Raw genomic sequence first — 56,862 nt, 5'->3', positions numbered from 1 at the left:
CAGCAGCGACAGCACCAGCGGGACCTTGCCGCCGGCGATGCTGGGGTGCTCGGTCAGGCCGAACAGCTCCTGCACCCGGATGTCGATGCGCGGGCCGGCCTCGGCGGCGTAGTCGATGGCCACGGTGGTGCCGGTCGGAGCCTTGAAGCGGGCCGGCAGCATCTGGTCGACCTTCTGTTGCTGGTCCCAGGGGACCAGCGACCGGATCGCGCCGTCCAGGCTGCTCTCATCAACGCTGGCCAGGGACGAGCGGCCGTGCAGCAGCGGCGCCAGCCATTCGTCGAGGCGGGCGACCAGGGCGGCGTCCGACAGGTCGGGCCAGGCCTCGCTGTCCAGGGCGCGCAGGAAGGCCACGCGACTGCGGAAGCTCTCGACGCCCTGCCCCAACCGCAGGCCCGATAGTCCGTCGGCCCGGACCTGATCCATCAGGGCGCCGGCGATCAGGGCCGGGTCGGGATTCTCGATCAGCCGCTCTTCCAGCACCAGCCGGCCCAGGCGCAGCAGGCGCTTGGCGCGGACCTTGCCGCCGGCGGTTTCCAGGCGATCCTCGGCTGCGAGCCGGTCGGAGAAGGTCTCGCGCAGGCCGGTCTCGGAAACGGCGGCGGCCAGCAGGATGCGGTCGCGGCTGTCGCCGCCGCCCAGCTCGCCCACGGCCAGCCAGGCCTCGCGGGCCAGAGGATCGGTCGGTTCCAGATGGACGCCGCGCCCGCTGGCTAGCTGGAACTCGCCCGGCTTGCCGCGCGCCTTGGCCACCCGCTCGGGATAGGCCTCGGCCAGCATCAGGCCGATCTCCAGGTCGGGCGCCTTTGACGGCCGGCCCGCCGCGCGGCTCCACCGCTCGACCAGGGCCATGGCGTCGCGGGCGCGCGGCGAGCGGTCGCGATGCAGGTTTTCCAGCCGCCGACGCAGGTCGACGTCCTTGCCGCCAAGACCCTGTTCGGTGAGCACGGCGGCGATCTCGGCGGCCTCGCGCGCCTGGCCCGAGGCGGCGGCGCGGACGACCATATGCGCCAGGCGGGGCGGCAGCGGCATCTCGGCCAAGGCCTTGCCGTGAGCGGTCAGATCCCCCTGCCCGTCCAGCGCCTGGATGCGGTTCAGCAAGGTTCGCGCTTCGGCGAAGGCGGCGGCGGGCGGGGGATCCAGAAATGTGAGACCAGAAGGGTCGCGCGCGCCCCAGCGGGCCAGGTCCAAGGCTAGGCGCGACAGGTCGGCCTCCAGGATCTCGGGACGCGCGAAGGCCGGCAGCGAGCGGGTCTCCGGCTCGTCCCAAAGGCGGTAGCAGACGCCCGGCTCGGTCCGTCCGGCGCGGCCCCGGCGCTGGTCGGCGGCGGCGCGGCTGACGCGAACGGTGTCCAGGCGGGTGATGCCCGAGGCCGGATCGTAGCGCGGCACGCGGGCCAGGCCGGCGTCGATGACAACCCGGACGCCCTCGATGGTCAGGCTGGTCTCGGCGATCGAGGTCGCCAGCACCACCTTGCGGCGTCCCGCTGGCGCGGCGGCGATGGCGCGGTCCTGCACGGCCGGCTCCAGCGCGCCGTAAAGCGGCGCGACGTCGACATCCGGCCGACGGAGGCGCTCGTTCAACCAGCTCTCGGCGCGGCGGATTTCGCCCTGGCCGGGCAGGAAGACCAGGATCGAGCCGGTCTCCTCCGCCAAGGCCCGCTCGACGGCGCGGCCGACACGTTCCTCCAGCCGCTGGCGCTCGTCGCGCCCGAGATAGCGCGTGTCGACCGGGAACATCCGCCCCTGGCTCTCGATCACCGGCGCGTCGCCCAGCAGAGCCGAGATTCGCGCGCCGTCGAGGGTCGCCGACATGACCAGCAGGCGCAGGTCGTCGCGCAGCACGCTCTGGACGTCGCGCGCGAAGGCCAGGCCAAGGTCGGCGTCCAGGCTGCGTTCGTGGAACTCGTCGAACAGCACGGCCGCGACGCCGTCCAGGCCCGGGTCGTCGAGAATCATCCGGGTAAAGACGCCTTCGGTGACGACCTCGACCCGCGTCCTGGCCGAGACCTTGGACTGCAGGCGCACCCGGAAGCCGACCGTCTCGCCCACGGATTCGCCGAGGTTCGCGGCCATGCGCGCGGCGGCGGCGCGCGCGGCCAGGCGGCGAGGCTCCAGGACGATGATCTTGCGGCCTTGCGTCCAGGGCTCGTCCAGTAGCGCAAGAGGAACGGCCGTGGTCTTGCCCGCGCCGGGCGGCGCGACGAGAACGGCGGTCTCCCGTTCGGCGAGGGCGCCTTTCAGCGCGGGAAGGGCCTCGAAAATGGGCAACATTGCGCCCGCTTTAGCTGGCGCGGCCCCCGTCGCCAAGCAGGGCTGGACTAGCCAGGCTCGCGGAGAACATTTACGCGCTTCCGTTGCTCGACCTTGACCCCATGCTCATAAACGGGTCACGGTCCGCAAAATTTTCTAAAGGCGACCCCCGGGGGGAGTCTTGCCTATCAGGAGGAACTATGTGGCGCGTAAAATCGCTTGATGCGATCCTAGCGACGGCTGAGAAAAAATCCCTTCACCGCTCGCTTGGTCCCGTGCAGCTGACGCTGCTGGGTGTGGGCGCGATTATCGGTACGGGCATCTTCGTTCTGACCGCCGCCGCCGCCCAGAAGGCCGGCCCGGGCATGATGTGGTCCTTCGTGATCGCCGGCGCCGTCTGCGCCTTCGCCGCGCTCTGCTATTCCGAACTGGCCTCGATGGTGCCCGTCTCGGGCTCGGCCTACACCTATTCCTACGCCGTCATGGGCGAACTGCTGGCCTGGATGGTCGGCTGGGCGCTGATCCTGGAATACGCGGTCGCCGCCAGCGCCGTCTCCGCCGGTTGGTCAGGATATTTCCTCGGCTTGATTGAAAACGCGCTCGGCTTCCAGTGGCCCGAGCTCCTAAGGCAAGGCCCCGCGTGGTCGATGAACGGCTGGATGCCGGTCGCCGACTTCAGCCACGGCATCGTCAATGTTCCCGCCATCGTCGTGGCGCTGGCCGTGACGTCCCTGCTGGTCGTCGGCACGACCGAAAGCGCCACCGTGAACGCCGCCCTGGTGGCCATCAAGGTGACCGCCCTGACGGTGTTCATCGCCCTCGCCCTGCCGGTCCTCAAGACCGGCAACTTCTCGCCCTTCGCCCCGAACGGTTGGTTCGGCCCGGCCGGCACCACCGGCATGGGCATCGTCGGCGCGGCCGCGTCGATCTTCTTCGCCTATGTGGGCTTCGACGCGGTGTCGACCGCCGCCGAGGAGACCAAGAACCCGCAGCGCAACGTCCCGATTGGCCTGATCGGCTCGCTGGCCATCTGCACGATCTTCTATCTGCTGGTCGCCGCCGGCGCGATCGGCGCCATGGGCGCTCAGCCCGTGCTCGGCGCTGACGGCTCGGCCGTGCAGCCCGGCTCGGCCGCCTTCGTCGCCGCCTGCGCCCTGCCCGCCAACAAGGAAGTGCTGGTCTGCTCCAACGAGGCCTTGGCCCATGTGCTGCGCCAGATCAACTTCCCGCTCGTCGGCAACCTGCTGGGCCTGGCGGCCAACCTCGCCCTGCCCTCGGTCATCCTGATGATGATCTACGGTCAGACCCGGATCTTCTTCGTCATGGCGCGCGACGGCCTGTTGCCGGAAAAGCTGGCCGCCATCCATCCCAAGTTCAAGACACCTCACATCGTGACCATCTTCACGGGCCTGTTCGTGGCCCTGGCCGCCGCGTTCTTCCCGGTCGGTCAGCTGGCCGACATCTCGAACTCGGGCACGCTGTTCGCCTTCTTCATGGTGGCGATCGCGGTGATGGTCCTGCGCAAGAAGGATCCGACCCGTCACCGTCCGTTCCGCACCCCGTTCGTCTGGGTCGTCGCGCCGATCGCCCTGATCGGCTGCGCCGTGCTGTACTTCAACCTGCCGTTCGAGGCGATGATGGTGCTGCCCGTCTGGGGCGCTCTGGGCCTGGTGATCTACTTCGCCTACGGCTATCGCAAGAGCCATGTCGGCCGCGGCCTGTTCGACGTTCCGGAACTGGATCCGAACGCGCCGGCCACGGGCGTCGCCCCGATGCCGGGCGCTCCGGCCCCCGGTTCGAAGGAAGAGCGTTCTTGATCTTCGGCCGCTAGGCTTTAGGTCAGGAAGGGCGGGCGCTTCGGCTCCCGCCCTTTTCTTTTGGAGGTCGCCTCGATGACCCAAGCGTCCATGCCCATCGCCGCCGTGATCGCCCCGGTCACGCCGCTGCAGCAGAACTGCACGATCGTCTGGTGCACGAAGACGCTGAAGGCCGCGGTGATCGATCCGGGCGGCGAAGTCGACCGCCTGCTCAAGGCCATCGCCGATAAAGGCCTGACCCTGGAGAAGATCTGGATCACCCACGGTCACATGGACCACGCTGGCGGCGCGGCCGAGCTCAAGGCCCGCACGGGCGTTCCGATCGAGGGCCCGCACAAGGACGACCAGTTCTGGATCGACCGCATCCAGCAGTCCGGCGAGCAGTACGGCATGCCCGAGGCGCGGATCTTCGTCACCGACCGATGGCTGGACGACGGCGACAAGGTCACGCTGGGCGAGACCGAGTTCGAGGTCTTCCACTGCCCGGGTCACACGCCGGGGCACGTGGTGTTTTTCCATCGCGACACCAAATTCGCCCAGGTCGGCGACGTGCTGTTCCAGGGCTCGATCGGCCGGACGGACTTCCCGCTGGGCAATCACCAGGATCTGATCGACTCGATCACCCATAAGCTCTGGCCGCTGGGCGAGGACGTGCGGTTCGTGCCTGGCCATGGACCGATGTCGACCTTCGGGGCCGAGCGGCGGAACAATCCGTTCGTGGGCGATCGGGTGGTGGCGGCGATGCAGGCGCAGGGCGCGGCCTACCAGGCTCCAAAGAACCATTCGCCGGGCTGAGGAGATCCGACCCGTTCAAGGGGGGAAGGACGGGCCGGATCTCTTGCCGCCGGCGCGTCGGGTGGGGGATGACGCGCCGCCGGTGCGACATTGGATCGCATGACCGGGTTGCGTCGCTGTTTCAGCCGTGAAATCTGAACGTGACGGGGGCGTGACAGGAAATCGCATGGAAAACGTCCAAAGCACCGCCCAGAGCGACGCCGACGCCCAGCGCGGGGCGGCGCCGCGCATCCTCATCGTCGACGACGATCCCGGCATCCGCGACGTCGTGTCCGATTTTCTCAGCCGTCACGGTTACGCCGTCGAGACGGCCCAGGACGCCCGCACCATGGAGCAGGTCCTGGCGCGCGGGCCAGTCGACCTCGTCGTGCTGGACATCATGCTGCCCGGCGAGGACGGCCTGGCCATCTGCCGCCGCCTGTCCTCGACCAGTGACGGCCCCGCGATCATCATGCTGTCGGCCATGGGCGAGGACACCGACCGCATCGTCGGCCTGGAGCTGGGCGCAGACGACTATCTGCCCAAGCCCTGCAATCCGCGCGAGCTGCTGGCCCGCGTCCGCGCCGTGCTGCGCCGCCGGCAGGAGCCGCGCGCGGTCGACGACGCCATGGGCGCGGCCTGCGAGTTCGCCGGCTGGCGCCTGGACCTCGTCCGCCGCGAACTGCGCTCGCCGCAGTCGGTGGTGGTCAATCTGTCCAGCGGCGAGTTCTCGTTGCTGCGCGCCTTCGTCGAGCGGCCCCAGCGGGTCCTGACCCGCGACCAGCTGCTGGACCTGGCGCGCGGCCGTGACAGCGACGCCTATGACCGCGCCATAGACGTCCAGATCAGCCGCCTGCGCCGGAAACTGGACGACGGCGGCGGCAGCGAGCTGATCCGCACCATCCGCAGCGAAGGCTATATGTTCACCGCCAAGGTCGTCCGCACCCCATGACCCTCTTCCGGCGCGGCGCGCCGCTGTTCGTCCAGGCCCTGGGGCTGGTGATCGTCACCCTGGTGGCGGCCCAGCTGATCGCGATCGCGGTCATCTTCACCCTGCCGCCGCCGCCGCCGGAGTTCTATCGGTCCAGCGAGATAGCGCGCGCCCTGAAGACCGGCCAGCCGGTGCAACCGCGCGACGGCCGTCTGCTGGTGATCAAACAGCGCGTCACCCTGCACCCGATGGGCCAGGACACGCCGCGCCGGATCGACTTCAAGACCGATATCAGCCGCGCCGTCGACGTGCCGGTGAACCGTATCGAGCTGCAGATCGACAATGGTCCGCGCTTCTTCGTGCGCCGCACGCCCGTGACGCCGCCCAAGCCCGATGAGCCGCCTCGCGGTCCCGGCGCCCGCGAACCGTTCGCCCGCGAGGGCGGCGGCCCCGGGGGGCCTGGTGGTCCGCCAGGCGCGCGCGGCAAGGGCGTCGACGAGCCCCTGATCTTTGGCGACTTCAAGCTGGGCGTGCGCCAGAGCGACGGTCGCTGGCTGGTGGTCGAGCCCAAGCCGACCTTCCGCTTCGACAGCTGGCAGCAGCGCGTGCTGCTGATCCTGTTGCTGTCGGTGATCGCCGTGACGCCGCTGGCCTGGCTGTTCGCCCGCCGCCTGGCCCAGCCGATCACCGCCTTCGCCGACGCCGCCGAGCGCCTGGGCAAGGATCCGCGCACCCCGCCGCTGAGCATCTCCGGCTCGGGCGAGGTGGTCGCCGCCGCCACGGCCTTCAACATGATGCAGGAGCGCCTGCGCCGCTATGTCGAGGACCGCACCGCCATGGTCGGGGCCATCGCCCACGATCTGCGCACCCCCCTCACCCGCCTGAAGTTCCGCATCGAGGCCGTTCCCGACGACATCCGGCCCAAGCTGGCCGCCGACATCGACCAGATGGAGGCGATGATCGCCGCCACCCTGGGCTTCGTGCGCGACACCCAGCGCCCAGCCGAACGCACCAAGCTGGAGCTGTCCTCCCTGGTCGAGAGCGTCATCGACGAGGCCGCCGAGACAGGCGGCGACGCCACGGTCGAACGGACCGAGAAGACCGTCATCGAGGGCGATCCGGTGGCTCTCAAGCGCCTGGTCGCTAATCTGGTCGAGAACGCCCTGAAATACGGTGTGCGAGCCCGCGGACGGGTCTATGCCGAGGACGGCATGGCGATCATCGAGATCGACGACGACGGTCCGGGCGTGCCGCAAGGCGAGCTGGAGCGGGTGTTCGAGCCCTTCTATCGCGGCGAACCCTCGCGCAACCGCGAGACGGGCGGCAACGGGCTGGGTCTGGCGGTCGTCCGCTCCCTGGCCCGCGCCCACGGCGGCGACGTCATGCTGGTCAACCGTCCAGGCGGCGGCCTGCGGGCCAGCGTGCGGCTTCCAGCCTAGCAAATACGGCGGAAACGGACGGCTTTGTTGCGGCGGCGCAAGGCCGAGCGCGCGCCTGACATCACGGCGACATCCCAACAGGCTTCAAAGCTTGGCTGGATGGAGATTTGCCGGATGACATTTCGCTCGCTTGGCCTGACGGCCGTCCTCGTCGCCACCCTGGCCGCCTGCGCCAGCGCGCCGCCGGAACGTTCGGAAGGCCATCGTGGTCCTGGCGGACGCGGCGGCCCGACCGGCGAGGGAGACGGCGCGCCGATGGCCGGTCCGCAACTGTTCATCAGCCCGGCCGGCGAGCCCTTTCGCGCCCCGCCCGGCGCGCCCTACCCAGTCTCCGTTTGGTTCGAAGGCGCCGACGCCAACCATGACGGCGCCCTGAGCCGCGACGAGTTCGTGGCCGACTCCTTGCGCTTCTTCGGTGTGGTCGACACCGACCACAATGGCGTCATCGACGGGTTCGAGGTGGCGGCCTACGAGCAACACATCGCGCCCGAGATCATCGGCGGCGCGGCCCCCGGCGGGATGCGGCGCGGTCCGCGCGGCCTGGGCGTTGCCGAGGGTCAGCAAGACGGTCCGAGCGACGACGACATGGCGCCCGGCCGCCGCCGTCCGCAGAGGACGAACGTCCTGCAAGGCGCCTCGCTGTTCGGCCTGATCGCCGAACCCGAGCCGGTCATGGCCGCCGACGGCAATTTCGACCGACGGATCACCAAGGACGAGGCGACCAAGGCGGCCAAGACCCGCTTCGCCCTGCTCGACACCGACAAGGACGGCCTGCTGAAGCTGGCCGAACTGCCCAAGACGCCGGTCCAGGGCGGCCTGCGCCCCGGCGCGGGTCCGGGCGGCGGCAAGGGCGGCCCGATGGGCGGACGCGGCGGCGGCCGAGGCGGTCCGGGCGGCGGCCGGCGCGGCTAGCTTCCGACCAGGCTGGCGATGATGTTGATCCCCAGCGCCAGGATGGCGGTGTTGTAGAAATAGGCGGCGGCCGCGTGGGCCGTCACCAGCTTGCGCAGCTTCGAGGTCAGGATGCTGTTGTCCGACACCTGGAACGTGGCCCCGACGCTGAAAGCCAGATAGGCGAAGTCCATGTAGCCGGTCGGTTGTTCTCCTGGGAACTCAATGCCCGGCTTGCCGGACCCGTCGCCGAAATTGCGGTGGGCGTAGTGCAGAACGAAGGCCGACTGCAGCACCAGCCACGACAGCACCAGGGTCGCGCCGGCGCAGGCGGTCACGAAGGCCTTTGTGTCGCCCGAGGCGTGTTTGGCCGCGATCATGGCGTCGACCACCGCCCACAGGCTGGCGGCGATGGCGGCCAGGACGATCAGCAGCAGAATGGGGACGCCCTCGTCCTCCTGGGCGGCGCGCGAGCGCACCTTGGCCTCGTCGGCCTTCAGAAAAAGCGTCCATGTCGTCAGCAGATACACGGCCGCCGCGGCGTCCCAGCCCAGAAGAAGGTGCGCGGCATGCGGCGCGCCCAAATATTTCGCCGTCAGCCACACAGCGATCCCGACGCCTTGGGCGGCGGCTAGACGCCAGTGCGACGCGGCGCGGCTCACCAACTGTTTGGGCTTGCGGGCCATTCTCCGGCGACTCCTCGAACGGGCGCTTGTCCCTGTGCGGCGTAATTAGTGCGAACTCACGGTGAACCGAAAGCGTCTTCGCTGGTTACTTCACCGGAACGCGCAGGAAACGACGCCAGTGACCGACCCAGACGCCCCGCCCCCGCCCGAGCCCAAACCGCCCGAGTATGAGCCGGGTGTCGTCCCCGTCGAGGAGCCCCCAACCTCGCCGCCGGTCGATCCAGGGGACGACCGTCCCTATGACGCCTGATCCTTGCTCGTGCCGCCTGTGACCAGACTAGGAGCCCCACATGGACACCGATAGCGAACGTCCCCGCGGTCGTCGCGGTTTCGCCGCCATGGACCCGGAACGCCGCCGTGAGATCGCCAGGAAGGGCGGAGCTAGCGTGCCCAGTGAGAAACGCAGCTTCGCCAAGGACCGTGATCTGGCGGCCAACGCCGGCCGAAAAGGCGGATCTTCTTCACGCGGCGGTCGCCCCGGCGAGCGCGCGCTTTAGAAGACGATAGACCAACGACCTTGACGCGCCGGTCTCGATTTCTCGAAACCGGCGCGTCTTCGTGTGTCTGGATGGCGCGCCCCCATCGCCCAATCAGGCGGTCAGCGCATAAACCGCGAAGGTCGGGCTCTCGCTGATCCAGCGCTGGGTCACGGTCCAGCCGGCGCGGCGGGCGATATTTTCGAAGACCTCGGACGGATACTTGTACGAATTCTCGGTGTGGATGGTCTCGCCGGCGGCGAACCGGAAGCCGTAATCGCCGACCATGACGATCTGGTCGCGCGTACTTTCCAGATGCATCTCGATGCGGCTCTCCCGGGCGTTCCATACCGCCTTGTGCGCGAAGGCGGCGGGGTCGAAGTTGCCGCCCAGCTCGCGATTGATGTGAACCAGGACATTGCGGTTGAACGCTGCGGTCACGCCCTGGGCGTCGTCATAGGCCGGGATCAGCACGGCCGGATCCTTGGCCACATCGGCCCCGACGATGAACAGCGAACCCTCGCCCAACAGGGCTCGAGCCTGACGCAGCAGGGCCTCGGCCTCGTCCGGCGCGAAGTTGCCGATCGTCGAGCCGGGGAAGAAGCCGACGGGCGTATGGCCCTTGGCGCCGTCAGGCAGGGTCATGGCCTGAGTGAAGTCATCGACCAACGGGGCGACGGCCAGGCTCGGATAGTCCTGTCGCAGGCTCGCCGCGGCCTCATCGAGGGCCGAAGGGCTGATGTCGATCGGCGCGTAGACGGCGATCTGAGGCGCCGCGTCCAGCACGATGCGGGTCTTGGTGCTGGCCCCGCTGCCGAACTCCACCAGCACGGCGTCGTCGGGGATGCGAGCGGCCAGTTCCGGCGCGATCCGGCGCAACAGCGCCGTCTCGGCGCGGGTCAGGTAGTACTCCGGGAGCTCGCAGATCGCCTCGAACAGGCGCGAGCCCTCGGCGTCATAGAAGTATTTGGCCGAAAGGGTCTTGGGCGTGGCCGACAGGCCGGCCACGACCTCGTCGCGGAAACGGTCGCCCGGCTTGACCTCGCTCAGGCGATCATCGTCGGCCAGACGCACGCCACCGAACATCCAGCGGCTGCCCGGATGGAAGAAGTTGCGATAGGTCGCGCGCGAATGGCCGGGCGGGGTGGCCTCGCAGCCGCCGCGCAGCACCATCTGGCTGACCATGAACTTGCCGTTGTATTCGCCCAGCGCGCCCGGACCGGGGCGGAAGCCCGGATAGGCGCTGTAGGCGCTGGCGGTCCACTGCCAGGCCGCGCCGCACAGTTGGCGAAGCGCTGACGGAGCGCCGGTGGCCGTGGCGGCGGCTTCCCATTCGGCCTCGGTCGGCAGGCGGCGGCCGGCCCAGGCGGCGTAGGCCGCGGCCTCGTAGTAGCTGACATGCATGACGGGTGCGTTCGGATCGACCGGATGACGGCCGCGCAGCGTCATGGTGGTCCAGTCGCCGGTCTCGTCGCGGCGCCAGTAACCCGGAGCCTCCCAGCCTTCCTCATTGACCTTGGCCCAGCCCTCGGAGAGCCAAAGCTCGGCGCGGCCGTAGCCGCCAGCCTCGATGAAGGCCAGCCACTCGCCATTGGTCACCAGGCGATCGGACAGGCGGAACGGCGCGACATAGGTCTTGTGGCGAGGCCGCTCGTTGTCGAACGCGAAGCCGTTCTCGCAGGCCCCGATCTCGACCAGGCCGCCGGCGAAGCGGTGGAAGCGCTGCGGGCCCGGATCCGGACGCGGGGTCGCGGCGCCGGGCTGATAGGCTGGACTGAGCGGCGACTGGGCGAACAGATGCAGGATATCCATCAGGATCAGCTCCTGATGCTGCTCCTCGTGGTTCAAGCCCAGTTCCAGCCGCTCGCGGATCTCGGGCGTCAGCGCACCGGCCAGCAGGCGCACCATGGCCGCGTCGACATGGGCGCGATAGGCGCTGACCTCCTGGGCCGACGGCCGGGTCAGCAGACCGCGCTGTGGCCGCGGCTGCCGGGGACCGACGGCTTCGTAGTACGAATTGAAGATGTAGCTGAACCGCGGATCGTGAACCGCGTAGCCGGTCAGGAACGGCGTAAGCAGGAAGGTCTCGAAGAACCAAGTCGTATGGCCACGATGCCACTTGGTCGGGCTGGCGTCGGGCATCGACTGGGCCGACTGGTCCTCGGGCGACAGCGGCGCAGCCAGAACCTCGGTGCGACGTCGCACGCGGCGGTAGAGGTCGATCAGGACATCCGCCGAAGTATCGGCGAGATCCGTCACGGGCATTTCGTCCGGGATCATGGTGGCTCCTGCGAGCTAAAGCGGCGCTGGGCCAAGGCCCAAGTCGATGACAACGTTCCGAGAACTTCGGTGTTCCGCTTCGCCGTGACAACCGCGCGCGCCTCGCGCTGTTGCCACTTCATGGCAGCAGGTCTTCCACAAGCCGAACGCCACGCTCCAACAACACGATTTTTTTGCGGCCAGACTTGAGGGTTAGTCCCCCCGGGAACGTCTACCAGACGGAGGACGCCAGCACGCCCCTTACGGCTGGCGGACCTGCCGGTCGGGGAATTGAGCAGCCTCGACCGGCGTTACCTCCGTCCCCGAGGTTTCAGTCGCCGATCGGCGCATCCAGCAGCCCGCCGAGAACGCCCTGGAGCACCTCGGTGGCGCGCTTGGGCGACAGGTCCTGGTCGCGGCGCAGCCGATGCCAGGCGTCGAAGCTCAGCAGCAGGTCCATGGCCTCGAACCGCACCCGGTCCTTGGCCAGCTCGGGCGGCAGCTGGGCGCGCAGGATCTCACGCGCGATCTGCACCATCTTGGCGTTGTCGACGGCCAGGGCCGGTGACTGGTGGCGGTGGACTTCCGAGGCGCGCTTGAACGGCGCGATCTTCTCGTAGGCCCAGCCGCGACGCTCGACCAGCTCCAGCACCCGTTCGCGCCAGCTCTCGCCCTTGAACGGCGTATGGACCAGGGCCATCAGCTCGCTCTCGATCACCGCCGACATCTCGCGATACAGGCTGTCGAGGTCGTTGAAATGGCGAAAGACCGTGCGAAGGCCGACGTCGGCGCGGGCGGCGACCAGTTCGGCCGACGGCGAGACGTCGCCTTCGCGCACGAGCTCCAGCATGGCCTGGACGATGCGGGCGCGGCTGTCCTGAGAGCGCTTGCGGCGACCATCGATCGCGGTCTCGGACGCGACGTCGGCTCCCGGACGAAGATTGCGCGCGGCGGAACTCACGGCCCTGGGCCCTCCCACTGATGGCCCTTGCTTAGACCCGCGGAACGCGGACGACCACCTAAAGCTTCAGAAGGTCGAGCCGGTTGGACCATTTGATCTCGGTGGAGCCAGCCGGCAAGCTGGCGAAGTCGCCGTCGCGGCCCACCTTCATCGGTCCGCCGAAGATCGCGCGCGAGCGGCCCAGGAACGGCCCTTCCAGCGCCCGGACCGGCAGCGGCGGGATGATGTGGTAGAACAATACTTCCCTCACCCCGGCCGCCTTGGCCTCCGCGGCCACGGTCTCGGGCGCGGTGTGGTAGTCCAGGATATCGTGGAAGATGTGGACGTAGTTCGTCCGCCCAGCCTTCTCGGCGACATCCTTCTGGATCGCCACGAGATTTGGCGACAGGCCTTCGTGGACCAGCAGGTCGACGCCCTTGGCCGCCTTGACCAGCCGCTCGGACGGACCGGTGTCGCCGCTGATCACGGCGGTGCGGCCCTTGTACTCGAAGCGATAGGCGACGGCCGGATGGACCGGGTCGTGCTTGACCGGGAAGGCCCAGACCTTCAGGCCCGGCTTTTCCAGCACCAGCACGTCGGGTCCGCTCGGATCGGCGGTGAAGACGTGCGTGACCGCGCCAAAGCCCGAGGGCGGCATGACGGCCTCGCCGTGGTGGGCGACGCGATAGCCACGATCCAGGGTGTAGGCGTCCTGGAAACCCTTCACCACCTGATCAAGGCCCGTCGGTCCGTAGATCGGCAGCGGCGCGTGCGCGGCCCCCCCGCCCCAGCGCTGCAGCATCAGCTCGCCCAGGTCGGCGATGTGGTCGGAATGATAGTGGGTGACGAAGGCCGCGCTCAGGCGGGGCGGCGGCAGGTTCATCAGCAGCAGGTTGCGGGTCGAGCCCGAGCCGGAGTCGACGACGAACAGGTCTCGGCCCGCCACCACCGCCACGCAAGGTCCCGCTCGCGTCGGATCCGGCATCGGCGCGCCCGAGCCGCAGAGCCCGACGTGCAGGCCGTCCGGCAGTTCGGCCAGCGGATCGGTCGCCAGGGCCGTTTCATAGAGCCTGCGCATGCCCGCCTCGGCGATGCGTTCTCGGAACAGCCACGCCAGGCCCAGGGCGATGGCGACGACGCCCGCCACGGCGCCCAACCCGATCCAAACCTTGCGCATATGTTCCTCCCAGAACTTGACCCAGTAGCGCCATAATGGCACTCATAGTGTCAATAGAAATCCGCAAGGCGGTATCGAGGGAGAACGGAATGGACGTGTTGCGCACGCCGGACGAACGGTTCGAGGGCTTGGTCGACTGGCCCTACGCGCCCCGTTACACGCCGGTGGTCGACGCCGACGGCACGCCGCTACGCATCCACCATGTCGACGAAGGCCCCAAGGACCAGAGGCCGATCCTGCTGATGCATGGCGAGCCGTCTTGGGCCTATCTGTACCGCAAGGTCATCGCCGACCTGTCGGCGCGCGGGCGCCGGGCGATCGCGCCGGACCTGGTGGGCTTTGGCCGCTCGGACAAGCCGGCCTCGCGCGAGGACTACACCTATGAACGGCACGTGGCCTGGATGAGCGACTGGCTGGTCCGCAACGAACTGACCGACATCGTCCTGTTCTGCCAGGACTGGGGCGGGCTGATCGGCCTGCGCCTGGTGGCGGCCTTCCCCGAGCGGTTCGCCGCCGTCGTCGTCTCCAACACGGGCCTGCCGGTCGGTTCGGGCAAGAGCGAGGGTTTCGAGGCCTGGCTGAACTTCAGCCAGAACGTTCCGGAACTGCCGATCGGCTTCATCCTCAACGGCGGCACGGCGCGCGATCTCTCCGACGCCGAGCGCGCGGCCTATGACGCCCCCTTCCCCGACGAGACCTACAAGGAAGGCGCGCGGATCTTTCCAGCCCTGGTGCCGATCACGCCCGAGCACGCCTCGGTGGCCGAGAACAAAGCCGCCTGGGCGGTGCTGGAAACCTTCGACAAACCCTTCATCACCGCCTTCAGCGACGCCGACCCGATCACCCGCGGCGGCGAGGCGGTGTTCCAGTCCCGCGTGCCGGGGGCCAAGACCGCCGCCCACACCACGCTGAAGGGCGGCCACTTCGTGCAGGAAGACAGCCCCGGCGAGATCGCCGCCCTGCTCGATGGCCTTGTCGCCAGCCTGCCGCGAAAGGAGTTCGCCGAATGAACGTCGTCAATCACGTCTTTCCCTCGCCGGAACAATTCCAGGCGTTCTTCGGCAGCGCCGAGGACGGACCATTCGTGATGGTCAACCTGCTGAAGTTCCGCGATAAGGCCGCCTACGAGGACGGCTCCGAGCCCGAGCTGAGCGGCCGCGAGGCCTATAACCGCTATGGCGTCGAGGTCGCCAAGCTGGTCAAGGCGCTGGGCGGCCAGATCCGCTACAGCGGCGCGGTCACCGGCCTGATGATCGGCGAGATCGAGGAAATGTGGGACGCCGTGGCCCTGGCCGAATACCCGTCCCTGGCCGCCTTCCAGAAGATGGCCCTTTCGCCAGAGATGCACGCCATCGAACACCACCGCAAGGCGGGCCTGGCGGGACAGCTGAACATCCGCACCAAGCCGGGTCCAGGCGTCTAGGGCTCGCGGTAAACCGTCCTGAACCCGATGTGAGACGCCCCGCCGTCCGGCGGTCCGGATGTGCGGGCCGCCGGGCGGTAGCGGAAGCAGTAGTCGTCGGCGCACAGGAACGAACCGCCCTTTATCACGTGCTTGGGCGTGTTCGGCTCGTCGGGGTCGAGGGCGCGGATTTCGGGCGGACCGCCGGCCTCGATGACGCTGGCGACCTCCAGGCCCGGCCTGAACCAGTCCCCGGTCCACTCCCAGACATTGCCCGCCATGTCGACGAGTCCATAGCCATTGGGCGGATAGCAGCCGACCGGCGCGGCCCGCGCCTTGTAGCCGTCGCTGCCCAGATCCTGGGCCGGGAAGACGCCCTGCCAGGTATTGGCGCGCGGACGCCGCGGATCAGCCGGCTGGTCGCCCCAGGCATAGCGTTTGCCCACGAGGCCGCCGCGCGCGGCGTATTCCCATTCGGCCTCGGTCAGCAGATCGCGCCCCAGCCACCGGGCGTAGGCCATGGCGTCTTCCCACGCGATATGGACCACGGGCCAGGCCTCGCGGCCCTTGATGGTCGAGCGCGGTCCCTCCGGATGCCGCCAGTCCGCGCCGGGAATGACCCGCCACCATTGCGAGGGATCGTCCGACCTCGCCCCCTTCGCCCCCACGAAGACGAGCGAGGCCGGACGCCGCTGCGCCGCCGACAGCTGGGCGTAGCGCGCGGGATCGAGCGGTCGTTCGGCCAGGGTGCGGTAGCCCGTGGCGTCGACGAACCGCGCGAAGGCGGCGTTGGTGACTTCCGTGCGGTCGATCCAGAACGGCGCGACCTTGACCGTCCGCGGAGGCCCCTCCTCCGGCCGCAGCGGCGCCGCGCCCATGGCGAAGTCGCCGCCCGCGATGCGGACCATGCCGGCCGTGCGGTGCGCGGGGTCGGCGATGGGCGGGTCGGTCAGGCAGGCCTTCGGCGCCGGCTTGCCGCAGCCCGCCAGCGCCAGGAGCATGAGGAAAGGAACGGCCCTCAATTGTCCCAATAAACGTACTCGTCGCTGGCCTTGGCCTTCTGGCCGCCCGGATGGTCGATATAGAAGGCGCCCGAGACCAGCGAGGGCCAGGCGGGCTTGACCATCTGACTGTCCAGTTGGGCCAGCGTCGCCTGCATCTCCTTGAGCTTGTCCGGCCGGGTCTTTGACAGGTCGTGTCGCTCGGTCGGGTCGGTGTTGAGGTCGAACAGCCAGGCCTTGTTCGGCTCCTGGGCCACCTGCAGCTTCCAGCCGCCGGCCATCACCGTCTTGTAGCGGCCCGAGCGCCAATACATGGCCTTGTGCGGGTCGCCGCTGGCCTTGCCCTTGACGAACGGCACGAGGTCGACGCCGTCGATCACGCGGTCTTTCGGCGGAGTCGCGCCGGCCGCGCCCGCGGCCGTGGCGAAGATGTCCACGTGGCCCACCGGGCTGCGATAGACCGCGCCCGCCGGCAGTTGGCCCGGCCAACGCAGCAGGAACGGCACGTGGATGCCGCCTTCGAAGAAAGTCGCCTTCCAGCCGCGATACGGCCGGTTGATGTCGGGCAGGCCGATATAGTTCGCCCCGCCGTTGTCGGAGGTGAAGATCACCAGGGTGTTGTCGTCCAGCCCCTTGTCCTTCAGCGCCTGCAACACCCGGCCGATGTTGCGGTCCAGGTTGCGGACCATGGCGCCATAGACGCGCAGGCGATGATCCTTGATCTGCGGCAGGGCGTCGTAGTCGGCCTTGGGCGCCTGCAGGGGCGTGTGGACCGCGTTGTAGGCCAGGTACATGAAGAACGGCCGGTTCTTGTTGGCGTCGATCGACTTGATCGCCTCATCCGTCAGGTAGTCGGTCATGTAGGTCGACGGGTGGAACATCTTCGAGCCGTTGTACTGCACGGCGAACGGCAGGGCGCCCCACAGGAACTTGTCGATCGGATCCCAGTCCTGGCGCGACTCCTCGACGGACGGGTCGCCGACCGGCGCGAACAGAGAGGCGCCGGCCATGAAGCCCAGGCTCTCGTCGAAGCCCTGGTCCTCGGGTCGTGAGCCCTTGACCCCGCCCAGGTGCCACTTGCCCAGGTGGACGGTATGATAGCCGCGGGTCTTCAGCGCTTCGGCGATGGTGATCTCGGTGGAGGGCACGGCCTCGGTGCTGTCGTCCTTCGGCGTGTTCTTCACCTCGTCCTTGTTGAAGTGCGAGGGGTGCAGCGAGTCGCCTTGATGGCCGCCGACGACGCGCGAGAAGGCCACGGGCGTGGGCGTGAACTCGAAGCCGAAGCGGGTGGCGTACCGGCCGGTCATGATCGCCGCGCGCGACGGGGCGCAGGTGGCGTTGCCGCTGTAGCCGTTGGCGAAGGTGACGCCCTGATGGGCGATCGAGTCGATGGCCGGGGTCGGCACGGCGCCGTTCGCGACGCCGCCGCCATTCAGAGTGACGTCGTTGTAGCCAAGGTCGTCGGCCAGGATGAACACCACGTTCGGCGGCCGCTGGCCCGCCGGCGGCGCGATAGGGCCTTGCGCCCAGGTCACCGCGTGATTGGCCTCGATCTTCGGCTGCTTGGCGCGCGCGAGCATGATGATCAGGTCGAAGCGGAAATGCCAGGCCGCCGCGCCGGCCGCGACCAGCAGAACGACAATCCCCGAGAACACCTTCCAGGCCTTCATCAACGCCTCCCTCTTATCGTTCGTCGGAGCATATATTGACATTCACCGTGCCGCTAGATGTCATGCGCCCGACAGTTGGGAGGCCGTCGCCATGTCCATGCGCACCCTGATCATGCGAAGCGTGACCACCGCCCTGACCAGCCCGGCGCGTCGCCGAATGGCGCGCGACCTAGCCGCCGCATCCGCCCGCCTGCGCGGCGAGCGCCCGACCGTCCGCTATTTCCACCAGGCCGACGATCCCTATTCCCACCTGGCCGTGCAGATGCTGCCGCGCCTGCGCGCTCGTTATGGCGTGGAGATCGATCCCTATCTGGTCCCGCCGCCGGAGGACTCGGCCGCGCCCGACCGCGAGCGCCTGCGCGCCTACGGCCTGCGCGACGCCGCCCGCCTGGCGCGGGCCAGGGGCATGGGCTTCCCCGCCGACGCTCAACTGCCCTCGGCCGAGGACGTGCGCCAGTTACAGACTGTTCTGGCTGACGCGATCGAGCGCGGAGCGTTCGAGGAGATCGCCTCGGCGGCCGGCGCCGCCCTGTGGTCGGGCGACACCAAGACCCTGGCCGGCATGGCCGCCTGGGCCAGCGGCCAGGACCCGGACCTCTGCGACGACCTCCTGACCTTCAGCCAGCGGCGACGCACGCAGCTGGGGCATTATCTGGGCGGCATGTTCCACTTCGAGGGCGAGTGGTTCTGGGGCGTCGATCGCCTGGGTCACCTCGAGGCCCGGCTCGCGGCGCGCGGCCTCGATCGCGAACCCGGAACCCCGCGGCTGGCCCCAGCCCTGGAGCCGACCCTGCTGGCGGCGCCCGGCGCGATCAGGCCGACGATCGAGGCCTGGTTCTCGTTCCGCAGTCCCTATTCCTGGCTGGTCCTGCCGCGCATCCGCGACCTGGCCCGGGCCCATGGCGCGGATCTGCAGCTGCGGCCGATCCTGCCGATGGTGATGCGCGGTCTGGCCGTGCCCCGCGAGAAGACCCTGTACATCACCCTGGACTGCAAGCGCGAAGCCGAGCGCCTGGGCCTGCCCTTCGGCAAGATCGTCGATCCCGTCGGGGCCGGCGCCGAGCGGGCGCTGGCGGTGCTGCACCACGCGATCGACCTCGGACTAGGCGAGGAATTCGCCGAGTCAGGCCTGAAGGCCGCCTTCGCCGACGGCCTGGCCCTGGCCGAGGATCGCGGCCTCTACGCCGCCGCCCGCCGGGCTGGCCTCAACGACGCCCAGACCGCGACGGCCCTGGCCGACGACAGCTGGCGCGACCGCGCCGAGGTCAACCGCGCCGCGCTGCTGGACGCCGGTCTCTGGGGCGCGCCAACCTTCCGGGTGCGGGGGTGCGAGGCGCACTGGGGCCAGGACCGGCTCTGGATGCTGGAAGACGATCTCCGCGCGGCGACTGCGCCGACAAAGGCCCATGCGTCGAACGGATCGTCCGGATAGATCGAAGGCCTCTTCGCGACTCGCCAAGCTCGCTCCGGCCGCGGATCTCAAGCGCTCCAGGCGGCGGCCACACTGGCCGAATTGGTCAGGATCGCGGTGTTCAGGTCCAAGATTCTGAGCGCCCGATCATCGTGGAACAGCGAATCGTTCCAGGCGCCAATCTGCTCGAACTCGACCTTGCAGGCCTCGACCACGATGTTCAGTCCGCCCCGGCCGCCGCTGATGTGATTCAACGCGGCGATCATCTTGGCGGCGGGCGCCGGGTTTTGCGGCAGCGCGTACGCCGTGATCCAGCCGCAGACGTTCGTCACCGCGTCGGCGACGGCGGCCATACCACGAAACCCAACACCGACTGGTCGGCCGCCATGTCGGAAGTGCGATTCTAGGCGTGGAGGCGGTCCAGAACCGACGTGCGCGAGACGCGATCCAATCCCCATCAGCCACCGGCGGGCTGTCATCCCGGGCTTCGCCGCCCCGACAACGCACTTGACGCAACGTCCGCCGACGCCATCTGCACGGCGCTTACCCGCGCCAGGACCGCGCACCGGAAAACAAAGGTCTTGGGCGAATGACAACGTGGGACTATCCATTCTCCCAAATGCTCACCCAGACCGATGGCGTTTCCGCCGTCCCTCCCACCGAAAGCGCGGCTGAACGCGCCCGCAACCGCCGCCGCAAGCCGGTCCGGCGGCTGCGCTTCGCCTTGGCCGTGTTCGCCATCGGCGTCGCCGTCGCCGTGATCGTCCAGGCGTCGTGGAACACCTTCGCCTCAAGCAAGCTGCAGACCCAGACCGCCGCCTCGCCCCTGGTGCTGGACAAGCCACGCTTTACCGGCGTGCTCAAGGACGGCCGTCCGTTCCTGATCACCGCGGCGAGCGCCGAGCGCGACCCCAAGGACGAGAATCTGGTCCACCTGGTCTCGCCCGTCCTGGTGCGTGGCTACGGCCAGCCCAATCCCAGCCAGGCGGTGGCCAGGACCGGCCTCTATCGCGAGGCCGAGAACACCCTGCTGCTGACCGACGACGTCAAGATCACCAGCGCCGAGGGATATGACTTCGACGCCCCTCGCGCCTTGATCAACATGAAGACGGGCGAGGTCAGCGGCGACGCCGGCATCTCGGGCAGCGGACCCAAGGGCAGCACGCAGGCCAACGCCTACAACGTCACCGACAAGGGCGACCGCGTGGTGCTGAAGGGCCGCGTCCATACCCGGCTGGAGCGTCAGCGCTGACGTGGCCGCCGCCAAACGCGTCTGCTTTCTCTACATCGCGCAACACCATCAGGTCTGGCACAGCCTGTCGGTGGCCGTCGCCATGGCCAGGCGCTGGCCGGCCATCAAGGTGGAGATCGCCGCGACCACGCCCGAGCTGCTCGACTATGTCTCCGGCCTGCTCGCCGAGTTGGGCGGCGCCGCGATCGAGCTCGTCCTGCTGCCTCCGGCCTGGTTGCGCCGCTTCGGCGGCGGCGGCGCACCGCCCAAGGCGCTGATGCTGATCGCCAACGCCCGGCGCCTGTCCCGCTACGACGCGGTGATCACCCCCGAACGCACCACCGCCCTGCTTCGTCGGCTGGGCGTGCGCCACCCGCTGCTGGTCTACACCCAGCACGGCGCCGGCGACCGGGAAGGCCCGTTCGAGCCGCGCCTGAAGCTGTTCGACCTGGTCATGGCGGCCGGTCGCAAGCAGCGCGACCGCATGCTGCAGGAGGGCTGGGTCACCGAAGACACGTGCGTCATGGTCGGTTACCCCAAGTTCGATCTGGTCGATGATCTGCCCCAGCGCGCGGCCCCGCGGTTCGACCAGCCGGGTCCGGTGGTGCTGTACAATCCGCACTTCCACGCCACACTGGGCTCCTGGCCCAAGTGGGGCCGGCAGGTGATGGAATTCTTCGCGGCCAACGACCGCTACAACCTGATCTTCGCGCCGCATATCCGCCTGTTCGAGACCGCCTCGACCGAGGAGCGCGCCGCGTTCAAGGCCTTCGCCGAGCATCCGCGCATCCACGTCGACCTGGGTGGTCCGGCCGCGGCGGACATGACCTACACCAAGGCGGCCGACCTCTATCTGGGCGACGTCTCCAGCCAGGTCTACGAGTTCCTGCGCACGCCCAAGCCGTGTCTGTTCCTCAATTCCAGCCAGGCAACCTGGTGCGGCGATCCCAGCTTCCATCACTGGCTGTACGGGCCAGTACTGGAGAACGTCGAACGGCTGGGCGAGGCGCTCGACCAGGCCTTCGCCACCCACGAAAACTATCGCGAAGCCCAGGTGTGGGGCATCGAGGAGACGTTCGACATCACGAACGTTCCGGCCTCGGTCCGGGCCGCGCGCGCCATCGTCGACAAGCTGGAGCGCAAGGCATGACCGACGCGCCTCCCGCCGCCCCGAATCCGCTGAAGCATGTCCTGCGCAACGCCGGCGAACTGCTGAGCGGTCGGATCGTCAACGCCATCGTCGGCCTGGCCTATATCGCCCTCACCGCCCGGAGCCTGGGCAAGGAGGCGATGGGCGTGGTCGTGCTGATCAACGCCTTCGCGCAGTTCCTGGGCGAGGTGGCGCACTTCCAGTCGTGGCAGACCCTGATCACCTACGGCACGACACCGGCCCTGGAGAACGATCGACCCAAGTTTCACCAGGTGCTGCGTCTGTCGCTGCTGCTGGACCTGATCAGCGGCATGCTGGGCGTCGTCCTCGGCGTTCTGGGCTCCTGGTTCTTCTGGCGCGAACTGAACTGGCCGGCGGGCATGAGCGGCTATGGCGCGCTGTACGCCCTGTCGATCGGGGTGATGACCTCGGCCACGGGCGTTGGCCTGCTCCGCCTGTTCGATCGCTTCCGCTACCTGGCGGGCCAACAGGCGGTGAGTTCGTTCGTTCGGATGATCGGCTGCGGGATCTGCGCCCTGGCCGGCGCCGAGATTCAATGGTTCCTGGCGGCCTGGGCGGCCGGCACCTTCGTCTCGTTCTTCTACATCGCCGCCATCGCGGCCTGGGACCTGAACCAGCGCGGCCTGCTGAAGGGCTTCAAGATGATGGGACCGACCTCAAGGGGCCTGCCGGGCGTCTGGCGCTTCGCCATCGCCACCAACTTCTCGAGCACGATCGACGTCGGATTCACCCACGTGCTGACCCTGGTCGTCGGCGCCATGCTGGGCCCGGTCCAGGCGGCCTACTGGCGGATCGGCAAGCAGGTGGCCGACGGCATGGCCAAGCCGGCGCGCCTGATGGTCCCGGCCCTCTATCCCGAGCTGGCCAAGATGCGCGCCACCGGCGGGCGGCAGGCCATGACCAAGCTGGCGCTGCAGATCGGCCTGATCGGCGGCGGCGCGGCCGCCGCGCTGCTCCTGGTCAGCCTGGTCGCCGGCAGGTGGATTCTCGAGGTCGTGATGGGCAAGGCGTTCGGCGCGGCCGCGGGGGTCATGAACTGGCAGGTGGCCGCGGCGGCCATCGCCATCCTGTCCCTGCCTCTGGAGCCGATGCTCGTGTCCATGCGCGCCGCCGGCGCGGCCTTGGCCGTACGCCTCGTGGTTGTTATCGCTTACCTCGCGGCGCTCGGACCGCTGATCAAGACCTTCGGCCTGACCGGCGCGGGCGCCGCTCTGGTTGCGTCCGCTTTGGCGATGGCCGTGGGCATGTATTTCATGGCGCGTCACAGGCTCGCCCGACTCGCGGCGGAGGAAGGCTCCGCGCGCACCGACAAAGACGATGAAAGACTATCTTATGATCACCCCCACGGCGTCTGAGCGTACTGTCCGGTTCGCCGACTTCCCGACCCTGACCCAGGCCCTCGATTTCGCCGCGACCGGCGAGACCGGGGTCAACCTGTATTCGCTGCGCGGCGAACTGGTCGAGGCGATCCCCTACGCCAAGCTGCGCGAGGACGCGCTGGTCCTGGCCCGACGCCTGCTGGCCACGGGCGCCAAGGTCGGCGACAGCGTGGCCCTGCTGGCCGAGACCGACGCCGACTTCGTGCGCGCCTTTTTCGCCTGCCAGTACGCGGGCCTGCTGCCCGCGCCGATGGCGCTGCCAACCCCGCTGGGCGGCCGCGAGGCCTATATCGAGCAGATCAAGAACCTGGCCCTGTCGGCCAAGGCCAAGATCCTGATCGGCCCGAACGGCCTGAAGGACTGGGTGGCCGAGATCGGCGAACGCGCGGGCCTCGAATTCGCCGGCGTCCTGGCCGACCTGCCCGATGACGGCGGCGCGGCGCTGCCGACCATCACCCCGGAAGATCCCTGCTATCTGCAGTTCTCGTCGGGCAGCACCCGCACGCCGACGGGCGTCCTGGTCCGTCATAAGGCCCTGATGGCCAACTGCGTGGCCATCACCCGCGATGGCCTGCAGGTCAGGCCGGAAGACCGCGCCATCTCGTGGCTGCCGCTGTATCACGACATGGGCCTGATCGGCTTCCTGCTCAGCCCGCTCAGCTGCCAGATGTCGGTAGACCTGTTGCCGACCGGCGCGTTCGTGCGCCGTCCGCTGCTGTGGATCGACCTGATCGGTCGCAACAAGGCGACGATCGCCTATAGCCCGACCTTCGGCTACGAGCTGTGTGCGCGCCGCGTGCAGGGCCAGCCGCTCGACGCCTACGACCTCAGCCACTGGCGCAGCGCCGGTCTGGGCGGCGACATGATCCGCATGCCGCCGCTGAAGGCCTTCGTCGAGGCGTTCGGCCCGGCCGGCTTCTCGCCCAAGGCGTTCGTGGCCAGCTATGGCATGGCCGAGGCGACCCTCGCCCTGTCGATGGCCCCGCTGGGCAAGGGACTGCGCGCCGAGACCCTGGATGTCGAGCGCCTGGAACGTGACAACCTGGCCGTCGACGCCCCGGAAGGCTCGGACCGCGCCCGCGACTTCGCCCGCTGCGGCCCCGCCCTGCCCGATCACTTCCTGGAGGTCCGTGACGAGGCCGGCGCCGTCCTGCCCGAGCGCGGCGTTGGCCGTATCTTCGCCAAAGGCCCATCGGTGATGAGCGGCTACTTCGCCAATCCGGAAGAGACCGCCCGCGTACTGTCGGCCGACGGCTGGCTGGACACCGGCGACATCGGCTTCAAGATCGAGGGCGAGATCGTCATCACGGGCCGCGCCAAGGACCTGATCATCCTCAACGGCCGCAACATCTGGCCGCAAGATCTCGAATGGACGGCGGATCACGAGATCGACGGTCTGCGCAGCGGCGACGTCTGCGCCTTCTCGATTCCCGCCGAGCCGGAAGATCAGATCGTAGTGCTGGTCCAGGCCCGCGGCGGCGACGGCGACACCCGCGCCGCCCTGGTCGAGCAGGTCTCCACCCTGCTGCGCACCCGCCACGGCGTCGAGGCCAAGGTGAAACTGGTCGGCGCCCACGCGCTGCCCCAGACCTCGTCGGGCAAGCTGAGCCGCTCGAAGGCCAAGACCGCGTACCTGGCCGGCGCTTACGGTGACTAGATCCGTCGTCGCGGTCACCGGCGCCACGGGTTTCCTGGGCCGTCACCTGGTCCGCGCCCTGGCCCAGGACGGCTGGACGCCCCGCGTCCTTGTCCGCCGCGACCCGATCCATCCGCTCTGGCGCGATCTCGATGTCGAGATTGTCGTCGGCGACCTGAAGACCCCCGGGGCGCTCGACCGCCTGTGCCGGGGCGCCGAGGTCGTGATCCACGTGGCCGGCCTGATCAAGGCCGCCTCGCTGGACGGCTTCAACGTGGTCAATCGCGACGGAGCCCGCGCCGCCGCCCAGGCAGCCCAGGCCGCCGGAGCCCGGTTCATCCTGGTCTCCAGCCTCGCCGCGCGCGAACCACGTCTGTCGAACTACGGCGCCAGCAAGCGCGCGGGCGAGGACGCGGTGCGCGAGGCCAGCCCCAGCGCCCTGATCGTGCGTCCGCCGGCCATCTATGGCCCGGGCGACACCGAGACCCTGGCGCTGTTCGAACTGGCGGCCAAGAGCCCGGTGCTGCCGGTGCTGTCGCCAGACTCACGGATCGCCATGATCCACGTCCAGGACGCCGCGGCCAAGCTCGTCGCCTTCTGCCGCAGGCCCGTTTCGGGCCTTGTAGAGCTCTCGGATGTGCGGCGCGACGGTTACACTTGGTCAGAAATCATGACCGCCGCCGCCCGGGTGATGAACCGCGCGCCCCGACTGGTCAGGTTGCCCGATAACGCGCTCCTGCTGGCTGGAACCCTAGCGGATGCTTGGTCTTTCGCCTCAAACAACCCCTCGGTGTTCGGTTTAGGCAAGGCCAGGGAGTTGCTTCACAACGATTGGTCCCTATCTAGCGCTCCGATGGCGGAGGGAGTACCCAGCGTATTCGGCCTGATCGACGGCTTCTTGCACACCGTCGCTTGGTATCGAGAACAGGGGTGGTTACCTAAAAACGTCGCCGCCTAGTTCAAATATGGCGGAAATCTGACAGACTCGCCGTTACAGTAGTGTCACGGGTGGGGCTCCCGGAGGTTTGGTTTAGAATGGAAACGGTTACGGATCTCAGCTTGCGCGAGATCGGGGTGGCGGCGAGCAAGGTTCTGGGACGGCCCGTAGAGGTTCGTGCAGAGTCGCATATCGGTCGCGATCTCGCCGTGGATTCCCTGGCCCTGATGAACATCATCATGGAGCTGGAAGACACCTTCGACATCTCCATTCCTCTCGATCGCCTGGCCTCTGTCGAGACCGCCGGCGACCTTTCCAAACTGATCAATGATCTCCGGACTAGGGCTTAACTAATGGGGCTATTCGATAAGCACCTGGCCTATCGCGATGCGTACAAGGCCATCCAGAGCGCCGGCGCCGACCCGTTCAAGGTTCGCTTCGACGCCGTGACCTCGCCGACCGAGGGCGTCGTCGAGGGGCGTCCGACGATCCTGCTGGGCACCAACAACTATCTGGGCCTGACCTTCGACGAGGAGGCGATCGCCGCTTCGGTCAAAGCTGTGCAGGAACGCGGCACGGGCACCACCGGTTCCCGCATCGCCAATGGTTCGTTCGAGGCGCACGTCGAGCTCGAGCAGGAACTGGCCAAGTTCTACGGCCGCAAGCACGCCATGGTCTTCACGACTGGCTACCAGGCCAATCTGGGCGTGCTGTCGACCCTGGTGGGTCGCGGCGACCACCTGATCCTCGACGCCGACAGCCACGCCTCGATCTATGACGGCTCGCGTCTGGGCCACGCCGAGGTCATCCGCTTCCGCCACAACGACCCCGAGGACCTGGCCAAGCGCCTGCGTCGCCTGGGCGATGCGCCGGGCGAGCGCCTGATCGTGGTCGAAGGCGTCTATTCGATGATCGGCGACGTCGCGCCGCTGAAGGAAATCGCCGCCGTGAAGCGCGAGCTGGGCGGCTATCTGCTGGTCGACGAGGCCCACTCGATGGGCGTGCTGGGCGCGACGGGCCGCGGCCTGGCCGAGGCGGCTGGCGTGGAAGACGACGTCGACTTCATCGTCGGCACCTTCTCCAAGAGCCTGGGCGCCATCGGCGGCTTCTGCGTCTCGAACCTGGACGACTTCGACGTCATGCGCGTCGTCTGCCGTCCATACATGTTCACCGCCTCGCTGCCGCCAGCCGTGGTCGCCTCGACCATCACCGCCCTGCGTCGCATGATCGAGCAGCCGGAGCTGCGCGACCGCCTGAACCGCAACGCCAAGCGCTTGTACGACGGCCTGACCGCCATGGGCTTCCACACCGGCCCGACGGCCAGCCCGGTGGTCGCCACGACCATCCCGGATCAGGAACGCGCCATCGCCATGTGGAACGCCCTGCTGCAGGCTGGCGTCTACCTGAACCTGGCCCTGCCGCCCGCCACGCCGGACAGCCGTCCGCTGCTGCGCGCCAGCGTCAGCGCCGCCCACACCGACGAGCAGATCGACGCCGTCCTGGGCGCCTTCGCCGAAATCGGCGCGGCCCTTGGCGTCATCGAGCCTCTGAAGCGCGCTCGCGCCTAAGATTGCTGCATCGCTGAACGAAGACGCCCGGGCTCACACCCGGGCGTTTTTGTTTGTGGCCTCAGGTCGCCCTGCGACGGCTTTTCCAGACCTTCAGCAGCACGCCGGGCGCGGCCAGGATGGGATGGCGCTCGCGCCAGGGCGTGACCTCGATGGGCACGCCGGTGTGACGCTCGATCTTCCAGGCGGCGTAGCGCGCCGCGCCCTGGAAGGTGAAGGACGCCTTCATCAGCCGCGCGGCGTTCAGCGGCTTGCCCAACAGCTTGCGCGGCCGCCAGTCGCGACGCACGCGAGCGCGCTCGGCCTCATCCATCGCCCGGCCCTCGTCACGCCAGACGGCTTCCATGACGTGGTCGTAGCGCTGGGGGTCGAAGGTCAGGATCGAGACCTCCCGGCCGGCCTTCTCGACCCGCAGTTCGGCCTTGTAGGTCTCGCGGAACAAGGCGGTCCACAGGTCGCGCGGCGTCCCGTCGACCGGCCCCAGGGCGCGGGCGTAGCGAGCCGCCGTACGGCAGGCGTCGGTCACTGCGTCGATCACCGTCTCGCGCGCGCCTTCCCCCGCCCAGATCAGCGCGCAGGGCTGCACGAAGCGGGCCCAGATGGTGGTGTCGTGGCCCCCGCCGCTGGCGGCCCTGCGGAATTGGTTCAGGGTCATCGAGGCCACCTTGGCTCGCAGAACCCGCCCCTCGTGCTCGAACTCGTGATAGCTGACGTCCGGCCACAGGATGCGGGTGAAGAGGCCGCGCCATCCGGCCGGCGGCCGCTCGGTCAGGACGTAGTAGTCGAGCACGCCCGAGAGATCGCCCGTCCGCAGGATGGAGCCGTAGAACAGCACGGCTTGGGCGCCCGGAAAAATCGTCGTCAGGCTCTCGGCGAAGGCGGTGATCGGCGCGGGGGTCGGCGTGGAGAGCTCGGCCGCGACGAGGTCGCGAAGGCTGCTCATCCGACGAGGAACCGCAAGGATGGCCCGAGGCCAATGGTCAGGTCGCCGCCTTCGTAGACCTCGCCGTCCAGCACGAAGGGCGCGCCGCCGGCCAGGCTGATCAGGCGCGGGTCGCGGCGGCGATAGCCCAGGCCTTCCAGGGCCGGTTCGGCCTTGCCGCTCAGCACCATCGGCAGGGCTTTCATGAGCCGTCGCGGCGGGGCGTCGACGTCCAGGAGCTTCAGGCCCTCGCGCGGCGCGCCAAAGGGCTTGAGGCCGAACGGCAGTCGCTTGAGGGCCGTGGCCACGATGGCGAACCGCTCGTCGCCCGGCTGGTCCTGGCCGTCGATGGCCAGCCTGGCCGGCACGCCCTCGCGCCACTCGTCCTTGGCCCCGCCGAACAGCGCGCCCAGGGTGGCGCTCAGGATGGTCACGGCCACGGCCAGATTATGGAAGAAGCCGACCTTGTGGGCCTTCTGGGCCAGGTTGGTCGCCTTGACCATGGCCCCGACCCCGAAAAAGAAGCCCTGCAGGCACGGCCGGCCGTCGGCCCAGCTGACCCGCAGCGGCGGCCGCTCCTTGATGCGCGGGTCGGCCTGGCGGGCCGCGATCAGGACTTCCTCGAGCCGCCAGTCGCTGGGGGCGCCCAGGTCGATGGCCAGGACGTTGGTCTTGCCCGACGGCAACACCGCCAGCAGCGGCAAATCCTCGCCAAAGGTGTGCGGCAGCAGGCTGATGACGTCGCGAACCGTGCCGTCGCCGCCGTCGATGATCAGCAGGTCGAGGCCCTCGCGGGCGAAGTTTTCGAGTTCCGCTCTCAGGGCGTCACGGCCAAGGGGCTCGACCAGCCGCACGCCCTCGGGCGGCGGACCGGGCGGATGCGCCCGGTTGCCGTGGCTCTTTGGATTGCGAACAACCCCGATGCGCGTCATTTCGACAGCCAAGACTGGATTGAGCCCTTCGGCGCGGCCAGACCCTGCAGAATCTGAACGGCGTGCACGATCAAGCACACCGCGGTCCAGATAGCCACAAGGGTGAAGCCGATGTCCGGCCTGCCCACGAGGGCGCAGGCCGTCAGCAGGATCAGGTTGGGGTTCCGACGCGCGGTGATCAGGCGGAAGAAGCTGTCGAACGGGCGCCAAGCGTGCACCTCGAGCTTGAAGAGGGCGAGAAAGATCCCCTCCTCCACGCGCTGCAGCACATAGCCGGCGATGACAATGGCCAGGCTCAGGCCCGCATAGGGAATCTCCTGGCCGATCGCGTAGACGCCGACGAACCAGGCCCACCACCAGAACGGCGGGTGCAGCAGGTCGATGCCGTGATCGAAGACGTTGCCCCACTTGGACGAGGTCAGGGTGACCCGGGCCAGCTTGCCGTCGACGGTGTCGAGGAAGGTCATGATCCAGGCGCAGACCAGGCCCCAGCCGAAGTGGCCGGTCCAGAACAGGTACATGGCCGCCAGCACCAGCAGGAAGCCGATGCCGGTCACCTGGTTGGGGGTCATCTTGGCGATGGCGGCCCAGCGGGTGACGATACGGGCCGGCGTGGGCCAGACGTACTTGGTGACGAGGTCTGTGACGCCCTTGTACGAGCCCTGGAACAGGCGCTTCTCGACGGCGCGCACGGTTTGCGGCGTCAGGCGCTCCAGCACCGGCGGCTCACGCTTGCGCAGGGCGCTGTTGTAGGCTGAACCCAGTTCCAACGCGGTCAAGCGCGTCAGGCGCGGATCCAGGCCGGTAGGGTCCTGCCCGGCCGCCAAAGCCTCGGTGGCGGCATAGCCCAGCTCGGCCGGGGCGTGGACGGCGACGGCGCGACCGGAATCGTCGACCAGCACCGCGCCCTCGCGGCCCGCCAGCGCCTTGATCAGCGACTCATCGAACACCCAGCCCGCGTCGACCGCCACGACGGCGCTCGAGAGGTCGACGACCGGCGTCTCGACCAATCCGAGGCGCCGATAGATCCGCGACAGGCGCTCGGCCGAGGTCATGCCCCAGATGCGCCCGCCGCTTTCACCGACGGTCAGAGCGCGCGGCCCCGCGCCAGCTCCGTTTTGCATTTCACCGGTCAAAGACAGATATACCCCTTGAATCTCGAGCCGATTGATAAGCAGCTTCGGCTGCTTCGACCAGAACGACCCGAACCGTCTTGTCCATATATCGCATCGCCCACCTCTCCGACCCCCACCTGCCGCCGCCGCGAGGCGCGTTCGGGTGGAAGGACGTCTTCACCAAGCGGCTGCTGAGCCGCATCGCCTGGCGCAAGAAGCGCAAGGTCCACCGGCCCGAAGTGCTGGCGGCCCTGGTCGCCGACGTGAAGGCCGCCGGCCCCGATCATGTGGTGATCAGCGGCGATCTCACCAACTTTGCTTCGCATACGGAGATCGCGGCGGCGACGAAGTGGCTGGAATCCCTGGGACCGGCCAGCGACTGCACCGTCAGCCCCGGCAATCACGACGCCCTCTCCGACAAAGGCCGGGCCGGCGCGGGCGGCGGCGAACGCTTCGCGCCCTGGACGCCCTGGCTGGGCGACGCGGACGAGGTTCAATTCCCGCAGGTGCGCGTGCGCGGCCCCGTGGCGATCTTCAATCTGTGCTCGGCCGTGCCGACCGCGCCGCACCTGGCCACTGGCCGCCTGGGCGAGGATCAGCTTCAGCGGTTGGACAAGGCCCTGGCCGATCCGGCCTACAAGGATCTCTTCCGCCTCGTCGTCCTGCACCACCCGCCGCACAAGGGCGCGGTGTCCAAGCGCAAGTCGCTGGACGACCAGGAGGCCCTGCGCGCGCTGCTGGCCAAGCATGGGGCCGACCTCATCCTGCACGGCCATGCCCACGAGACGATCATCGGATCGGTGCCCGGCCCAAGGGGCTCGGCGATCCCTGTTCTGGGCGTTCCCTCGGCCTCATCGGGACGGGGCGGCCATTCGCCGGCCCGCTGGCATGTGATCGAGGTCGAAGCCAAGCCCCAGGGCGGCCACAACGCCCGGATCGTCGTGCGAGGCGTGGAGGCCGACGGCGACGGGCTTTCGGAGCTGGGTCGCTACAGCCTGGCCGATGTCGCCTAGCGCGGGTAGCGCACCTTGACCCGGATCGTCGTCTCGCCCGTCTTCACGCCGAAGCGCACCGCGTCGAACGAGGGAAAGGCGAACTTCGTCGGGGCGTCGTTGGAAAAGCCGTAGCCTTCCAGCGGCATGCCCTGCGGGCTGCGGTCCAGCTCCTTGTTGGCGTTGGCGTCGTGATAGACCTCCACCGCATAGGCGTCGCTGGGCGACGGCAGCCAGAAACAGGCTTGGCTCATTGGCGCCGAGGTTCTGACCCGCGCCCGCTCCACCTTGCCGCGCGGGGCCAGGAAACGGCTCGGATCGCCCGGATAGACCGTGATCACCACCTCGCCGGCGTTCGACCGCAACGCCCCGACCTGCACGTTCAGGCGCGTGGCGCTCTTGCGGCCGACGCACTCCTTGTCCGTCAGGGGCCGAGCCACGCCTTCGGCCCGAACGATCCCCGCCGTCGCGGACGCCAACAACATCGCGCCGACGAGAACGGAACATGCTTTCATCTAAAACGCCGCATCCCTATTGTTACGTGCGGGCGACATCAGCCCGAAGTTCCGGCTTTCTCATGACCAATCCCACAGCTCTGGCGTTCGGCTATCCCGGCTCCAAGATCGCGGAGACCGATCACTGGTTGATTCTGGTCCGTCCGAAGCAACCGACATTTGGGTCTTTGGTCCTGGTGTGCAAGGAAACAGTCCAGGCGTTCTCCGAGGTGAGTCCCGCCGCCTTCGCCGACCTGCAAGTCGCCGTGGCGGGCATTGAGCGCCTTCTGAAGGCGCAAGTCGACTACGAGAAGATCAACTACCTGATGCTGATGATGGTCGACAAGGACGTCCACTTCCACGTGCTGCCCCGCTATGAGGGCGCGCGCGAGCACGAGGGACAGAGCTTCCCCGACGCCGGCTGGCCCGCAGCCCCGGCCCTGGGAACCGCCGTGGCGCTTTCGAGCGAGGGCGTCGAGCGCCTGGCGCAGCGCTTCGCCGAGGCGTGGGTCCAAGCGTGAGCGCCAAGGAATTGACCATCGGCCCGGTGAGGCTGATCGACCGCTATCTCTTGCGCCTGCTGTTCTGGCCGCTGGTCGGGTGCCTGGGCGTCACGGTCGTGGCGCTGCTGCTGGAGCGCGTCCTGCGCCTGCTGGACGCCCTGTCTCAAAGCAGCGCCCGCTTCGGCTATGTCGCCCAATTGGCCGCCAACCTTGTGCCGCACTATCTGGGCCTGGCCCTGCCGGTCGCGTTCTTCGTGGCGTTGTTCATCGTCATCACCAAGCTGTCGGACGGCTCTGAGATCGACGCCCTGCTGGCCAGCGGCCAGTCGCTGGAGCGCATCGCCGCGCCGTTCCTGGCCGTCGGCCTGTTCCTCAGCGTCTTCAGCCTGATCGTGTTCGGCTACATGCAGCCCTATAGCCGCTACGCCTATCGCGCGGTGATGCACGCGGCGATCAACGCCGGCTGGAACGGACGCCTGGCGGGCGGGGCCTTCATCGACGACAAGGGCTCGCTGATGACCGCCGACAGCGCCGACGTCGCCGGCCAGCGCCTGACGCGGGTCTTCATCCGCCGCCTGGACGCGCGCGGCCAGGAGGAGATCATCACCGCCGCCCAGGCCGACCTGAAGATGGATCCGGGCGGCAAGACCATCACCATGGACCTGAAGGACGGCCGCCGTATCGCGCGTGACTCCGCTGGCGACTACCGCAACCTGGCTTTCAGCAGCCTGACCACCCAGACCCCCCTCAGCGCCGCGGCGGTGCTGCTGCGCGCCCGAGGCGGCGACGAGCGCGAGCTGACCCTGGGCGAGCTCTACAGACAGTCCAAACTGCCCAATCCGATCGTTCCCAAGGCCACGCTGCTGAGCGAACTCTACGGCCGCCTGGCCCGCGCGGCGTTCCTGCCGTTCCTGCCGATGCTGGCATTCCCGCTGGGCCTGGCCTCCAAGCGCGGCAACCGCGCGCCGGGCCTTGTCATGGCCGGCGTCCTGCTGCTGGCCTTCCAGCATTCGCTGCTCCTGGGCCAGAGCATGGCCTCGTCCGGCAAGTTGCCGACCATCCCAGCCATCTGGGTTCCGTTTGCGATCTTCGCGGGCCTCGGCGTCTGGCTGTTCATGGGCAGCCGCACCCGTCCGGGCGACACGCCGGTCTCGCGCACCGTGCGCCGCATCAACAAGCTGGTCACGCGCGTCGTCCGCCTCCTCCCCCTGCCGAAAAAGCGACAAGCCGCATGAGACTGCAGCTCTACGTCCTGAAGACGGTCGCCACCCGTATCCTCGGCGCGGCCCTGATCCTGATGTCGATCCTGCAGATCCTGGATCTGCTGGACGTAACCAACGACATCCTCGACCGCGGCCTGGGGATGTCGGGCGTGGCCTACTACGCCTTCATGCGCCTGCCGCGCCTGTTCGAGCAGATCGCCCCGATCGCCGTGCTGGCCGGCGGCCTGTTCGCCTTCTCGCAGCTGGCCCGTGAAAGCGCCATCGTCGCCATGCGCGCCACGGGCGTCTCGGGTTACCGCATCATCGGCATGGCCATGCCCGCGGCCATCTTCGTGATGCTGCTGGACGCTCTCTGCGGCCAATACCTGGCGCCCCGCGCCGATCCGGCCCTGGCCGACTGGTGGAAGAACACGACCCCCGTGGCGGAGCGCAAGGTTCCCGCCCCGCGCACCTTCCGCGCGGGGTCCGACCTGGTCATCGGGGCCACGGCCACCGCCGACGGCCGCGAGATGGACAATGTCACCATCTTCCGCCGCGATCCCAAGGGCATCCTGGTCGAGAAGGTCGAGGCTCAGAAAGCCCTCTACGCCAACGATCGCTGGACGCTGGAACAGCCGAAAACCACGCGCTTCTCCGGTGATCTGGCCCAGACCTCGACCGCGGCCTCGACCACGTGGCCCGCCGCGCTGAAGCCGCGCGACGTCCAGAGCCTGTTCGGCGACGACGCCGTGCCCACCGCCGCCTCCGCCAAGCGGGCCTTGCAGAACGGCGGCTCGGACCGGCCCGAGAGCTTCTACCGCACCCACTTCCACGCGGCCTTCGCCGGCCCGTTCGTGACGCTGGTCATGCTGCTGCTGAGCGCGCCCGTCGCCCTGGCCAATTTCCGCAGCGGCCAGGGGGCCGTCCTGCTGACCGCCGGTCTGGGCGCGGGCCTCTTCTTCCTGGTGGCCAACGGCATGCTGACCGCTCTGGGCGAATCCGGCGCGCTGGCCCCGTTCCTGGCCGTCTGGGCCGCGCCGGCGATCTTCGGCGCCCTCGCCATCCGCACATTCCTGGCCCTGGAGGGGTGATGCCTTTCGATTCCGCCAACGCCGACCTCACCGTCATTCCGGTCAAGACGCCCCGGGAGCTGAAGCGCTTCATCGCCCTGCCCGCCCGCCTGAACGCCAAGGATCCCAACTGGATCACGCCGCTGTTCATGGAGCGCACCGAGGCCCTGACGCCGAAGACCAATCCCTTCTTCGCCCACGCCGAGGTCCAGCTGTTCCTGGCCACGCGCGGCGGTCGCGACGTGGGCCGGATCAGCGCCCAGATCGACCACCTGACGCCGCAGCCGACGCCGGGCCGCCTGGACGGCCACTTCGGCATGATCGCGGCCGAGGACGACTCGGCGGTGTTCGAGGTGCTGTTCCGCGCCGCCGAGGACTGGCTGCGCGCGCGTGGCCGCACTCACGCGGTCGGCCCGTTCAACCTGTCGATCAACGAGGAAGTCGGCCTGCTGGTCGAGGGCTTCGACACCCCGCCGATGATCCTGATGGGCCACGACCCGGCCTATGCCGGCAAGCGCGTGGAGGAACAGGGCTACGCCAAGGCTCAGGACCTGTTCGCCTATCGCGCCGACGAGAGCGGCGATATTCCCGAGATCGCCCAGCGTCGCGTCAAGCGCGGCCTGCCCGCCGGAGTCGTGCTGCGCCAACTGGACATGAAGCGCTACGACGCGGAGGTCCAGACCCTGACGGACATCCTCAACGACGCGTGGTCGGACAACTGGGGCTTCACCCCCACCACGGAGGCCGAGACCGCTCAGCTGGGCAAGGCGCTCAAGCAAGTGATCGACAAGCGCCTGATCTGGTTCGCCGAGATCGACGGCGAGGCCGCCGGCGTCGTGGTCTTCCTGCCCAACATCAACGAGGCCATCGCCGACCTGGGCGGCAAGCTCTTGCCGTTCGGCTGGGCCAAGCTCCTCTGGCGACTGAAGGTCAAGGGCGTGAAGTCGGCGCGCATCCCGCTGATGGGCGTGAAGAGAAAGTTCGCCAGCACCCAGCGTGGCCGCATGCTGCCCTTCTGGATGATGAAGGCCAGCCGCGATATGGCGATGAGCCTTGGCTACAATCGCTACGAGATCTCGTGGGTGCTGGAGGCCAACAAGGCCATGACCCACATCGCCGAGAACGTCGGCGGCACGCACTACAAGACCTATCGCGTCTACGAGAAAGCGCTGTGAACCCGGCTCCTGGCGGCGGCTTCAAGGTCCTGGTCCTGGCCGGCTCGCGCGGCGGCGAGGTCGATCCGGTCGCCGCCTATGCCGGCGTCGGCCACAAGGCCCTGATCACGCTGGAGGGCAAGACCCTGCTGAGCCGCGTGCTGGGCGCGATCGAGGCCGCCGGCCCCGAAAGCGTCGGCGTCGCGGCCAATGACGAGGCGATCAAGACGGCCTTGGCGGGCGCCAGTGTCGTGGTGCTGCCCACCGCCGCGGGGCCCAGCCAGAGCGTCGAGAACGCCGCGCATCGGCTCGGCTTCCCGTTGGTGGTGACCACGGTCGACCACGCCCTGCTCAAGCCCGAGTGGATCACCCAGTTCCTGGCCGATACCCCGGACTGGGCCGACGTCGCCGTGCTGCTGGCCCCCGAGGACCGCGTGCGGGCCGCCGCGCCGCGGACCAAGCGGACCTATCTGCGCTTCCAGGACGGTCGCTATTCGGGCTGCAATCTCTTCCTGCTGCGTAACGAGAACGCTCTCAACGTCGTCCACGTCTGGCGCAAGGTCGAGGCGCTGCGCAAGCAGCCCTGGAAGATCGCCGCCATGCTGGGGCCCGGCTTCCTGATCCGCTACCTGCTGAACTGGCTGACCCTGGACGAGGCCGTGCTGAAGCTAGGCAAGCTGGCCCACGTCAAGGCGGCCGCCGTGCGCGCCCACGACGGCCTAGCGGCGGTCGATGTCGACAAGCCGTCGGATCTGGACTTGGTGCGCGAGCTGGTGGGCGAAACCTCGCCCACCACGGCCGAGGCCTAAGCCGAAACCGTTTCCTTCGCCGCCCACTCGGCGGTCAGGGCGCGGTTGCGCACCAGGTCTTCGGGGAAGTCCATCTCGGCCCACTCCAGGCCCTGGATCGAGCGCACGCGGACCACATCGTGGGCCTGGGCGATCTCGTTGATCACGCTGAGATACCAGCGCTTCAGGCCTTCCGGCGTGCGCATGATCCTTTCCAGCGTCTCGATGAAAAGGGCCGAGCCCTCGGCGTCGAAGCGCAGGAAGCCGATCGATTCAGCATCGTACGCGGTGATCGTCTTTCCGATGGCGCGCAGGGCGTCGCCCTCGGTCAGGACCTTCATGTCGTCGCTGTCATAGACGCCGTCGGCCTTGCGATCGACCGTCACGGTGATCGGGGCGGCCGGCGCGCTGATCAGACGCTCGGCGATGGCCGGCTCGAACAGGGTGTCGCCATTGAGGATCATGAACGGCCCGCCGCGCATCTCCTCGCGCGCCAGCCAGCAGGTCGCGAGGTTGTCGGTCACGCTGTAGAAGGGGTTGTAGAGCGTACGAACGCTCATGCCCGGGAACCGCAAGCGCGCGACCTCGGCCTCGACCAGATCGGCGCGGAAACCGGTGACGACCACCGCCTCGGTGACGCCCGCCCGATGCAGGTGGCGCAGCTGCCATTCCAGCACCGTACGGCCGGCCAGCTCGACCAGGCACTTGGGCCGGTCGTCGGTCAGGGGCGACAGGCGCTTGCCCTGACCGGCGCTGAGAATGAGGGTCTTGACCGGCTGCATGACGTTTCGGGATCTCGCTGGAAATCGGGGCGGGGCGGCCCCTTTAGGAATCGTTGGACCGCCCACCTCGCGGCCCCGGGCGCATAACTGAGCACGAACCAGCCCCACGGCAAGTCCGAGCGGACCGCCAAAAGCCGATCATGGCGTCGCGGCGCAAGCCCCCCCGCGCGTTTTTCCAAGACCGCGCTCCCAAGGACACGCCTTGGGAGGTGTAACCCAGACGCTACAGTGAACCTACCGTGCACGGAAAAGGACGTCTTTCGCCCCTTCCGGAAACTGAACCATTCCACCATATGACCATTGTCATATTCGGAGGCGGGCGGGGCTTCGAAGATGTAACCAACGGAGGCGTCGTGCTGCTCGCGGAAAGACCTTTTCATCAGCCCGCAGAGGAAAAATCCGCCGAAGGCCTGCGTCTGGCGCTGTTTTCCGGGAACTACAATTACACGCGTGACGGCTCGAACCAGGCCCTCAACCGCTTGTCCGCCTATCTGATCAGTCACGGCGCCGAGGTTCGCGTCTACTCGCCCACCACCGATACGCCAGCGTTCGAACCGGCCGGTGAACTTGTGTCCGCGCCATCGATCGCGATTCCGGGACGCGGCGAGTATCGCCTGGCGCTGGGCCTGAACCGCGCGCTGCGCGCCGATCTGGCCGACTTCCGCCCGACCGCCGTCCATCTGTCCGCGCCCGACCTCCTGGGTAACCAGGCCGGAAAATGGGGCCGCAAGATGGGCCTGCCGGTCGTGGCCAGCCTGCACACCCGGTTCGAGACCTACCTGTCGTACTACGGCCTCGATTGGCTACGCCCCACCGCCGAGCGCTATCTGGACAGGTTCTATCGCGGGTGCGACCGCGTGTTGGCCCCCAACGCGCCGATCGCGGAGCTGCTTCGCGAGCAGGGCCTGGGCGAGCGCGTGCGCGTCTGGGGCCGGGGCGTCGACCGTGACCGGTTCTCGCCCGCGCGCCGCGACCTGGACTGGCGTCGCTCGATGGGTGTCGACGACAACGAGATCGTCGTCGCGTTCCTGGGCCGCCTGGTCATGGAGAAGGGCCTGGACGTCCTCTGCGAGACGCTCGTCCGGCTGCGCGGTCAACCGATCCGCCCCCTGATCATCGGCGAAGGCCCGGCCCGCGCCTTCGTGGAAGAACGCCTGCCCGAGGCTATCCTGACCGGCCACCTGGACGGCGCCGCGCTGGGCCGCGCGGTCTCCAGCGCTGACATCCTGTTCAACCCCAGCCTGACCGAAGCTTTCGGCAACGCCAGCCTGGAGGGCATGGCCGCGGGCCTGGCCGTGGTCTGCCCCCGCGCGCCCAGCACCAGCGCCCTGATCGCCGATGGTCAGGACGGCGTACTGGCCGCCAGCGCCGACGCGCAGACCTATGCCGCGGCGATCCAGAGCCTGATCTCCGAACCCCTGCGCCGGGTGCGCCTGGGCCGCGCCGCCCGCCGGACCAGCGCCCGCTATGACTGGAACGCCATTTGCGGCGAGGTGCTGGACGTCTATCGCGAACTGGGCGTAACCGCCGACCGACGCGCGCGCTCCGCCGCATGACGGCGGATACGGGGGGGCAAGCGCAAGGCAAACCTTCGCTTTGGCGAGGCTGGTTGCTGACGATCGGGATCGCCCTTCTGGCGATCCTGCTGGCGACGCACGGGGTCGGCGCCGTCCGCGAAATCCTGGCTCAGGTCGGCTGGCAGGCGGTGATCGTCATCGCCGCCCACCTGCCCGTGACCTTCCTGGCCACCGTGAGCTGGCAGGTCCTGCTGCCGCCCGATCGTCGCCCGCCCCTGACCTTCCTGTTTCGCGTCCGCCTGATCAAGGAGGCAGTCAACGCCCTTCTTCCGGTCGCCCAGGTCGGCGGCGATGTCGTGCGAGCCAAGCTGTCGGCCCGCAACGGCCTGACCCTGGCCGAGGCCACGGCGAGTTGCGTCGTCGATGTCCTGGCCGGAACGGTGGGTCTGGTGCTGTTCGTCCTGGCCAGCCTGCTCGTGGCCATCGCCACGCTGCACGACCCACGCCTGGCGCAAGCCGGCCTGACCCTGGTCGCCATCGTCCTGGGCGTCGCGTTGAGCGCCTATCTGGCCCACAAGGTCGGCCTGCACCGGCGCCTGGGTCAGTTCTCGCAGCGCTGGACCGCCATCGCCGGCCGAGCCGGCGAGTTGGGCGACGCCTTCCGCCTCATCGGCCGCCGGCGCGGAAACCTGTTCGCCTCCTGGGCCTGGCACATGGCCGCCTGGCTCGCCGGCGCGTTCGAAACCTATGTCTCGATGTGGGCCCTGGGCCTCAATCCCACCCTGCTTCAGGCCCTGATCGTCGAGGGCCTCGCTCAGACGGCCAAGGTCGTCGGCTTCGCCATCCCCGGGGCGCTGGGCGTGCAGGAAGGCGGCTACCTGCTGCTGGGCGGCGCGCTGGGCCTGACCCCAGACCAGGCCCTGGCCCTTTCGCTGCTGCGCCGCCTGCGCGAGCTGACGCTCGGCGTGATCGGCCTGGTGCTGTGGCGGACGACGCGAGCGCCGGCGGCCGACCCCGAACCCGTGACGGCCTAAAGCCAGCCGTTGGAGCGGGCGATCCGGCCGGCCTCGACCCGGTTGGCCGCGCCCAGCTTCTGGGCCGCTTCGGACAGGTAGTTGCGGATCGTGCCCGGTGATAGGTCCAGCACGTCGGCGATCTCCTTGTTCGAACGCCCCTCCTCGGCCAGACGCAGGATCGCGCGCTCGCGGTCGGTCAACGGATCGGGCTCGGCGTCCCAGATCGCCTCGGACAGCTCCGGCGCTATGGCCCGCCCACCGGCGGCGACGGTGCGGACGGCGGCGGCCAGCACGCTGCTGGGGCCATCCTTGAGGAGGTAGCCCCTCACCCCCGCTTCCATGGCCCGGCGCAGATAGCCCGGCCGACCGAAGGTGGTCACGATCAGCACCCGCGTCGTCGAGCCTTCGGCCTTCAGCCGGGCGGCGACGTCGATACCGGTCAGGCTGGGCATCTCGATGTCGGAGATCAGCACGTCCGGCTTCTCGGCCTTGACCAGCTCCAGGGCGACGGCGCCGTCGGGCGCGCGGCCGACGACCTGGATGTCGCCTTCCATCTCGAGCAGCGCGCTGAGCGCCCCCAGCACCATCTTCTGGTCTTCGGCGATGACGACGCGGATCACGAGACGGTCTCCCCATTCGCGTTGCTCAGGGGCGCGGTGGCGACGAGGCGGGTCCCCGTCTTGCCGGACTTGATGTCCAGGGCCCCGCCGATGGCGGCCAGACGCGCGCGCATGCCTTTCAGACCCGAGCCCTCGACCAGCCGGCCGCTGCCCGGACCATTGTCGGCGATGGTGAGCGTGAGCGCCTTGGCGCTGGGCTCCAGCGTGATGTCGCATCGCTTGGCGCCGGCGTGGCGGATGACGTTGGTCACCCCCTCGCGCAGGGCCATGGCCAGCACGGCCTCCTGGGCCGGAAAGCCATCGGTGGTCAGGGCCGAGATCTCGGCCTGGATGTCGGCGGCGGTCAGGGCCTGGCGGGCCTTGTCGATCTCGAACGCCAGGGAGGCGCCCCTCATCCCGACCACCGCCGTGCGCACCTCGGAGAGGGCCTCGCGGGCGGCTGCGGCGACGGCCTGCATCTCTCGCTCGGCGGCCTCGGCGTCGCGGGTGACCAGACGAGCGGCCAGTTCGGCCTTGACGGCCACCAGGGTCAGGGTGTGGCCCAGGAGGTCGTGCAGGTCGCGGGAAATCCGCTCGCGCTCGGCCGTGGTGGCCAGGGCCCGGACCTCCTCGTGGGCGACGGCCAGTTCCTGGTTCTTCCGTTCGACATCCGTCTGCATCAGCGTGGCGAAGCCGGTGATGCCGCCGAACAACAGGCCGGAGGCCCAGATCGGCCAGACGTGACGGTAGAAAGCCAGCCCCACCGCCAGCAGCGCGATCTCCAGGGCGATCATCACCCGGATCGACATCCGCCGCGACGGCAGACGCGAGGCGAACGACATGGCGTAGATCGTGTAGACGCTCCAGCCGGCGTTGAAGGGCGAGAGCGCCAGGCCGATGCCGTAAATCGCCAGTACCTGCCACAGCGCCGGGCGGCCCCGGTTTCTCCAGATGGCCCAGAACAGGCCGATGAAGACCAGCAGGCCGCCAATCGAGGCGACCAGCTCCAGCGTCCCGGGCCGGTGATTGAGCCAGGAGATGAAGTAGAACGGCAGGTAGGACAGGAAGATCAGGCTTCCGTTACGCCGCATCCCAACCCCGGCGGTCGCCGCCGGGGTCGCATCCTTGCCTCGTGTTCCCTGATCCATGGCGGCGATGTCGCGCGGCGGGCTCGTCACGGTCAAGCCGCTTGCCGCCGCCAGGCCGACCAGGCGCCGATCATGGCGGCGATGCTGATCGCGGCCAGGATCGAGAGGTGATGCGGGACGTCCGCCATCGGTTGCATGCCCGACAACATCTGCGACAGCTGTCCCAGGTGATAGGACGGCGTGACCTCGGCGATGTCGCCGGCCCACTTCGGCATGATGCTGAGCGGGACCCACAGGCCGCCGAACAGGCAGAGGCTCAGGAACAGCAGGTTGGCGACGGCGGTGGCGCCCTGCGAGCCGAACCGCAACCCGACGTTCAGGCCGATCAGGGCGAACGGGATGGCCGAAGCCAGACCCAAGCCCAGGGTCGCGGCCCAGCGCCACGGGACCATCCTCACGCCGCCCAACCAGGCCAGGGCGCCGAGCAGGCCGATCGCGACGCCGACCAAAACGAGGGCGGCGATCAGGCGACCGGCCAGGTAGCCGCCGGCGGGCAGCGGCGCGATCTGCTTCAGCTCGATCAGCTTGGCCTCGCGCTCGGCGGCCACGGCGGCGCCGAAGCCGAACATGGCCGGGGCGATGGACGCGAAGATCACGTAGTTGGCCAGCATCATATGGGCGATCTCCTCGCGCCCCTTGCTGAGACCAAGGCCCATCATCCCGTAGAACAGCAGCGGCAGGGCCACGCTGGGGATGATGAACTGCGGGGTGCGCCAGGTGGAGACGATCTGGGCGCGAGCTTCACGGATGTAGACGGACAGGGTGTGCATTTCAGGCGGCCTCGGCTTGACGGGTTGGGGCAGGCGCGCCGGCCTGCACGAGACGGGTGACGGCGTCCTCCAGCGAGGCGCCGGCGACGGTCAGATCATCGACAGTCTCATCGCGGGCCAGCAGTTCGCGCAGGGTGGCAGGGGCCGAGGGGGTCAGCAGCATGACCCGGCCGCCATCGCGGCTGACGCCGGTGACCCGGGCCAGGTTCGAGAGTTCGGCGTCCGACAGGCGCGTGCGACAGCGAATGGCTACGCCCGAAACGCGGCTCTTGATCGCTTCCGGCGTGCCGTCGGCGATAACCTGGCCGTGGTCGATGACCACGATGCGATCGGCCAGGGCCTCGGCCTCGTCCAGGTGGTGGGTGGTCAGCAGCACGGCCGCGCCCCGGGCGATCTCGGCGCGAACGGCGATCCACAGACCGCGACGGGCGTCGATGTCCATGCCGGTGGTCGGCTCATCCAGCACCAGGAAGTCCGGGCGGCCGGCGATGGCCAGGGCGAACTGCACGCGGCGCTGCTGGCCGCCGGACAGCGCGCCGCATCGACGACGCTCCAGCCCCTCGAGACCGGCCAGACGGAGGGTCTCGTCCAGAGGACGGGGCTGGCGATAGTAGCCCCGGAACAGCTCGACCTGCTCGCGAACCGTCAGGGTGCGCGGCAGACCGGCTTCCTGCAGCATGACCCCCATGCGGCCTCGAGCGGCGACGTCACGCGGGTCGCCGCCGAACAGGCTGGCGGTCCCCGCGTCGGGACGAAGGCGACCTGTCAGCAGGGCGACGCTGGTGCTCTTGCCGGCGCCGTTCGGCCCCAGCAGGGCGACGCACTGACCGGGACGGATGTCGAGATCCAGGCCGTTCAGGGCCAAGGCGGCGCCGCGACGCTTGACCGCTTGGCGCAGCATCGCGATCGGTTCGGAAGGTCTGGATGACATGGGTGGCTCCCTCGTTGTGAAGCCACCATGCCGTCGCCCGACGCGGTCCATCAGTGCCGCGCGTCACGGATGTCGCATGACAAACGTCACCCTTAAGTCATCCAAGGCCGAGTTTTCGCGGAGCCGCCTCGCCGCCCTCGCGTTTTGACAGCGAGTATCCGAGAGGCAGCGTCATGATCAGCTCTTCCTTCCGTCGGGACACCATCACCCGGCCGATCTACCAGTGGGCCAAGGGCGTGCTGCCCGCCCTGTCCGAAACCGAGCGCGACGCGATCGAGGCCGGCGACACCTGGTGGGACGCGAACCTGTTCACCGGCGATCCGGACTGGAACGAGCTGCTCTCCTACCCCAAGCCGATGCTCAGCCCAGAGGAGCAGGCGTTCTTCGATGGCCCCGTGAACACGCTGTGCGCCATGCTCGACGACTGGCGCATGACCTGGGAGACGCGCGATCTGCCGCCCGAGGTCTGGGACTTCCTGAAGCGCGAGAAGTTCTTCGGCATGATCATCCCGAAAGCGTTCGGGGGCCTGGGCTTCTCGGCCTTTGGTCACGCCGAGATCGTCCGCAAGATCGCCACCCGCTCGACCTCGGCGGCGGTGACGGCGATGGTGCCCAATTCGCTCGGCCCGGGCGAGCTGCTGGTGAAGTTCGGGACGAAGGAACAGCAGGACTATTGGCTGCCGCGCCTCGCTGACGGCCGTGAAGTCCCCGCCTTCGGCCTGACCAGCCCCGAGGCCGGCTCCGACGCCGGCGCCATGGTCGACGAGGGCGTGGTCGTTCGCGGAACGTGGAAGGGCGAGAACGTCCTGGGCATCCGCCTGAACTGGCACAAGCGTTACATCACCCTCGGCCCCGTCTGCACGGTGCTGGGCCTGGCCTTCAAGCTGCGCGACCCCGATCGCCTGCTGGGCGGCGAGGAGGACATCGGCATCACCTGCGCCCTGGTGCCGACCGACACGCCGGGGGTCAGTATCGGCCGTCGCCACCTGCCGGCCTTCCAGACCTTCCAGAACGGTCCGAACTGGGGCCAGGACGTCTTCATCCCGCTGGACCTGATCATCGGCGGCGCCGAGCGCGCCGGCCAGGGCTGGAAGATGCTGATGACCGCCCTGGCGGCCGGGCGCGGCATCTCCCTGCCCGCCATGGCCGGCGCGGCGGCCGCCTACAGCGCGCTGACCACCGGCGCCTATGCACGGGTGCGCAGCCAGTTCGGCATCGCCATCGGCAAGTTCGAGGGCGTGCAGGAGCGTCTGGCCCGCATCGCCGGCAACGCCTACCTGGTCGATGGCGCGAGGCGGCTGACCTGCGCGGGCCTGGACCTCGGCAGGCATCCGTCGGTGATCTCGGCGATGATGAAGTCGGGCGCGACCGAGCGGATGCGCGTCGTGGTCAACGACGCCATGGACGTCCACGGCGGCAAGGCGATCATGGAGGGCCCGCGCAACTACATGGGCGGCCAGTACCGCGCCCTGCCGGTCGGCATCACGGTCGAGGGCGCCAACATCCTGACCCGCAGCCTGATGGTGTTCGGCCAGGGCGCGATCCGCGCCCATCCCTACATGCTGAAGGAGATCCTGGCCCTGGGCGATCAGGACGACGCCAGGGGCCTCGCGCAGTTCGACGAGACGTTCTGGAAACATGTCGTCCACGCCCTGCGCAACGGCATCCGCGCCACGGCCCGCGCCTGGACCGACGGCGCCCTGGCGCCCGCGCCGGACGCCAGCCGCGCCGCCCGCTTCTACCGCAAGCTGGGCCGCTACAGCGCCGCCTTCGCCCTCACCTCTGACATCGCCCTGCTGACCCTGGGCGGCGAATTGAAGCGCAAGGAGATGCTGTCGGCGCGTCTGGGCGACATTCTTTCCGAGATGTACTTCCTGTCCGGCGCCCTGAAGCGCTGGGAGGACGACGGCCGACCGGACGCCGACTTCCCGCTGCTGCAATGGTGCGCCGAGACGGCCTTCGCCACGATCGAGCAGCGGCTGGACGAGGTGTTCGCCAACCTGCCCAATCGCCTGGCCGGCTGGCTGCTGCGCGCGGCTGTGCTGCCCTTTGGCGCCCGCCGCCGGGGTCCGTCGGACCACGTCACCCGCGCCTGCGCCGACCTGATCCTGCACCCGTCCGCCACCCGCGACCGCCTGGTCGAGGGCGTTTATGTCGGCGGCAAGGACGAGGCGATCGGTCAGTTGATCGACGCCTTCGAGCGCGTGGTGGCCACCCAGCCGATCCATGACCGCCTGAAGGACCAGGGCGTCCGCCACTGGAAGGACGGCCTGGCCAAGAACCTGCTGACGCCGGATGAGATCTCCGCCCTCGACGCCGCCGACCAGGCGGTGGCGGCCGTCGTCGCGGTCGACGACTTCGCGCCCGACCAACTCTCGCCCCGTCCGGTGGAAACGGCCCAGCCCGCCAAGCGACCAAAGCCCATCGCGGAGCCCTCGGTCGTCACCGAGCCCCGCTCCTTCGGCGAGGGCTCGACGGCCTAGAAAACCGAGCGGTACAACGTCAGGGACGACTCTCCGTGAGTCCCTGAAAGGTCGGCCGGTCCATGCACACGCAGAGAATCCTGGTGACCGGCGGCGCCGGCTTCGTCGGCTCGCACCTGTGCGACCGACTGTTGGAGACCGGGGCCGAAGTGCTCTGCGTGGACAACTACTACACAGGCTCGCGCCAGAACGTGGCCCAGAACCTGACCAATCCGCGCTTCGAGTTGCTACGCCACGACGTGACCATGCCGCTCTATGTCGAGGTCGACCAGATCTACAATCTGGCCTGCCCGGCCAGTCCGGTGCACTACCAGTTCGATCCCGTGCAGACGACCAAAACCAGCGTCCACGGGGCCATCAACATGCTGGGCCTGGCCAAGCGGGTGAAGGCCAAGATCCTGCAGGCCTCGACCTCGGAGGTGTATGGCGACCCGACCATCCACCCGCAGGTCGAGAGCTACTGGGGCAACGTCAATCCGATCGGCATTCGCTCCTGCTACGACGAGGGCAAGCGCTGCGCCGAGACCCTGTTCTTCGACTACTGGCGCCAGCACAGGCTGCGCATCAAGGTGGCGCGGATCTTCAACACCTACGGCCCACGCATGCATCCGAACGACGGGCGCGTGGTGTCCAACTTCATCGTCCAGGCCCTGAAGGGCGAGGACATCACCCTCTATGGCGACGGCGCCCAGACGCGCTCTTTCTGCTATGTCGACGACCTGGTCGACGGCCTGATCCGCCTGATGAACACCGGCGACGAGGTGACCGGCCCGATCAATCTGGGCAACCCGGTCGAGTTCACGATGAAGCAGTTGGCGGAGCTGGTCGTGGAGCTCACGGGCAGCAAGTCGGACCTCGTCCACCGCCCCCTGCCCTCGGACGACCCGCGCCAGCGCCAGCCCGACATCACCCTGGCCAAGCAGGTGCTGGACTGGACCCCGACCGCCCCGCTGAAGGTCGGCCTGATGCGGACGATCGAGTATTTCGACGGACTGCTGAAGGCGGCTTAGCGCTTCCGGCTCAGCCAGCGCAGGTCGGCGTCCGGCCCATCATTGCGGCCGCCGAACCAGCCCGACCAGAAGTGGACATAGTCGCGCAACATGTCGCGCGGCACGAAGAAGCCATGGCTGTAGGGCGTGTCGACGCCGATCGCCAGCTTCGGGTCCGGCTTGTCCTCGTACCAGCTGCCGAACAGGTGGTCCCAGATCGGCGCGATGCCGAAGTGGCCGGTGGGCCGGCTCATGTCCAGCTTGTGGTGCTCGCGGTGATGGTTCGGCGACTGGAGCAGCCAGCGGCCAATCCAGCCCCAGTCGGACTCGATCTTGGAATGGATGATGAAGCCCAGGGCCACGACCAGCACATTGACGTAGATCATCACCTCGCCGGGCGCGCCCAGCACGGCCAACGGCAGGTTGACGACGAAGGTGGCGGTGAAGGTCACCGGATGCTGGCGCACCGAGGTCACCACGCCAAAATCCTCGGCCGAGTGGTGATAACGGTGCAGCGGCCACATGAACTTGGTGTGGTCGATCCGATGGGTCCAGTAGTCGAAGAAGCTGTAGAGCGCGAGATAGAGCGGGAGTTGCAGCGCGAAAGGCAGCGGCGGCGGGCCCAGGTTCACCCCCGTATGGGCGGCGATCGCATCATGCAGCCAAGCCCCCGAGATCATCGAGGCGCCCAGCATCAGCACCCGGCCGACGATGTCGAGCACGTGGCCCTGCCCCAGGATGAAGACCGCCAGGTCGGTGTTCAGCGACGGCGTGCGGGCGAACAGCAGCTGGCGTAGCGAGCTGTCGCGCCAGCCCACCACCACGCACTCGATCCACAGCGCCGTCGGCAGCAGCAAAAAGACCAGGAAGACATTGTTCAGATGGTCGTGAACCGACGCCGTATGCAAGGTCTTGCCCAGGATCGTCAGGCTCAGTTCGGCGGGGATCAGGCGCAGCGACAGCCACCAGGCCGCGCCCGCGACGGCGGCATAGGCCACAAAACCGGCGACCAACGCGGCGCGACCGAGGCCCTGACGCGACGGGGTGTCGACGCCGATCTCGGCGGCGGCTTGCAGCACTGCAGGTTTCAAACGTCCCGTTCCCCTGAACTTTCAGGCGGCCATTCATGACGCGGCGCCGTTAAAACTTGGTGTGGCGGCGCAACGTTCGGTCGAGAACGGGCGGAACTTGTCCAAAGCGTCTCGCTCGCCTAACAGCCGGGCATGGTCCGTTCCGCGTTTCTGATCGCCCTGCTCTCCGTCGCCTCGACGCCGGTTCTCGCCCAGGCCCAGGAGGTCGAGGCGATCTCGGTCTGGGGTCGCCGCGCCAACGACTTCGGCCGCGCGACGTCGGCCAGCGAGGGCCGCATCGCCTACGCCGACTTCGCCGTGCGTCCGCTGCTGCGCCCGGGCGAGTTGATCGAAGCCGTGCCCGGCCTGGCCGCCACCCAGCATTCGGGCGCAGGCAAGGCCAACCAGTATTTCCTGCGCGGCTTCAACCTTGACCACGGCACGGACCTGTCGGCCTCGCTGGACGGCGTGCCGCTGAACCTGCCCAGCCACGGTCACGGCCAGGGTTATCTCGACCTCAATGTCCTAACGCCGGAGTTCGTCCACGACATCGGCTTCAAGAAGGGACCCTATTCCGCCGAGAACGGCGACTTCGCCACCGCCGGCGCCGTCGCCTTCGAGACCGCCGACCACCTGCACGGCGACGGGCTGCAGGCCTGGGTCGGCGAGAACGACTACTACCGCGCCGTAGGCTCCAAGGCCCTGAGCCAGAACGTACTGGTCGCCGCCGACGTCTCGACCGCGCGCGGCGCCTGGTCGACGCCGGAGGACCTGAAGAAGATCAACCTCCTCGGGCGCGCCCTCGTCGGGGGCTGGTCGATCACCACCCTGGCCTACGACGCCGACTGGAACGCCACCGACCAGATCCCGCGCCGCGCGGTCGAGGATGGGCGGCTGGGCTATCTCGACGCGGTCGACAAGACCGATGGCGGGAACACCTCGCGCTACATCCTGTCCGCCCGCCGCCGCGACCTGCTGCGCGGCCTGGACAGCGTGCTCTATGTCCAGCGCTACAGGCTCGATCTCTATTCGAACTTCACCTACTTCCTCGACGACCCGGTCCATGGCGACCAGTTCGAGCAGGTCGACCGGCGCTGGATCTATGGCGGCGCGCTGACCAAGCGCTGGAGCCTGGGCGACGGCTGGAGCGCCCGCACCGGCGCCTCGGTCCGCATCGACGACATCGGCAAGGTCGGCCTCTACCGCACCACCGCCCGCATCCGTCGCGAGACGGTGCGCCAAGACGCGTTGACCGAATGGTCGACGGCCCTGTGGGGCGAGACCTCTCGATCCTTCGGCAAGCTGGACGCCACCTTCGGCCTGCGCGCCGACGCCATGGGCGCGGACGTCAAGGCCGGCGATCCCCGCAACGCCGGCGACGTCAGCGACCTGCTGGTCAGTCCCAAGCTGGCCCTGGCCTGGCGCCTTTCGAAGACCTTCGAGCTCTACGCCGACGCCGGACGCGGCTTCCATTCCAACGATGCTCGCGGGGCGGTGATCACGGTCGATCCGGTCACCGGCGATCCGGCCGAGCACGCGCCGCTGTTGTCGCCGTCCGACGGCGCTGAGCTGGGTCTGCGCTGGAAGCACGACGGCCTGACCCTGACGGCGGCCGCCTGGGCGCTGCGCGTCGATTCAGAGCTGGTCTATGTCGGCGACGCCGGCTTTACCGAGGCCGCCGGCGCGACCCGACGCAAGGGGATCGAGCTGTTGGCCGACTGGCGACCAACCGCGCGTCTGAACCTGACGGCGTCGTACGCCGGAACCCACGCCCGCTTCACGAATGGCGACCGCATCCCCAACGCCGTCGGTTCGGTGCTCAGCGCCGGCGCCAGCTGGAAGCTGGGCCAGGCCTCGACCCTCTCTCTGACCTGGCGCCGCCTCGGCGCCGCGCCGCTGATCGAGGACAATTCCGTGCGCTCGCGGCCGACCAGCTTGGTCAACGCGCTGTTCGTTCAGGATTTCGGCAAGGCCAGCCTGATGGTCGAGGTTCTGAACCTGACCAACAGCAAGAAAGACGACATCGCCTATGCCTATGCCTCGCGTCTGCCCGGCGAGCCGGCGGATGGCGTGGAGGATATCCACTTCCACCCGGTCGAGCCCCGCACGGTCCGCGCCGGCATCAAGATAAATTTCTGACACATTCACGCGAAAATGGGGTGATTTTCGCCCGAGCCCTGGCAAGGTCTCCGCGGGGTTTTGTCAGGGTTCTGAGGGGCTGAATGTCCAAGCGTTCTATTCGCTACGTCGTGGCTGGCGTGCTCGCCGCCGCGCTTGCTTCCACGTCGTTCGTTTCTGGCGCTCACGCCGACGCCATCAAGCAGACCAAGGCGCCGTTCGACGACAAGTTCCGCCAGCTCGAGGGCGAGGACTGGCCGACGCCGACCGACTACCGCAACGCTGCGGGCGCGCCGGGCTATCGCTACTGGCAGCAGAAGGTCGACTACGATGTCGCCGTTCGCCTGAACGAAGACACCAAGCTGCTGACCGGCAAGGAGACGATCACCTATAAGAACAACTCGCCGGACAGCCTGCCCTATCTGTGGCTGTTGCTGGACCAGGACTACAAGCGCGACTCGATCAGCAAGCTCACCGAGACCGTCTCGGGCGACTCCATCAGCCTGGGCCAGGTGCGCCGCATTCAGCGCATGAAGGAATGGGAAGGCGGCTTCACCATCAAGTCGGTGAAGGACGCCTCGGGCCGTCCGCTGAAGTTCACCGTCGTCGACACCCTGCTGCGCGTCGACCTGCCCACCGCCGTGCGCGGCAATGGCGGCGAGACCAAGATCACCATCGAATGGTCGCTGCCCATGGTCGAGAACAAGGTCGTCGGCGGCCGCAGCGGCTATGAGTGCTTCACCGGCAAGGGCGAGGACGGCAACTGCATCTACGAGGGCGCCCAGTGGTTCCCGCGTCTGGCCGTCTATTCGGACTATGAAGGCTGGCACAACAAGGCCTTCCTGGGCTCGGGCGAATTCACGCTTGAGTTCGGCGACTACCGCGTCGCCCTGACCGTGCCGTCCGACCACGTGGTTTCGGCCACCGGCGTGCTGCAGAACCCCGCCGCCGTGCTCAGCCCCGCCCAGCGCGACCGCCTGACCAAGGCCCGCACCGCCGCCGAACCGGTCTATGTCGTCACCCCTGAGGAGGCCCTCGCCGCCGAGAAGGGCAAGGCCACGACCGAGAAGACCTGGGTGTTTTCGGCCAGCAACGTCCGCGACTTCGGCTGGGCCAGCTCGCGCAAGTTCGTCTGGGACGCCCTGGGCGTGAAGCAGGAGGGCGACGCCGCCCATCCGGTGGTCATGGCCATGTCGTTCTTCCCGAAGGAAGCGCGCCCGCTGTGGGACGCCTATTCGACCAAGTCGATCGCTCACACCCTGAAGGTCTATTCGGACTTCACCTTCTCCTATCCCTACCCGGTGGCCCAGTCGGTCAACGGCCCGGTCGGCGGGATGGAATATCCGATGATCTCCTTCAACGGCCCGCGGCCGACGAAGGACAAGAAGACCGGTGCCCTCACCTATACCGAACGCGCCAAATACGGCCTGATCGGCGTGGTCATCCACGAAGTGGGCCACAACTACTTCCCGATGATCGTCAATTCGGACGAGCGCCAGTGGACCTGGATGGACGAGGGCCTCAACAGCTTCCTCGAGTTCCAGGCCGAGGTGCAGTGGGACAAGAAGTTCCCGTCGCGGCGCGGCGAGCCCAAGGACATCGTCGAGTACATGGTCAGCCAGGACCAGGTGCCGCTGATGACCCAGTCGGACTCGGTCATCCAGTTCGGTCCGAACGGCTACTCCAAGCCCGCCACCGCCCTGGTCATCCTGCGCGAGACGGTGATGGGCCGCGAACTCTTCGACCGCGCGTTCAAGGAGTACGCCACCCGCTGGCGCTTCAAGCACCCGACGCCGTACGACTTCTTCCGCACCATGGAAGAGTCGTCGGGCATCGATCTCGACTGGTTCTGGCGCGGCTGGTTCTACTCGACCGACCACGTCGACATCTCGCTGGACAAGATCGTCAAGGCCCGCCTCGACAGCGGCGATCCGGACGCCGAAGCCGCCGTCCGCAAGGCTCGCCAGGGCACGGAGCCGGAATCGCGCACGGCCGCCAACAACAAGGCGCCGACGGTCATCGATCGCGACCCCAAGGTCCGCGACTTCTATGACCAGACCGACGAGTTCACCGTGTTCGAAAGCGCCCGCAAGAAGGCCAAGTCGGCCCGCGAGGACATGACTCCGGAAGAGCTGGCCGCCCAGGACTTCAAGGACAACCTCTACCGCTTCACCTTCCGCAACATCGGCGGCCTGGTGATGCCGGTGATCCTGAAAATGGACTTCACCGACGGCACGACGGAAACGGTCCGTATCCCGGCCGAAATCTGGCGCAAGAATTCCAAGCAGGTCACGTGGCAATACGTGTCCGGCAAGGAGCTGAAGGGCGCCGAACTCGACCCGCTGTGGGAAACCGCCGACGCCGATCGCGGCAACAACGTCTATGACGGCGCCATCACGCCGACGACGCTGAAGATCATGAAGTTCCCGGACGCGTCGAACCGGATGAAGGACGCCAATCTGAAGGTGGAACCCGGCGGTCTGGGCACCTTCCCGGCCCCCGATCCGAAGAAGGACGGCGACAAGAAGGACGAAGGTCCGAAGTGATAGCGCGCGCGGTCGCCCTTATCGCGGCGGCGGGCCTCGCGCTCGCCCCGCTCCCGGCGGCCGCGCATCGCGGCCACGGCGCGCTGAGCGTCGTGGAGATCGACGCCAAGACCGGCGCGGTCAGGGTCAGCCATCGGATTCCGGCGCACGACGCCGAACCGGCCCTGGCCCTGATCGCCCCGGACGCCCAGGCCAGCCTCGACGATCCCGAGGCGGTCGAGGCCCTCAAGACCTACATGCTCGAACACTTCGGCGTCGCCGTGAACGAAGCGCCGATCGCTCTCACGCTTAAGGACATGACCCTCGGGGCGGACGAGGTCCGCTTCGAATATGCCGGCAAGATCGCGCCGGCCGACGTAGCCGCGGCCGTGACCGTCAAGGCCGCCATGTTCGCCGACGTCTATGGCGACGAGGTCAATCAGGTGAACATCCGTCGCCTCGGCGTGACCCGCACCCTGGTGTTCAACGGCGCCGAAGCAGCCCTCCCCCAGACGCTGGATGCGGTCGACGCGGCCAACTGAGGCCTGACATGACAAACGTCACCTCGCGCGCCTGACGCCCGGCACTGCAACGCTTTGAGTCGTTCCGGCAGGGTCCTCGCGACAGAGGAGACCTTCCATGACCTTCACGACCCGCCGCGCCGCCCTTCTGGCCGCCACGGGACTGGCCGCGATCAGCGCTTCCGCGCTGGCGACCGACGCCTTCGCCCAGACTCCGCCCACGGCGACGACGCCCGCTCCGGCCAAGAAGGAGCAATCGACCCAGGTCCAGGGCGTGACCATCACCGCCCCCTCGGCCCAGGACATCAAGACCGCGATCGACCGCCGCAGCTACAGCCTGGGCAAGGACCTGCAGGCGACGACCGGCTCGGTCGCCGACGTGCTGCGCAACGTCCCCTCGGTGCAGGTCGACGTGCAGGGCAATGTCAGCCTGCGCGGCGATCCCAATGTCACCATCATGATCGACGGCAAGCCTTCCGGCATGTTCCGAGGCGACAATCGCGGCCAGGTGCTGCAGCAGATCCCCGCCAGCCAGTTCGAGCGCGTCGAAGTGATGACCACCCCCTCGGCCGCCTTCAGCCCCGAGGGCTCGGCCGGGATCATCAACCTCGTCACCAAGCAGCAGCGCGGCGTCGGCACGACCGGTTCGGTCCGCGCCAACATGGGCACCGAAGGCCGCAAGAACGCCAGCATCAGCCTGGCCCGCAACACCAAGCGGCTGACCCTCTCGGCCGACGCCGGCTGGCGGCGCGACAAGGCCAAGGGGCGCATCCAGGACGATCGCTCGCGCCTGGATCCCGTCACCGGCCGCTACGCCGACAGCCATCAGAAGGTGGGCTTCAACAGCCACGGCCAGTCGCATAACGCCCGCGCCGGCGTCGACTATGACCTCGACAAACAGACCCGCCTCAGCGCCGAGGCCCGCTACACCGACACCTCCTACGACTCCAAGGCCGGCTCGTCCTACGAGGGCAAGGACGTCAACGGGGCGCCCATCGTTCGCTACCAGCGCCTCAGCGACGGCCACATGAAGAAGTCGGCCGCGGGCCTGACCGGCGACCTGCGCCGGAAGTTCTCCGGCGACGAGCACGAATTCACGCTGCACACCAGCGTCGAGCGCACCCGTGACCGCCAGATCACCGACGCCAACGGCTTCAACCAGCTGCCGGCCGTCTCGAACTATGTCGAACACGTCAGCATCGGCGACGAACTGGTCCAGAGCCGCCTGAAGGCCGAATACAAGCGCCCCCTGGCCGGCGGCGCCAAGCTTGTGGCGGGCTACGAGCTGCAGGTCGACAACAACGACTATGACAACTACGGGGCCCGCGGCCCGACGGGCGCCGCCCTGGTCGTCGATCCGGCCCTGACCAACCAGTTCAAGTACGATCAGGTCGTCCACGCGGTCTACGCCACGGTAAGCCGGCCGATCGGCGACCTGACCATCATGCCGGGCCTGCGGATCGAGGAGGTCACGGTCGACACCAACCAGGTCACGTCGAACCTGAAGGACAGCTACGACTACCTGCGCGCCTATCCCTCGCTGCACGTGCAGTACAAGCTCGACGACACACGCCAGGTCAACGCCAGCTATAGCCGCCGCATCCAGCGCCCGACGGCTCAGGACCTGAACCCGTATCGGATCTATCAGGACCCCTATAACTACCGTCAGGGCGACCCGCGCCTGAAGCCGCAGACCACGGACGCGTTCGAGGTCGGCTACCAGCTGCGCAAGGGCTACAACTACTACCAGGGTACGCTCTACTATCGCGAGGCCCGCGACGGCGTCACCGACGTGATCCGCGACATCGGCGACGGCGTGCTGCTGACCACCAAGGCCAACCTGGCCAAGAGCCGCAGCGGCGGCCTGGAACTGGTGGCCAACGCCCGCCTGACGCCCAAGATCTCGTACACGATCAGCGGCAACGCCTTCTGGAACCAGATCGGCGCCACCGACCTCGGCTTCCCCGACAAGCGCTCGGCCTGGACCGTCTCGGGCTACGCGGCCCTGAACGTCCAGGCCACGCCCAAGGATTTCCTGCAGATCAGCGGCTTCGCCACGGGCAAGCGCCTGACGCCGCAAGGCTACAAGGAACCGACCGGCATGTTGCTGCTGGGCTATCGCCACAAGTTCAACGACCGCGTCTTGGGCGTGGTGACGGTGCAGGACGCGCTGAAGACCTTCGGCGACAAGCTGGTCATCGACACGCCGGCCCTGAAGGACCGCCGCGCCCTCGACCTGGACCTGCGGGCCATATTCGTCGGCGTCACCTACAATTTCGGCGGAACCGGCGCTCCCGACCCGCGCCGCCGCCGCGAACCGGCCTTCGACTTCCAGACCAGCCCGGGCGGCGTCGGACCGATGTAACCTCTCGCCCCCTCCATCCTGGAGGATAAGTCAGCCGCCCCCTCGACGAAGCCCGTCGCGGAGGGCGGCCCGTCCGCTCACTTCAGCGAGAAGGGCACCCAGCGGCGGTCGTTCTCGAGAACCTCGAAAGCCCGATCGACCGGCGGAAACGCGCGCTGCGCACAATCGGTCCGCTCGCAGATCCGGCAACTGACGCCGATCGGCGCCGAGGGGCCCGTCAGGTCCAGGCCGTCGGCATAGACCAGCTGATCGGCGTACTGCGCCTCGCACCCCAGACCCAGAGCGTAGCGGCGATCGGCCTGCAGATAGGCGCCGGACGACTTCACCACGCCCTTGGCGACGCAGACATAGCGCAGCCCGTCCGGCATCTCGGCCAGTTGCACCATCCAGGCGTCGGGCCGGCTGAAGGCGTCATGGACGTTCCACATCGGACAGGTCCCGCCGAACCGGGCGAACTGAAAGCGGGTGGCGCTGTGGCGCTTGGTGATGTTACCCGCGCGGTCCAGCCGCACGAAGTAGAACGGCACGCCCCGCGCGCCCGGCCGCTGAAGGGTGCTGAGGCGATGAAACACCTGCTCCAGGCTCGTCTGGAAGATGAGGCTCAGTTGTTCGACATCGTGGCGCTCGCGCCGCGCGGCCTCGCGGAAGCGACCATAGGGCAATAGCAGCGCGCCCGCGGCATAGTTCAGCAGCCCGGTGCGGCAGACCCGGGCGGCGCTCTCGCTGCGGAACGACGCGGCCTTCAGCTCGGCTTCGACGACATCCGCCAGGGTCATGGCCGCGATCTGGTAGGCCATCTGGAAACTGCGCGTCGCCGCTGGCTGCGCCGCGCCCAGCAGCAACCGCCCTGTCTCCGGCTCGAACCGGCGCAGGAGGTCGAACTCGCGCGAGCGCTCCACCGTCACGCCCAGGCGCTGGGCCAGATGACGCTCCAGGGTCCGCTCGCCGTCGCCCTCCTCCAGGCCCAGCTCACCGGCCAGGGCTTCGGCGGCGACATCCAGGGCGTGAACGTAATTGTCCTTGTAGTGGAAGAAGTCGCGCACCTCCTCATAGGGAAGCAGGGCGCTGGCGACGACACGCTCATCCAGCGACACGGCCTCCTCGGTCTGCTTCAGGCGCTCGTCCAGCTGTCTGTAGGCGCGATGCAGCGCCAGATAGGTCCGCGCGAACTGCGGGGCGTTGGTCACGACCTGCTTGATCTCGCCCAGGCCCGGCGGGTCGCCGCCGCTGACCGGATCGGCGACCGCTTCGCGCAGGTCGGCGATCAGACGCTGATCATCGGCGGCGTCCAGGGCCGTGGCGTCGACCTCGAACACGCGCATGGCGTCGATCAGCACCCGCGCCGTGACCGGCCGTTGATTGGCTTCAATCTGGGAAAGGTAGCTTGGCGACAGACCCAGCCGGATGGCGCAGGTCTCCAGCGTCCAGGCCCGCGCCTGGCGCAGCAGCCTCAGCCGAGGACCGATGAAGAGCTTCTCACGCACCTTCGCAACTTTGCAACTTTGCAGAATTCGCCATCACAGCCCCTCCGCCAACGCCCGAAACTATGAGGGTCAGTCTGGACGACTTTCTCAACTTCGCCAAATTGCAATCTGTGAATGGCCTCGCCGCTCACGTCTCGGTCGCACCTTCCCGCCAGAGGCGACCATCTTCCTTCTCGGGGTGCAAGTTGCAGCACATTCTTGAAATTCTCGACCGTCGTCGCGAGCAGGCCAGGGCTGGCGGCGGGGAGGCGCGGGTGGCCGCCCAGCACGCCAAGGGCAAGCTGACGGCGCGCGAGCGGATCGACTTGCTGCTGGACGAGGGC

51 protein-coding genes (1 of these 51 only partly in view) are annotated in these 56,862 nt (G+C 68.4%); 32 read left to right on the top strand and 19 right to left on the bottom strand.

What is annotated here, in order from left to right; translation table 11 throughout:
• Positions 1 to 2,274, bottom strand: the 5' portion of a protein-coding gene (hrpB, locus tag EIK80_RS12845) for an ATP-dependent helicase HrpB (RefSeq protein WP_125157407.1). 168 nt of this gene lie to the left of the window's left edge; 2,274 of the gene's 2,442 nt are visible here — the first part of the coding sequence; its start codon is at positions 2,272 to 2,274; its stop codon lies beyond the left edge, outside the window.
• A 179-nt stretch (positions 2,275 to 2,453) separates the two neighbouring features.
• Here hrpB and EIK80_RS12840 point away from each other — a divergent pair, with 179 nt between their 5' ends.
• The 5 genes from EIK80_RS12840 (at position 2,454) to EIK80_RS12820 (ending at position 8,126) form a co-directional block, all read left to right on the top strand.
• Positions 2,454 to 4,070 carry an amino acid permease gene (locus EIK80_RS12840; RefSeq protein WP_125157406.1) on the top strand — a complete coding sequence of 539 codons (1,617 nt, stop codon included), beginning with the start codon at positions 2,454 to 2,456 and terminating at the stop codon, positions 4,068 to 4,070.
• A 75-nt stretch (positions 4,071 to 4,145) separates the two neighbouring features.
• Positions 4,146 to 4,865 carry an MBL fold metallo-hydrolase gene (locus tag EIK80_RS12835; RefSeq protein WP_125157405.1) on the top strand — a complete coding sequence of 240 codons (720 nt, stop codon included), beginning with the start codon at positions 4,146 to 4,148 and terminating at the stop codon, positions 4,863 to 4,865.
• Positions 4,866 to 5,031: 166 nt separating this feature from the next.
• Complete coding sequence (locus EIK80_RS12830; RefSeq protein WP_125157404.1) at positions 5,032 to 5,796, top strand: response regulator; 765 nt, start codon at positions 5,032 to 5,034, stop codon at positions 5,794 to 5,796.
• Positions 5,793 to 7,214: an ATP-binding protein gene (locus EIK80_RS12825; protein ID WP_125157403.1), complete on the top strand. Its 1,422-nt coding sequence runs from the start codon at positions 5,793 to 5,795 to the stop codon at positions 7,212 to 7,214. Before EIK80_RS12830 ends, EIK80_RS12825 begins: the two co-directional genes overlap by 4 nt.
• Positions 7,215 to 7,328: 114 nt before the next feature.
• Positions 7,329 to 8,126 (top strand): hypothetical protein, encoded by a 798-nt coding sequence (locus EIK80_RS12820; RefSeq protein ID WP_125157402.1) that lies wholly within the window; start codon positions 7,329 to 7,331, stop codon positions 8,124 to 8,126.
• Here EIK80_RS12820 and EIK80_RS12815 read toward each other — a convergent pair.
• The gene (locus EIK80_RS12815) at positions 8,123 to 8,791 is read right to left on the bottom strand and encodes a DUF1345 domain-containing protein (protein WP_125157401.1); all 669 of its coding nucleotides are present in this window, start codon (positions 8,789 to 8,791) and stop codon (positions 8,123 to 8,125) included. The two genes, EIK80_RS12820 and EIK80_RS12815, sit on opposite strands and share 4 nt — an antisense overlap.
• Positions 8,792 to 8,909: 118 nt before the next feature.
• On the opposite strand from EIK80_RS12815, the gene EIK80_RS12810 reads away from it, so the two are divergent.
• Complete coding sequence (locus tag EIK80_RS12810) at positions 8,910 to 9,041, top strand: hypothetical protein (RefSeq protein ID WP_125157400.1); 132 nt, start codon at positions 8,910 to 8,912, stop codon at positions 9,039 to 9,041.
• 40 nt (positions 9,042 to 9,081) lie between these two features.
• Positions 9,082 to 9,288 carry a general stress protein gene (locus EIK80_RS12805; protein ID WP_047413350.1) on the top strand — a complete coding sequence of 69 codons (207 nt, stop codon included), beginning with the start codon at positions 9,082 to 9,084 and terminating at the stop codon, positions 9,286 to 9,288.
• Between the two features lie 93 nt (positions 9,289 to 9,381).
• Here the strand turns inward: EIK80_RS12805 and egtB are convergent, their stop codons facing one another.
• The 3 genes from egtB to EIK80_RS12790 all read right to left on the bottom strand — a co-directional run bounded on the left by egtB (position 9,382) and on the right by EIK80_RS12790 (position 13,643).
• Positions 9,382 to 11,547, bottom strand: a complete 2,166-nt coding sequence (gene egtB / locus EIK80_RS12800) for an ergothioneine biosynthesis protein EgtB (RefSeq protein WP_125157399.1) — start codon at positions 11,545 to 11,547, stop codon at positions 9,382 to 9,384.
• A 310-nt stretch (positions 11,548 to 11,857) separates the two neighbouring features.
• Positions 11,858 to 12,487, bottom strand: a complete 630-nt coding sequence (locus EIK80_RS12795; RefSeq protein WP_125157398.1) for a TetR/AcrR family transcriptional regulator — start codon at positions 12,485 to 12,487, stop codon at positions 11,858 to 11,860.
• A gap of 58 nt (positions 12,488 to 12,545) precedes the next feature.
• Positions 12,546 to 13,643, bottom strand: coding sequence for an MBL fold metallo-hydrolase (locus EIK80_RS12790; RefSeq protein ID WP_125157397.1), 1,098 nt, complete (start codon positions 13,641 to 13,643; stop codon positions 12,546 to 12,548).
• An 89-nt stretch (positions 13,644 to 13,732) separates the two neighbouring features.
• Between EIK80_RS12790 and EIK80_RS12785 the strand changes: the two genes are divergently transcribed.
• Positions 13,733 to 14,653: a haloalkane dehalogenase gene (locus EIK80_RS12785; RefSeq protein ID WP_125157396.1), complete on the top strand. Its 921-nt coding sequence runs from the start codon at positions 13,733 to 13,735 to the stop codon at positions 14,651 to 14,653.
• Positions 14,650 to 15,066 carry a DUF1330 domain-containing protein gene (locus EIK80_RS12780; RefSeq protein ID WP_125157395.1) on the top strand — a complete coding sequence of 139 codons (417 nt, stop codon included), beginning with the start codon at positions 14,650 to 14,652 and terminating at the stop codon, positions 15,064 to 15,066. Before EIK80_RS12785 ends, EIK80_RS12780 begins: the two co-directional genes overlap by 4 nt.
• On the opposite strand, the gene EIK80_RS12775 is transcribed toward EIK80_RS12780, so the two are convergent.
• Together EIK80_RS12775 and EIK80_RS12770 are read right to left on the bottom strand one after the other, a co-directional pair.
• Positions 15,063 to 16,076, bottom strand: coding sequence for a formylglycine-generating enzyme family protein (locus EIK80_RS12775; protein WP_125157394.1), 1,014 nt, complete (start codon positions 16,074 to 16,076; stop codon positions 15,063 to 15,065). The genes EIK80_RS12780 and EIK80_RS12775 overlap by 4 nt on opposite strands.
• A complete protein-coding gene (locus EIK80_RS12770; RefSeq protein WP_199743466.1) occupies positions 16,064 to 17,716 on the bottom strand; it encodes a sulfatase-like hydrolase/transferase in 1,653 nt (550 codons plus the stop codon). The genes EIK80_RS12775 and EIK80_RS12770 overlap by 13 nt, the downstream gene beginning before the upstream one ends.
• Positions 17,717 to 17,807: 91 nt before the next feature.
• Here EIK80_RS12770 and EIK80_RS26415 point away from each other — a divergent pair, with 91 nt between their 5' ends.
• Positions 17,808 to 19,148 carry a DsbA family protein gene (locus tag EIK80_RS26415; RefSeq protein ID WP_199743465.1) on the top strand — a complete coding sequence of 447 codons (1,341 nt, stop codon included), beginning with the start codon at positions 17,808 to 17,810 and terminating at the stop codon, positions 19,146 to 19,148.
• 47 nt (positions 19,149 to 19,195) lie between these two features.
• Here EIK80_RS26415 and EIK80_RS12760 read toward each other — a convergent pair whose 3' ends face one another.
• The gene (locus EIK80_RS12760) at positions 19,196 to 19,480 is read right to left on the bottom strand and encodes an LLM class flavin-dependent oxidoreductase (protein WP_233586608.1); all 285 of its coding nucleotides are present in this window, start codon (positions 19,478 to 19,480) and stop codon (positions 19,196 to 19,198) included.
• A gap of 266 nt (positions 19,481 to 19,746) precedes the next feature.
• Here EIK80_RS12760 and lptC point away from each other — a divergent pair, with 266 nt between their 5' ends.
• From lptC to spt, 7 genes are all read left to right on the top strand, one after another.
• A complete protein-coding gene (gene lptC, locus EIK80_RS12755; protein WP_125157392.1) occupies positions 19,747 to 20,379 on the top strand; it encodes an LPS export ABC transporter periplasmic protein LptC in 633 nt (210 codons plus the stop codon).
• A gap of 1 nt (position 20,380) precedes the next feature.
• Complete coding sequence (locus EIK80_RS12750; protein ID WP_125157391.1) at positions 20,381 to 21,508, top strand: glycerophosphotransferase; 1,128 nt, start codon at positions 20,381 to 20,383, stop codon at positions 21,506 to 21,508.
• Positions 21,505 to 22,884, top strand: a complete 1,380-nt coding sequence (locus tag EIK80_RS12745) for a lipopolysaccharide biosynthesis protein (RefSeq protein ID WP_125157390.1) — start codon at positions 21,505 to 21,507, stop codon at positions 22,882 to 22,884. Before EIK80_RS12750 ends, EIK80_RS12745 begins: the two co-directional genes overlap by 4 nt.
• The gene (locus tag EIK80_RS12740) at positions 22,847 to 24,565 is read left to right on the top strand and encodes a fatty acyl-AMP ligase (RefSeq protein ID WP_125157389.1); all 1,719 of its coding nucleotides are present in this window, start codon (positions 22,847 to 22,849) and stop codon (positions 24,563 to 24,565) included. Before EIK80_RS12745 ends, EIK80_RS12740 begins: the two co-directional genes overlap by 38 nt.
• Positions 24,558 to 25,502: a ceramide reductase gene (cerR, locus tag EIK80_RS12735; protein ID WP_125157388.1), complete on the top strand. Its 945-nt coding sequence runs from the start codon at positions 24,558 to 24,560 to the stop codon at positions 25,500 to 25,502. Before EIK80_RS12740 ends, cerR begins: the two co-directional genes overlap by 8 nt.
• Before the next feature lie 77 nt (positions 25,503 to 25,579).
• The gene (locus EIK80_RS12730) at positions 25,580 to 25,831 is read left to right on the top strand and encodes an acyl carrier protein (protein WP_013079816.1); all 252 of its coding nucleotides are present in this window, start codon (positions 25,580 to 25,582) and stop codon (positions 25,829 to 25,831) included.
• Positions 25,832 to 25,834: 3 nt separating this feature from the next.
• Positions 25,835 to 27,049, top strand: a complete 1,215-nt coding sequence (gene spt / locus EIK80_RS12725) for a serine palmitoyltransferase (protein ID WP_125157387.1) — start codon at positions 25,835 to 25,837, stop codon at positions 27,047 to 27,049.
• A gap of 61 nt (positions 27,050 to 27,110) precedes the next feature.
• Here the strand turns inward: spt and EIK80_RS12720 are convergent, their stop codons facing one another.
• From EIK80_RS12720 to EIK80_RS12710, 3 genes are read right to left on the bottom strand one after another with little or no spacing between them, the layout of a single operon-like run.
• Positions 27,111 to 27,992, bottom strand: a complete 882-nt coding sequence (locus tag EIK80_RS12720) for a hypothetical protein (RefSeq protein WP_125157386.1) — start codon at positions 27,990 to 27,992, stop codon at positions 27,111 to 27,113.
• Complete coding sequence (locus EIK80_RS12715) at positions 27,989 to 28,981, bottom strand: diacylglycerol kinase family protein (RefSeq protein ID WP_370450219.1); 993 nt, start codon at positions 28,979 to 28,981, stop codon at positions 27,989 to 27,991. The genes EIK80_RS12720 and EIK80_RS12715 overlap by 4 nt, the downstream gene beginning before the upstream one ends.
• Complete coding sequence (locus tag EIK80_RS12710; RefSeq protein ID WP_125157384.1) at positions 28,900 to 30,027, bottom strand: CDP-alcohol phosphatidyltransferase family protein; 1,128 nt, start codon at positions 30,025 to 30,027, stop codon at positions 28,900 to 28,902. The genes EIK80_RS12715 and EIK80_RS12710 overlap by 82 nt, the downstream gene beginning before the upstream one ends.
• A gap of 89 nt (positions 30,028 to 30,116) precedes the next feature.
• Here EIK80_RS12710 and EIK80_RS12705 point away from each other — a divergent pair, with 89 nt between their 5' ends.
• A complete protein-coding gene (locus EIK80_RS12705) occupies positions 30,117 to 31,031 on the top strand; it encodes a metallophosphoesterase (protein ID WP_125157383.1) in 915 nt (304 codons plus the stop codon).
• Here EIK80_RS12705 and EIK80_RS12700 read toward each other — a convergent pair.
• Positions 31,028 to 31,525 (bottom strand): DUF2141 domain-containing protein, encoded by a 498-nt coding sequence (locus EIK80_RS12700; protein WP_125157382.1) that lies wholly within the window; start codon positions 31,523 to 31,525, stop codon positions 31,028 to 31,030. The two genes, EIK80_RS12705 and EIK80_RS12700, sit on opposite strands and share 4 nt — an antisense overlap.
• Positions 31,526 to 31,587: 62 nt before the next feature.
• Here EIK80_RS12700 and EIK80_RS12695 point away from each other — a divergent pair, with 62 nt between their 5' ends.
• The 5 genes from EIK80_RS12695 to EIK80_RS12675 are packed head-to-tail and all read left to right on the top strand — an operon-like array spanning position 31,588 to position 36,242.
• Positions 31,588 to 32,025: an HIT family protein gene (locus EIK80_RS12695; protein WP_125157381.1), complete on the top strand. Its 438-nt coding sequence runs from the start codon at positions 31,588 to 31,590 to the stop codon at positions 32,023 to 32,025.
• Entirely contained in the window at positions 32,022 to 33,242 is a 1,221-nt protein-coding gene (locus EIK80_RS12690; protein ID WP_125157380.1) for an LptF/LptG family permease, read from the top strand. The genes EIK80_RS12695 and EIK80_RS12690 overlap by 4 nt, the downstream gene beginning before the upstream one ends.
• Entirely contained in the window at positions 33,239 to 34,300 is a 1,062-nt protein-coding gene (locus tag EIK80_RS12685; RefSeq protein ID WP_125157379.1) for an LptF/LptG family permease, read from the top strand. Before EIK80_RS12690 ends, EIK80_RS12685 begins: the two co-directional genes overlap by 4 nt.
• A complete protein-coding gene (gene bcerS / locus EIK80_RS12680; RefSeq protein WP_125157378.1) occupies positions 34,300 to 35,454 on the top strand; it encodes a ceramide synthase in 1,155 nt (384 codons plus the stop codon). Before EIK80_RS12685 ends, bcerS begins: the two co-directional genes overlap by 1 nt.
• Entirely contained in the window at positions 35,358 to 36,242 is an 885-nt protein-coding gene (locus EIK80_RS12675; protein WP_125157377.1) for a nucleotidyltransferase family protein, read from the top strand. The genes bcerS and EIK80_RS12675 overlap by 97 nt, the downstream gene beginning before the upstream one ends.
• On the opposite strand, the gene EIK80_RS12670 is transcribed toward EIK80_RS12675, so the two are convergent.
• A complete protein-coding gene (locus EIK80_RS12670) occupies positions 36,239 to 37,003 on the bottom strand; it encodes an NTP transferase domain-containing protein (RefSeq protein ID WP_125157376.1) in 765 nt (254 codons plus the stop codon). The two genes, EIK80_RS12675 and EIK80_RS12670, sit on opposite strands and share 4 nt — an antisense overlap.
• 353 nt (positions 37,004 to 37,356) lie before the next feature.
• On the opposite strand from EIK80_RS12670, the gene EIK80_RS12665 reads away from it, so the two are divergent.
• The gene (locus EIK80_RS12665) at positions 37,357 to 38,559 is read left to right on the top strand and encodes a glycosyltransferase family 1 protein (protein WP_233586606.1); all 1,203 of its coding nucleotides are present in this window, start codon (positions 37,357 to 37,359) and stop codon (positions 38,557 to 38,559) included.
• A gap of 53 nt (positions 38,560 to 38,612) precedes the next feature.
• Positions 38,613 to 39,554: a flippase-like domain-containing protein gene (locus EIK80_RS12660; protein ID WP_233586604.1), complete on the top strand. Its 942-nt coding sequence runs from the start codon at positions 38,613 to 38,615 to the stop codon at positions 39,552 to 39,554.
• On the opposite strand, the gene EIK80_RS12655 is transcribed toward EIK80_RS12660, so the two are convergent.
• The 4 genes from EIK80_RS12655 to EIK80_RS12640 are packed head-to-tail and all read right to left on the bottom strand — an operon-like array spanning position 39,551 to position 43,035.
• On the bottom strand, positions 39,551 to 40,156 hold the full coding sequence (locus EIK80_RS12655; protein WP_125157373.1) for a response regulator transcription factor: 606 nt from the start codon (positions 40,154 to 40,156) through the stop codon (positions 39,551 to 39,553). The genes EIK80_RS12660 and EIK80_RS12655 overlap by 4 nt on opposite strands.
• Entirely contained in the window at positions 40,153 to 41,313 is a 1,161-nt protein-coding gene (locus EIK80_RS12650; RefSeq protein ID WP_233586668.1) for a sensor histidine kinase, read from the bottom strand. Before EIK80_RS12650 ends, EIK80_RS12655 begins: the two co-directional genes overlap by 4 nt.
• Before the next feature lie 2 nt (positions 41,314 to 41,315).
• Positions 41,316 to 42,053, bottom strand: coding sequence for an ABC transporter permease (locus tag EIK80_RS12645; protein ID WP_125157372.1), 738 nt, complete (start codon positions 42,051 to 42,053; stop codon positions 41,316 to 41,318).
• A gap of 1 nt (position 42,054) precedes the next feature.
• The gene (locus EIK80_RS12640) at positions 42,055 to 43,035 is read right to left on the bottom strand and encodes an ABC transporter ATP-binding protein (protein ID WP_125157371.1); all 981 of its coding nucleotides are present in this window, start codon (positions 43,033 to 43,035) and stop codon (positions 42,055 to 42,057) included.
• Positions 43,036 to 43,157: 122 nt separating this feature from the next.
• Here EIK80_RS12640 and EIK80_RS12635 point away from each other — a divergent pair, with 122 nt between their 5' ends.
• Together EIK80_RS12635 and EIK80_RS12630 are read left to right on the top strand one after the other, a co-directional pair.
• Complete coding sequence (locus tag EIK80_RS12635) at positions 43,158 to 45,467, top strand: acyl-CoA dehydrogenase (protein WP_125157370.1); 2,310 nt, start codon at positions 43,158 to 43,160, stop codon at positions 45,465 to 45,467.
• 62 nt (positions 45,468 to 45,529) lie between these two features.
• The gene (locus EIK80_RS12630; protein WP_125157369.1) at positions 45,530 to 46,477 is read left to right on the top strand and encodes a UDP-glucuronic acid decarboxylase family protein; all 948 of its coding nucleotides are present in this window, start codon (positions 45,530 to 45,532) and stop codon (positions 46,475 to 46,477) included.
• Here the strand turns inward: EIK80_RS12630 and EIK80_RS12625 are convergent.
• Positions 46,474 to 47,535 carry a sterol desaturase family protein gene (locus EIK80_RS12625; RefSeq protein ID WP_125157368.1) on the bottom strand — a complete coding sequence of 354 codons (1,062 nt, stop codon included), beginning with the start codon at positions 47,533 to 47,535 and terminating at the stop codon, positions 46,474 to 46,476. The two genes, EIK80_RS12630 and EIK80_RS12625, sit on opposite strands and share 4 nt — an antisense overlap.
• 144 nt (positions 47,536 to 47,679) lie before the next feature.
• Between EIK80_RS12625 and EIK80_RS12620 the strand changes: the two genes are divergently transcribed.
• The 4 genes from EIK80_RS12620 to EIK80_RS12605 all read left to right on the top strand — a co-directional run bounded on the left by EIK80_RS12620 (position 47,680) and on the right by EIK80_RS12605 (position 55,055).
• Positions 47,680 to 49,665 (top strand): TonB-dependent receptor, encoded by a 1,986-nt coding sequence (locus EIK80_RS12620; RefSeq protein ID WP_125157367.1) that lies wholly within the window; start codon positions 47,680 to 47,682, stop codon positions 49,663 to 49,665.
• Between the two features lie 83 nt (positions 49,666 to 49,748).
• Entirely contained in the window at positions 49,749 to 52,190 is a 2,442-nt protein-coding gene (locus tag EIK80_RS12615; protein WP_125157366.1) for a M1 family metallopeptidase, read from the top strand.
• Positions 52,187 to 52,711 (top strand): DUF6702 family protein, encoded by a 525-nt coding sequence (locus tag EIK80_RS12610; RefSeq protein WP_125157365.1) that lies wholly within the window; start codon positions 52,187 to 52,189, stop codon positions 52,709 to 52,711. Before EIK80_RS12615 ends, EIK80_RS12610 begins: the two co-directional genes overlap by 4 nt.
• Positions 52,712 to 52,808: 97 nt before the next feature.
• Positions 52,809 to 55,055: an outer membrane beta-barrel family protein gene (locus EIK80_RS12605; protein WP_125157364.1), complete on the top strand. Its 2,247-nt coding sequence runs from the start codon at positions 52,809 to 52,811 to the stop codon at positions 55,053 to 55,055.
• Positions 55,056 to 55,132: 77 nt separating this feature from the next.
• Here EIK80_RS12605 and EIK80_RS12600 read toward each other — a convergent pair whose 3' ends face one another.
• Positions 55,133 to 56,539, bottom strand: coding sequence for a short-chain fatty acyl-CoA regulator family protein (locus tag EIK80_RS12600; protein WP_125157363.1), 1,407 nt, complete (start codon positions 56,537 to 56,539; stop codon positions 55,133 to 55,135).
• Positions 56,540 to 56,724: 185 nt separating this feature from the next.
• Between EIK80_RS12600 and EIK80_RS26410 the strand changes: the two genes are divergently transcribed.
• Positions 56,725 to 56,862, top strand: a 138-nt coding sequence (locus EIK80_RS26410) for a hypothetical protein (protein ID WP_199743464.1), incomplete at its 3' end; no start/stop codon positions are given.

The organism is Caulobacter sp. 602-1 (genome assembly GCF_003931565.1).
Taxonomy (GTDB): domain Bacteria; phylum Pseudomonadota; class Alphaproteobacteria; order Caulobacterales; family Caulobacteraceae; genus Caulobacter.
Note: the sequence above shows the minus strand (reverse complement) of the source record. Positions and strands in the feature narration are given on the sequence as shown.

Coding starts and splice junctions, on each gene's coding strand:
- EIK80_RS12840 (WP_125157406.1), top strand. CDS start 2,454: ATGTGGCGCGTAAAATCGCTTGATGCGATCCTAGCGACGGCTGAGAAA.
- EIK80_RS12835 (WP_125157405.1), top strand. CDS start 4,146: ATGACCCAAGCGTCCATGCCCATCGCCGCCGTGATCGCCCCGGTCACG.
- EIK80_RS12830 (WP_125157404.1), top strand. CDS start 5,032: ATGGAAAACGTCCAAAGCACCGCCCAGAGCGACGCCGACGCCCAGCGC.
- EIK80_RS12825 (WP_125157403.1), top strand. CDS start 5,793: ATGACCCTCTTCCGGCGCGGCGCGCCGCTGTTCGTCCAGGCCCTGGGG.
- EIK80_RS12820 (WP_125157402.1), top strand. CDS start 7,329: ATGACATTTCGCTCGCTTGGCCTGACGGCCGTCCTCGTCGCCACCCTG.
- EIK80_RS12815 (WP_125157401.1), bottom strand. CDS start 8,791: ATGGCCCGCAAGCCCAAACAGTTGGTGAGCCGCGCCGCGTCGCACTGG.
- EIK80_RS12805 (WP_047413350.1), top strand. CDS start 9,082: ATGGACACCGATAGCGAACGTCCCCGCGGTCGTCGCGGTTTCGCCGCC.
- egtB (WP_125157399.1), bottom strand. CDS start 11,547: ATGATCCCGGACGAAATGCCCGTGACGGATCTCGCCGATACTTCGGCG.
- EIK80_RS12790 (WP_125157397.1), bottom strand. CDS start 13,643: ATGCGCAAGGTTTGGATCGGGTTGGGCGCCGTGGCGGGCGTCGTCGCC.
- EIK80_RS12785 (WP_125157396.1), top strand. CDS start 13,733: ATGGACGTGTTGCGCACGCCGGACGAACGGTTCGAGGGCTTGGTCGAC.
- EIK80_RS12780 (WP_125157395.1), top strand. CDS start 14,650: ATGAACGTCGTCAATCACGTCTTTCCCTCGCCGGAACAATTCCAGGCG.
- EIK80_RS12770 (WP_199743466.1), bottom strand. CDS start 17,716: ATGAAGGCCTGGAAGGTGTTCTCGGGGATTGTCGTTCTGCTGGTCGCG.
- EIK80_RS26415 (WP_199743465.1), top strand. CDS start 17,808: ATGTCCATGCGCACCCTGATCATGCGAAGCGTGACCACCGCCCTGACC.
- EIK80_RS12760 (WP_233586608.1), bottom strand. CDS start 19,480: ATGGCCGCCGTCGCCGACGCGGTGACGAACGTCTGCGGCTGGATCACG.
- lptC (WP_125157392.1), top strand. CDS start 19,747: ATGCTCACCCAGACCGATGGCGTTTCCGCCGTCCCTCCCACCGAAAGC.
- EIK80_RS12745 (WP_125157390.1), top strand. CDS start 21,505: ATGACCGACGCGCCTCCCGCCGCCCCGAATCCGCTGAAGCATGTCCTG.
- EIK80_RS12740 (WP_125157389.1), top strand. CDS start 22,847: ATGAAAGACTATCTTATGATCACCCCCACGGCGTCTGAGCGTACTGTC.
- EIK80_RS12730 (WP_013079816.1), top strand. CDS start 25,580: ATGGAAACGGTTACGGATCTCAGCTTGCGCGAGATCGGGGTGGCGGCG.
- spt (WP_125157387.1), top strand. CDS start 25,835: ATGGGGCTATTCGATAAGCACCTGGCCTATCGCGATGCGTACAAGGCC.
- EIK80_RS12720 (WP_125157386.1), bottom strand. CDS start 27,992: ATGAGCAGCCTTCGCGACCTCGTCGCGGCCGAGCTCTCCACGCCGACC.
- EIK80_RS12710 (WP_125157384.1), bottom strand. CDS start 30,027: ATGCAAAACGGAGCTGGCGCGGGGCCGCGCGCTCTGACCGTCGGTGAA.
- EIK80_RS12700 (WP_125157382.1), bottom strand. CDS start 31,525: ATGAAAGCATGTTCCGTTCTCGTCGGCGCGATGTTGTTGGCGTCCGCG.
- EIK80_RS12695 (WP_125157381.1), top strand. CDS start 31,588: ATGACCAATCCCACAGCTCTGGCGTTCGGCTATCCCGGCTCCAAGATC.
- EIK80_RS12685 (WP_125157379.1), top strand. CDS start 33,239: ATGAGACTGCAGCTCTACGTCCTGAAGACGGTCGCCACCCGTATCCTC.
- bcerS (WP_125157378.1), top strand. CDS start 34,300: ATGCCTTTCGATTCCGCCAACGCCGACCTCACCGTCATTCCGGTCAAG.
- EIK80_RS12670 (WP_125157376.1), bottom strand. CDS start 37,003: ATGCAGCCGGTCAAGACCCTCATTCTCAGCGCCGGTCAGGGCAAGCGC.
- EIK80_RS12645 (WP_125157372.1), bottom strand. CDS start 42,053: ATGCACACCCTGTCCGTCTACATCCGTGAAGCTCGCGCCCAGATCGTC.
- EIK80_RS12640 (WP_125157371.1), bottom strand. CDS start 43,035: ATGGACCGCGTCGGGCGACGGCATGGTGGCTTCACAACGAGGGAGCCA.
- EIK80_RS12635 (WP_125157370.1), top strand. CDS start 43,158: ATGATCAGCTCTTCCTTCCGTCGGGACACCATCACCCGGCCGATCTAC.
- EIK80_RS12630 (WP_125157369.1), top strand. CDS start 45,530: ATGCACACGCAGAGAATCCTGGTGACCGGCGGCGCCGGCTTCGTCGGC.
- EIK80_RS12620 (WP_125157367.1), top strand. CDS start 47,680: ATGGTCCGTTCCGCGTTTCTGATCGCCCTGCTCTCCGTCGCCTCGACG.
- EIK80_RS12615 (WP_125157366.1), top strand. CDS start 49,749: ATGTCCAAGCGTTCTATTCGCTACGTCGTGGCTGGCGTGCTCGCCGCC.
- EIK80_RS12605 (WP_125157364.1), top strand. CDS start 52,809: ATGACCTTCACGACCCGCCGCGCCGCCCTTCTGGCCGCCACGGGACTG.